Source organism: Pantoea sp. DY-17, assembly GCF_019795975.1.
In the GTDB taxonomy this organism is placed as follows: Bacteria; Pseudomonadota; Gammaproteobacteria; order Enterobacterales; family Enterobacteriaceae; genus Pantoea; species Pantoea leporis.
Genome location: NZ_JAIMIG010000002.1, coordinates 744,043 through 801,399, shown reverse-complemented (window position 1 = coordinate 801,399; position 57,357 = coordinate 744,043). Strand labels below are relative to the sequence as shown.

Sequence of the window (57,357 nt, the reverse complement as noted above, 5' to 3'; positions counted from 1 at the left end):
CACCATCCTGATATCACCCGGCCCAATAATCCGTGGAACAATGCGCTGTGGACCGGCGTCTCCTCCAGCGGATCCGGCGTCGCCACCGCCGCAGGGTTATGCTTCGGCTCAATTGGCACCGATACCGGCGGATCGATTCGTTTTCCCTCCAACGCCAACGGCCTGACCGGCATTAAACCGACGTGGGGCCGCGTCACGCGTCACGGTGCCTGTGAACTGGCGGCATCACTGGATCATATTGGCCCGATGGCACGTAACGCCGCCGATGCCGCCGCCATGTTGCAGGCCATTGCCGGTCGCGATGATAAAGATTCCACCTCCAGCAGCGAGCCGGTGCCCGATTATCTGGCGCTGATGACGCGCGGCATCAGCAAGATGCGCATCGGCGTAGATAAAAGCTGGGCGCTGGAGAAAGTCGACGAGGAGACGCGCGCTGCGCTGCAATCGGCGATCGCCACCTTGAGTTCGCTCGGCGCGACGCTGGTAGATATCACCTTGCCCGATACCGAAAAAGCCGCCGCCGAGTGGAGCGCACTCTGCGCCGTGGAAACCGCGCTGGCGCATGAAGAGACCTATCCGGCGCAGAAAGATCACTACGGTCCGGGCCTGGCTGGTCTGCTGGATCTCGGTCACAGCGTTACCGCGCTGGAGTATCAACGTTTGCTACTCAGCCGTGCGGCGCTGCGCGGCGATATCTCCGCGCTCTTTACTCAGGTTGATCTGATTCTGGCACCGGCTACCGCGTATGCCGGATTGACCTGGGACACCATGACCCGTTTTGGTACCGATCAGGCACTGTTTAACGGCGTGCTGCGCTATACCAGTGCATTCGATGCCAGCGGTCATCCCACCATCACCCTGCCGTGCGGCAAAACCGCAGGCGGCGCGCCGATTGGCTTCCAGTTGGTGGCAGCACATTTCGCCGAAACCACCATGATTCAGGGCGCGTGGGCCTTCCAGCAGGTCACCGACTGGCATAATCAGCATCCTGCGTTATAAATCTGCGTTGTTTGCCGCCCCGATAGCTTCGGGGCGGTCATTTCACCCGCTCATGGCCTGAAACTTGCTTCAACTTCCTGACTTCCGCCCTTTTTCGCCATGTTTAGGGGATGCTGATATGAAAGAGCTTTTCACCACCGACGATCTCGATAACCGTCATCGCTTCGATGCCTGGCGTGATGCGGTGTGCTCGCGGCTGATCAACGCCCAAGCACGACAGATGCATTCAGGCACTTTTTCCGGCAGCTTTGCCTATTCGATGCTCGGTCACATGGATATTGCCAATCACGTATCGCATACCGCGCTGATGTGGCAACGCACAGCAGAATGCATCCGCCGCCATCCTAATCACGATTTCTATCTGGGCTACGTCTGCGCCGGCAGCGGCACGCTGCGGCAGAATGGCCATCAATCACGCGTCAGCGCCGGCGATGTGGTAATTTACGATGCTGCCACGCCGTTTGATTTTGCGATGGAAAAGGTGGCGATCAATATCGTGCATCTGCCACGTCACATCATGGAGAAGGAAGCGCCTGCCACCGCCAAACTGGCAGGCAAAACGCTGGATCTCACGCGCCCCGGCATGGCATCGCTCAAGCTGCTGCTGCAGGAAGCGTTCGTGTTTAATCCCGACCGCGAGAACCCGTTTCTGGCCGAGCAGTTTGCCAACACGCTGCTGAATATGATTTCGGTGAGCGTCAATTTGCAGCACAGCGAAGAGGCGCTGAAGTCGGATCTTTACTCACGCGTAGTGAGTTTTCTGCGTCACAACCTGCAGGAGCCAGAGCTGTCGGTGGCGCAGATCGCCAATGCGCATCATGTCTCGCCGCGCACTATCAGCCGGGTGTTTGCCGCGCACGGCACCACGCCGATGAACTTCCTCTGGCAGGAGCGTTTGCAGGCGTGTCATCGCATTCTCGCCGAAGGCAAAGCGCGCAATATCACCCAGGTGGCGTTGGATCACGGCTTTAGCGATATGTCGCACTTCAGCCTGGCGTTCCGCAAAACCTTTGGTTATACGCCCAGCAGCCTGTTACGGCAGCCGGACGCGCCGCTACTTTTGTAGCGTGGTGATCACGCGCTCGGCGGTGTATTCCATGCTGCTGCGCGTGTTCATCGCTTCACTGCGCATCAAGCGATACGCCCCCGATTCATCCAGCCCGAAGGTTTGCATCAGCACGCTTTTGGCCTGCGCCAGTCGCTCACTCCGCGCTTGACGCGCCTGCTGTACCGCACGCAACCGCTGCTGATGACGCACGGTTTTTAGCGTGCCAATCATTTGCACAATCAAGGCAAACGGATTGAGCTCACGCGCAGCGATAGCATTCGGCTGGAGTTGCAGCAGTAGCGGAAACAACCGCGCGTTGTGGCTATCCGCCAGCGCGATGATGGGAATATCCCTTTCGCGCGCGCTGATAAACAGCGGGGTTAACAGTGGCTGCTGATGCATATCGATCGCCACCAGCAGCAGCTGCGTATCCGTGGAGAGTGACGCGGCAGGCGGCCAGCTGTGCTGCGCGTGACAGCCCAGCTGCGTTAGCGAGGCGCAAAACGCGCGCACGCTCTGTGAATCAGGATGGAAAATATGCAGCCGGACACCAGAAAGCGTTGCCAGTAATGATTGTTCAGTCATGGTTCACCCTATGCGCATCCCGAATGAGGAAAGCTCACAGTAAGCGAGCGGATGGGTTAACGCTGTGCTGATGCTGCCGGGTGCTGTGTCAGGGCGGACAAGGAAGCGGTTCGGTATTTGGCAAGGTCACCATGAATGGTGACCCTACAAAATGATGCTCAAACATGAAACCCCAAAAACTGTTCCGCCACGCTGGCGCTCGACTGGGTTTTCGGATCGATCCTCTGCACAATCTGCCCCTTTTCGATCACATGAATCTGGTCAGAGAGCGCGTAAAGAAACTCGATATCCTGCTCCACCAGAATGATCGAAATATCCATCTCATGCCGCAGCCGTCGTAACGTCTCGATAATCTCCTCGCAGATATTCGGTTGAATCCCTTCCGTTGGCTCATCCAGCAGCACCAGCTGCGGCTGGCCGCACAGGCAGCGCGCCAACGCCAATAGCTGCTGCTCGCCGCCCGATAGCGCACCGCCCGGCTGCGCCAGCAGGCGTTTCAGGCGCGGAAAATACGCCAGCATCTGCTCGATAATCTCTCCGGCGCGGGAAAAATGTTTCACGCAGCCCATGCGCAGATTTTCCTCAACCGTCAGCTGCGGAAAAATCTGTCGGCCTTGCGGCACAAAACCGATGCCCGCCACCGCCCGCTGGTGCGCCTGATAACGGGTAATATCGATGCCGTTCAACGCGATCTGGCCTTGCCAGGCCGGCAGTTCGCCCATAATGGTGCGCAGCAGCGTGGTTTTGCCCATGCCGTTGCGGCCCAGCACGCCGGTAAACGACTTCGCGCCGACAAACAGCTCGGATAAGTTCAGCACCGGAATCTTGTTGTAACCCGAGATCATCTCTTTGATTTCAAGCATGTTTAATCTCCAGATTGCCGAGATAAGCCTCTTTCACCCGCGGATTTTGCGTCACCTCGCGGAAGCTGCCTTCCGCCAGCACCGCGCCCTGGTTAAACACCGTCACCTGCTGCGCAATCATGCTGATGAACTCCATGTCATGCTCCACCACCACCACCGTGCTCTGCTGATTAATCGCCTTGATCAACTGCGCGGTTTTGCGCACTTCCTGATGCGTCATACCCGCCGCCGGTTCATCCAGCAGCACCAGCTGCGGTTTTGAGATCAGGATCATCCCCAGCTCCACCCACTGCCGCTGACCGTGCGCCAGTTCCGAGAGCACCGCATGTTGCAGATCGACCAGACCGATATCCTCCAGCACCTGTTCTATCGCCGCCGGCAGCGCCGCTTTCGCCAGCTTATTTGCTGCCGCCTGCCACAGATTTTCCCGCACGCTTAAGCCTTCGAACACGCTCGGCACCTGGGTTTTAATGCCAATCCCCAACCGTGCGATTTCCCATGGCCGTTTGCCGGAGATCACCTGTTCGCGATAGCGACACTCGCCGCGCGTCGGCGTGACCTGCCCGCTCAGCATCTTGAAGAAAGTGCTCTTTCCTGCGCCGTTGGGGCCGATCAGGCAGCGCAACTCACCTTCACGTAGGGTGAAATCCACCTCTTTCACCGCATGCACGCCGCCAAAACTGACGCCCATTTTGCGGGTTTCCAGTAACACGTTGGCCGTCATGGTTTCACCTCACTGACCTGCGCGCGGCTGGCAGGCGCGGCGGGACGCTTGCGCCGCCACAGGCGCTGCAACGTTGGCAGAATGCCGCCTGGAATCAGCAACACAAACACCGCCAGAATCACGCCGAGCACTAAGTTGACATCCACGGTTTGCTGAGCGCCCAGCCGCGTCACCATCCACTGCAACAGCACGCAGCTGATCACCGGACCCAGCAGCGTGCCGCGGCCACCGACAATCACCCAGATGATGATCTGCGCCGACTGGCTGATGCTAAAAACGCCGGGACTAACAAAGGCGCCCCAGTTGACGTACAAACAGCCCGCCAGTCCGGCAATGGCCGCGCCGATGGCGAAGGTTGCCAATTTATGCGCCGGCACGTTGTAGCCGAGCAATCCGGCGCGCTGCTCGTTCTCACGAATTGCCACCACGGTTTTGCCAAAACGGCTCAGCAGCACGAACTTCAGCAAGGCGTAGCACAGCGCCAGACATCCGGCGGTGACCATAAAGATCGCCTCGGGCGATAAAATCGCCTCCGGCTGGAACGGCAGGTTAAGCGTCGGCACCGAAGGAATGCCGTTAAAGCCGCCCAGCAACGCCTCGCCGATGTGGTATTCGCTGCCGGAGGTGGAGTTGACCCAGTTAAACAGCACCAGACTCACCGCCAGCGTGATGGCGCCGAGATAGACATCGCTGACGCCGCCATAAAAAATCACATAGCCGAGCAACAGCGAGAACAACGTTGGCAGCAGCACCGCCATCACCACCGCCCAGGTCGAATCGCCCCAGTTGATAGCGCAAATCGCATAGGTGTAGGCCCCTAAACCGAAAAACGCCGCCTGACCAAAGCACAGGATGCCGCCGTAACCCCAGATGAACGCCAGGCTGAGCGACAACAAACCCATCACCAGAAACACCGTCAGCGACAGCAAGGTGTAGAGCTCAATCGCGCCTGACAGCCACAGCGCCACCAGCACCATCGCCAGTGAGGTGACGATAATCTGGATCTTTTCCGAGAAAAGTTTCATTACAGCGATCTCCTGAAGAAGCGTCCGGTGATGCCCTGCGGCAGCAAGCGCAGCAGCACAATGGCGCTCAGCAATAGCGCTACGGCACCGAACACCGGCGTGGAGAAGTACGTCACCAGTTGCGAAATGGTGCCGAATAACGTCGAGGCGGAGAGCGTTCCGGCGATGATGGCGCTGCCACCGCCAATCACCGTGATAAAGGCTTTGGCGATAAAGCTGACGCCAATGGTCGGGATCACGCCGGTAATCGGCGCTAACAGCGCGCCGCCTAAACCCGACAGCGCTGCGCCCAGGCCAAACGTCAGGCTGTAGATTTTGCCCGGATTGCTGCCGAGCGCCGCCGCCATACGCGCATTCTGCATGGTGGCACGCGCGCACAAACCTAAAGTGGTGAAGCGCAACAGCAACCACAGCGCGCCGAGCAAGCCGATCGCAAACACAATCATGAACAGCGAATAACCGCTGGTGCTGTAGCTGCCGATGCTGACGCTGGGCAGCGGTGAACTGATGCCCAGCGTAGTATTGCCGAATAGCATGGTGGCGGCACCAATCAGTGCCAGACTCAGCCCCCATGTCGCCAGCATGGTGTCGATCATCCGCCCGTACAGATGACGGATAATTACGCGCTCGATTACCGCGCCAAACACCCCCACAGTGAGCGGCGCAATCACCAGCATCGAGATCCAGATCGGCACGCCCCACTGATTGGTGGCGAGAATGGCGCTGTAGCCGCCCAGCATCATGAATTCGCCGTGCGCCATATTGACGATTTTCATCATGCCGAACACCACCGCCAGCCCGACGCTCATGATCACCAGCACGGCGATGGCATTAAGCACTTCAATGGCGTAGATAATGAACAGATCCATAGCGGCTCCTGTCACAGCTCAATTTGATACTGTTTGGTATCGCGCGGGTTTTTCTTCAGATCGCACACCATCGCGGTATCCACCGGCGCTTGATCGGTGAAGGTTTGCAGAATTTTCATCTGATGGTTTTCCACTTCTGCGATATGCACATCCAGCGAACAGTGATGCGTGGCCGGATCGACGCTTAGCTTGCCGCTCGGCGAGGTCAGCGTGACGCCGGACTCCAGCGCCTCGATCACCTTCATGCGATCGATATCGCCCGCTTTGCGCACCCCTTCCGCCCAGATCAACATGCCCTGATAAGCGCCCATCGCCAAGTCGCTGATGTACGGCGTATTGGCGCCGTAGCGCGCATGGAATCGCTCAACGAAAGCTTTATTTTCCGGCGAGGGGATTTCCTGCATATAGTTGGCGGCAACCAGAATGCCGTTGCTCTCTTCCGGCGACAGAATGATATGTTCGTTGCCGCCGCCAAACACCGTGGAGGCAATCGGGATCTTGCCGCTCATACCAGCCGCATGCCACTGGCGATAGAAGGAGATGTGCGCGCCACCGACCAGCGCTGACCACACCATGTCGGGTTTAGCGCTCTGGATTTTGGAGATCGCCGCACCAAAATCGGTGACATCCAGCGGAAAGAATTCGACCGTCACCACTTCACCGCCGTTATCGTGCACCGACTTTTTCACCCACGCCGAGACGATTTGGCCGTAGTTATAATCCGCCGCCAGCACGTAGACTTTTTTGCCCCACTTCTTCACCGCGTAAGGCACCAGCTTTTCCACGGTTTGTGCCGGCGTAGAACCGGAAGAGAAGTAATTGCGATCGCACACGCCGCCTTCATATTGCGCCGGATAAAAATAGAGTGAACGGAAACGATCCAATACCGGACGAATAACCTCACGCGAGGCCGAGGTAATACCGCCATGCACCACCGCCACTTTATCTTTCAGCGCCGCCTGCTGCGCATATTGCGCATAAAGCTGCATATTGGATTGCGCATCGTAATTAATCACCTGCAACGGTCGACCTAATAAACCACCCGCCGCGTTGATCTCTTCTGCCGCCAGATTAATGGCGTTCGACATCGGCTTACCGTAAATATCGAGCCCGCCGGATAAGTCGAGAATACTGGCGATTTTGATGGCGTCTTTGCTGTCGGCGGCGAAAGAGAATTGAGGCGCAACGCCTGCAGCCAAGCCTAATGCCGAAACGGCTGAACCCTGGATAAATAAACGACGACTAATAGCCATAGCAACCTCTTGAAAAGAGAAGGATCAAACAGGAGTGTTTCCGGGAGGCCGGAAAGAATAAACGCGAGCTACAGACGGCGCTGTCTGCATTGACAAGAGGGTTGCCACATCGTTGGGGCGTTATTTTTTATAAAGCAAGAAGTGGGCCAAATTAATTAGACTCTGCACATTCACGTAGCGGCGCGATTCATTGCGCGATAAATCGCGCCGCTACGACAACGTGCGCACTGTTAAATGGCAATTGGCACCAATTAGGTGCGAGGTCGCCCTTCATGGCGACCTCAATAACACTCAATTAAAAAACTTAATATCCGTCGGCGTGGCAATCTTCGCCACTTCACCCGCGGCTTTTAGCACACCGCTCTGTTCATCGAAATGGAACAGGGTGATGTTATTGGTAAACACGTTCGCCACATAAAGGTATTTGCCGCTGGCATCAAAGGCGAAAGCGCGCGGTTCAATGCCATCCGCTTTATAGCGCACCGGCGTTCCCAGTGAACCATCCTGCTCAATGCGGAACACCACCAAGCTGTTATCCGATCCGCGATTAGCCGCAATCACAAACTTGCCGTTCGGACTGAGGATAATGCCGCCGCCGCTGCGGTACTCGGCGCTGCTGTTTTCCGTATTCAGTTTGACGCTGGATTGCTGCTGCAGACGATCGTCCTTAACCGCAAACACCACCACTTCACCGGCCATTTCGGTAATGACATAGGCGTGTTTACCATCCGGTGAAAACACCATGTGGCGCGGGCCAGAACCGGCCGGGAAGGTGACATCGCGTGAGGTATCCGCTTGCAGCGGCTGAGCATTGCCCGCGTGATAGGCATAAGCGTGCAGTTTATCGCCGCCGAGATCTGCAGCGTAAAGGTATTTGCCATCATGAGTGAAGGTGGTGGAGTGCGCATGCCCGCTATCCTGACGATCTTTCACCGCCCCGCTGCCGCTGGCGAATGGGAAATTCTGTACCTGCTCGCCAAGCGAACCGTCGTGATGAATCGGGAATACAGCCACGCTGGCACCGCCTTTAGCCACCGAGTAGTTGGCGACAAACAGGAATTTCCCGTCCGGGCTAATGGTGGCATGCGTCGGCTGCTGGCCGTGGCTATCCACCGCGTTAATCACGCGCACTTCGCCGCCGTGATCAATCGCCAGCGCAGTCACAGCACCGGCGTTTTCTTCGTTAGTGGTGTAGGCAAAACGTCCATCGTGCGATTTCACAATCCACGATGGGCTTTTCAATTTGATGAAATCAAGCGGCGTCAGCGTGCCGTCGCTATTGACCTTCAAACGGTACAAACCTTCGCTGGGATGACCTGGATTTTGCACTAACGGCGCATCCGGGATGCTGGTCCATGTGCCCACTAAAGCCGTTTGGTTGTGATGTTCCGCTGCAGTTGCCATTGCACTTCCCGCTAATGTGAAAACAGCTAGCGATAATGCCACGCTTAGACGTGACGCCATACCGCCAGACACCGTTTTATTGTGATTTTTCATTGTGGTACCCACCATAATCGGAATGTTCTTTATAAAAATCGTTCGCAGAGTTGGATTTTTTATTGTGATTGCGGCCAATGCTGCAGGCCGCATAACGACTATAGTGGGATTGCTTTGATTCGCGGCGAACAGGCGTGATCGTGTTCACATTATCGGGGATTTATCCGCCGGTAGAGCACGATTACCTCCAAACGTGGCAGCCGGAATAGCACAAATGCGTAATTCTTATTATTACTGCGTTTTCCTGCATGCTTTAATACAGCCCTATTAACATGCCAGGGATGCTGACGTTGCTATGCTGCAGTTTTCAAATGGTTTTCTGCTGAGTTTGTCGTTATGCCTTGATATTGGTCTCGCCAATATCGCCATGATCACGCTGGCGATGCAGCGCGGCTATTTTCACGGTTTCTGGTTGGGGATTGGCACCTGCATTGGTGACTTAATCTATGCGGTGCTGGCGCTGGCGGGCATGGCGATTGTGTTGCAGTTCACCGCCGTGCGCTGGGTATTGTGGATTGGCGGCGGTGTGATGCTGCTGTGGTTTGCCGGGAAAATGCTGTATGCGGCGTTGCAAAAGCAGGCTGCACTGCCGGAAACCGAACAACAGCCCTATCGATCGCTGCTGCGCGAGTTCAGTCGTGGCGTAATGCTGGCGATGTCATCGCCGACCGCGATTTTGTGGTTTGCCAGCGTCGGCGGTGCGTTGATTTCCCGCATGGGACACGGCAGCGCGGCGGCAACCTCATCGTTTCTTGGCGGCTTCTTTATTGCGGGCGTAGTGTGGACCTGCGTGCTGTGCCTGGTCGGTAGCATGGGCGGTAAGCTGCTGGGGCAGCGTTTGCTGAAGTATTCCTATCTTGCTTCGGCGTTGATTTTTGTTTATTTCGCCATCTATGTGATTTGGTCGGGTTACCGGGAATTTATTCTGGTTTGATAGAAGGTCGCCATTAAATGGCGACCGCAACCAACATCACAACCCGGCAATCCGCTTCAAATCCGCTTCCGCGCCTGGCGCAACCGCCAATACCTGTGCGCCTTTCAACAATCGTTCACCTTCGGTATTGAACGGGTGATACCAGCCGCCCGCTTCCTTCACCAGGCAATAACCGGCCAGGCAATCCCACGCATGCATATAGGGTTCGTAATAACCGACCACGCGCCCAGCCGCGACCCACGCCAGCATCAATGCGCCGGACCCAATGCGGATAAAATTCCCACCCGCCGCCAGCAGCGATGCGAGGATTTTTCCTACTTCATCCGGGCTGACGTGGCTGTTGGCACCAAAACCGGTGACATGATTTTGCAGCGTGCGCGACGCATCCACCTGCAAGCGCTTGCCGTTGAGCGTGGCGCCCTGACCCATCGCCGCCACGTAACACTCCTGATAAGTGGGCGCGAAAATCACGCCAATCACCGGCACGCCGTCATGCAGCACCGCCACGGACACGCACCAGTTCGGCATGCCGTTAAGGAACGGGCTGGTGCCGTCGATCGGATCGACCACCCACGTATAACCCGATGAACCTTCCTGCAATCCGTACTCTTCGCCGAGGAAACCGTCGTCGGCAAACTGCGCGCGAATTTGCTGGTCGATCATCTGCTCCACTTCGCGGTCAGCGCGCGACACCACATCCTGCAAATCGTATTTGGTCTCCACCACCAAGGTTTCACGCTGATGGAAATACTCCAGCGCCTTCGCGCCGCCGGCGCGTGCCACCTTCTCCGCCAGAATCAGGCGCGATAACAGCGGGTCATTGTCTAATTCACTCATCATCCATCCTTACATTAACCGGCAATCAGGGCCAAACCCTGAGGTTTAAAATCAATCGCGACGTTCGAGGCCAGCGGCAACTGCTGCTCCATCTCGGCATCGACAATAAACAGTGAACCCAATTCGGTGGCGACTTCATATTCGATATGGTCGCCGAGCCAGGTGCTGTGCGTCACTTCGCCGCGCAGTGCACCTGCGCCTTCTCCGCGCAGGGTGATGAATTGCGGTCGCACCGACAGCTGTGCTGCGCCGGTTTTCAGGCCGTTGCCGCGCACGCGATAGCGCTGGCTGCCGAGTCGCACCAGCGCTTCGCTGCCATCAAGCTGCTCCACTTCGCACGGCAGAATGTTAGCTTCGCCCATAAAGTCGGCGATAAACACCGAGTTCGGCGCGTGATAGAGACTTTCCGGCGCGCCCTGCTGGGCAATATCCCCCTCTTTCATGACAATAATCTTATCGGAGACCGCCAGCGCCTCTTCCTGATCGTGCGTGACGTACACCGCGGTGAAGCCGAGCCGCTGTTGCAGATCGCGGATATCGGTGCGCACCCGGCGACGCAAACGCTCATCGAGATTCGAGAGCGGTTCATCCAGCAACAGCACCTGCGGCTCCAGCACCAGCGCGCGCGCCACCGCAATGCGCTGCTGCTGCCCGCCGGAGAGCTCAGACGGCAATCGCTGGCCCTGATGTTCGAGGCCCACCAGCTTCAACCCTTCGCGCGCGCGGTCCTGCGCTTCACGCTTATTCATGCCCGACGACTGCAAGCCATACATGATGTTGTCGAGCGCGCTCATGTGCGGGAACAGCGCGTAAGATTGAAACACCATCGCTACGTCGCGCTCATTGGCGGGCAAGTTGGTGACATCTTTGCCGCCAATCAAAATGCGCCCGGCGCTGGGATGCTCGAGCCCGGCCAGCAGGCGCAGCGTGGTAGTTTTGCCACAGCCGGATGGACCCAGCAGCGTTACCAGCGTGCCGGGCTCCACCGTCAGCGAGAGATCGGGAATGGCATCAAATCCGGCAAAGCGTTTCGAGACGTGTTCAAACACCACAGATCCAGCGGTTACGCGTGTCATACGGCTCTCTCCTGCGTTAATGAGGTTGTTGCGGGCGGCACCGCAATATCGACCGGACGGGCCACGCGGCGCAGACGCCGTTCGCCCACCAGCCACTGGAATATGCCGATGATCAGCAGCATCACCACAATCAAGACGGTTGAGTAAGCAATCGCCACACCGTATTCACCGTTTTCCACCAGCCCGACGATGTAAGAGGTTGCCATGTTGTATTGCGCGCTCACGAGGAAGATCACCGCACTGATTGAGGTAATGGCACGCACGAAGGCGTAGACCAGCGCGGCGCTGATGGCGGGTTTAAGCAGCGGCAGTACCACTTTGCGCAGCGTGCGGAAGCTGTTGGCCCCGAGCGTTAATGACGCTTCATCCAGACTTTTATCCAGCTGGCTCATCGCCGCGATGCCGCCGCGCACGCCGACCGGCATGTTGCGGAACACAAAGCAGGCTACAAGGATCATCGCGGTACCAGTGATCTCCAGCGGCGGCAGGTTATAGGCCATCACATAACTCACGCCGATCACCGTGCCGGGAATGGCGAAGCTCAGCATCAGCAGGAACTCGAAGGTCTGACGACCGGCAAACTTCTGCCGCACAATCAGCCATGCGGTGAGCAGGCCGACAATCGCCGTCAGCGGCGCGGCAATCAGCGCGATCTCCAGCGTGGTCCAGAACGAGTTCCACGCCACGCCGCTCCACAGCAGATGCCCGTCGCTGAAGCTGACGCCGAAGGCGCGCACGTAATGCTCGATGGTCAGCGCATCATTCAATCCCCACGACTGCACAAAGCCGCCGACCACAATCATTCCGTAGATCACCAGCGTGAACAGGCCCCAGGGAATCACCATGCCGTACACGCCAAAGCGCAGCACGCGCGGCAGCTGCACATGTTTGCCGCCGTCGCCTTTGCCGGTGACGGTGGCGAAGTTTTTACCGCCGAGCCACCAGCGCTGCAGCACAAAGGCCGTCAGCGTGAAGCACAGCAGAATCATCGCCAGCACCGCCGCACGACTTGGATCGTTCTGCGCGCCAACTACCGAGAAGAAGATCTCAGTGGAGAGCACGCCGTGACTGCCGCCCAGCACCATCGGATTACCGAAATCGGCCATGCTTTCGATAAAGCTAATCAGGAAAGCGTTGGCTAAACCCGGCGCCATCAGCGGCAGCGAAACGCGTGTGAAGGTGCGCCAGCGATTGGCACGCAGCGTCTGTGATGCCTCTTCCAGCGACGGACTGACGCCTTCCACCACGCCAATCAGCACCAGAAATGCAATCGGCGTAAACGACAGCACCTGCGCGATCCAGATGCCGGTTAAGCCATACAGCCAGCGGCCCGGTTCGATGCCAAACAGCGCCGCCAGATGTTCGGTTACCACGCCGGAGCGACCAAACAGCAGGATCAGTGCAAGACCAATGACAAATGGCGGCGTGATGATCGGCAAAATGGTCAGCATGCGCAGCGCTTTCTTAAAGGGCAGCGGCGTGCGCGTAGCGGCTAAGGCAAACGCCAAACCGAGCAGCGTTGATCCGGCGGCGGTCATCAGCGCCAGCCACAATGTGCGCCACGCGGTGCCGCAGGTGCCGCCCGACAAACAGGACAAGCTCCAGATCGACGGATCCTGAATGTTGCTGATTAAGCCATCCGGTTTGAAGCTGCCGTCTACGTCCTGCACCGACACCACAAACATGCTCAGCACCGGGTAGAGCACAAAGATGCTCACCAGCGCGGTGAGCAGCACCAGCGACGCCACCACAAAGGCATCACCTTTCATCACGCCGCGTTCGGCCAGCGCAAAGGAGAACAGCAGCAGGAAAGTGGTCAGCAACAGCAGCGCACCTGCGCCCATCGCCGGCTGGCCCGATGCGAGCGCGCCGAAGCGGTTTTCCAGCCACAGCCAGCTCCAGCCGCTGTAGCCAATGGCGTGACCTTCGATGATGAGGAACAGCACGCCAAGTGCGCTGAACAGCAGCAGCAAACGGCTGCGCGCCGCGCCCGGCAGGAGGCCGCAGCCAGCGCACAGCACAAACAGCGCGATGGCGATGATAAGCCACGGATGTTCGCCCACTTGCCACAACGCAGGCGCGTTAGCGCTATCGCTCCACAGGCTGGTTAACCAGCCGCGGCTGAAGAAACCGGCTTCCAGGCTGAACCACGGCAGCAGCAGTAACGCCACTGCGCCGATGAGCAGCGCGCCTGTCAGACGACGATTATTTGCATTCATCCAATCCCCCAAAACGTCATTGCGTGCACGTATGCGTAGCGGCGCGATTTCTCGCGCGTCTTTGCTTTTCAACATTCGAACCGCATGCACCGACGAACAACGCGCAATAAATTGCGCCGCTACGGTGTGCGCAAATTCTTACTGCGCGCTGGCACCGATCTCTTTATCCCAACGTCCCAGTAATGCTTTACGTTTGGCCGAATCGCCGTAGGTCTTGAAGTCGTAATCGATCAATTTGATGTTCTCAAAGCGCGGCGCGTACTCTGAAATCTCCGCGTTGCGGTTCGACGGAAGCTGGAAGGATTTGGCCTCTTTCATATGCGATTGCGCTTCGGCGCTCAGCGCCCAGTCGTACCAGACTTTGGCGTTAGCGAGATTGCGCGCTCCTTTTACAATCGACATTGAGCCAATCTCATAGCCGGTGCCTTCACAGGGCGCGACGGTCTTGATCGGGAAACCGTCGACTTCCATCGCCACCGCATCATGCATAAACACAATGCCAACGGTGGTTTCGCCACGCGCCGCCGATTTCACCGGCGCCGAGCCGGATTTGGTGTACTGCGAAATATTGGCGTTGAGTTTTTTCAGGTAATCAAAGGCCTGATCTTCACCCATGATCTGCACCAGCGTCGCCAGCGTGTTGTAGGCCGTGCCCGACGAGTTCGGGTTGGCGATCTGGATTTCCCCTTTGAAGCTTGGGTCCAGCAGATCGGCCCAGCATTTCGGCTCTTTCAGCTTTTTCGACGCCAGTAATTTGGTGTTGTAACCCCAACCCAGCGCGCCGGCGTAAATGCCCACCGTGCGGTAATGAGAGTTTTCCGCCTGCTTCTGCGCCCAATCCTGCTGCTGATCGAGCAGCGGCGATTTGTACGGCTGCGTCAGCCCCTCTTCCGCCGCCTGCATATGCGGATCGCCGGTACCCGCCCACCAGATATCAGTGCGCGGATTACGTGCTTCGCTGCGCAGGCGTGCATAAGCTTCGCCCGCCGAGAGGCGCACCATGCTGACTTTAATATCCGGATGCGCCTTACTGAAAATGTTGGTCATGTGCTCGCACACCACCACATCGGCGGAGCAGACCATGTTCAGATTGCCCGCCGCCGAGGCGGCAAAAGGTATGGCAGTGCAACAGAGGGATAGCGCGATGGCCATTGAGGTGACTCGCATAGTGTTCTCCTGGATTGTAGGGTTGGTGCTTCATTGGCACCTTTTCTTGCACGTGTGTGCAAAGTAGTAATGAACAAGAAATGTCCTGTCAAACACCACGCTGCGCAATTGTTAGGCGATGTCACAAAAATGCAACAAATGAGATCTAAAGCGGTTTGCACAGCTTTGCAATCTGAGGCAGACTCAGTTGCAGCCAGATTGTGAAGAGGTGTTGAACATGCAGCATGAGAAAGCGGTGGTGAGCGCGCAGGATGTCGCTGAACGCGCGGGCGTATCGCGCTCAGCGGTGTCGCGCGCGTTTACGCCGGGCGCCAGCGTGTCACCGGCAACGCGAGAACGGGTGATGAAGGCGGCGGAAGAGTTGGGGTATCACGTCAATCATCTGGCGCGCGGTCTGGTGCGCAATCGCAGCAGCATTGTCTGCCTGATCGTCTCGGAAATCGCCACGCCCTATCGTGCCAGTCTGGTGCGCTGGCTGACGCAGTTTTTGCAGGAAGCGGGCAAAGTGGCGATGCTGATCAACACCGACCGCTCGGATAACAGCGTTTCGGCGGCGCTGCAGCAGGCGATTAATTTCCGCGCCGATGCCTCAATCATTCTCTCCGGCATGCCGGATCGCACCATCACGCGCCAGTGTTACAAGCACGGCCAGCGCATCATTTTGATCAACCGCGATGAAGCGTTGCCTGGCTCGCTGAGCATCAATCTCGATGCCGAAAGCGCCGCGCAAACGGCGGTAATGGCGTTTCAGCGCGCCGGTTGTCAGCATCTGGCATTTGCCAATTCGCTGGCGGGCACGCCGAGCCTGAAAAAGCGCGAAGACACCTTTGTGCTGGCGGCCGAACGGGCGGGATTAACCGTGACCATCGAACGTTTTGGTACCACCTCTTACGAGAGCGGGCAGATTCTGGCGCACCGCTTGCTAACGCGTCATCAGCGACCGGACGGCGTGTTTTGCGTCACCGATTTGGTGGCCTGCGGCTTTATGGATGAAGCGCGCCACCGCTTTGCGCTTCGCGTGCCGGAAGATCTCTGTTTGATCGGTTACGACAACATCGCGCAGGCCGGCTGGTCATCCTACAATCTCACCACATTTTCTCAACCGGTTGAGCAGTTCGCGCAGGATGCGGTGAAGTGGTTGATACACACCGAGCAGGAGGAAACCGGCTTCACGCCGCAAGGTGAACAGCAGCACGACAGCCTGCTGTATCAGGCCGATGTGGTGTGGCGTGGTTCGGTGCGCGGCGGTTGACAAACCTTTTTTACCACGCCGCGTAACCAACGATGCGCCGCGTCATTTTCCAGTCGCGGATGCCACAGTTGTGACACGGTCATTTCTGGCGTGGCGAACGGCAGTTCAAACATCGCTAAGCGGGTGCTGTTTTTGATCAACGGATGATGCAGAAACAGCGAACGCGGCACCAACGCGACGAGATCAGATTCCTGCGCTAGCGCCACCGCGCTGGAGAATGCCGCTACCACCGCCGCCACCTTGCGGGTTAATCCTGCCTGCTGCAGCGCATCGTGAATCGGCCCGCCAAGCTCACCGCGCCGTGACGCCACGATATGACCAAAAGCGGCGAACTGGGTAATATCCAGCTGCTGCGTGAGCGGATGTCCGGCGCGCACCACGCCAACGAAGCTATCGCGGAACAGCGCCTGCAGGCGAATCTCCGGGCCCATATTGCCCAGCACGCCAATCTCCAGATCGATGTTGCCTTCGCGCAAATCGCGCGCGCTTTTCTCCGGCTTGGGCACAAAACTGAGCCACGCGTGCGGCGCCTGGTTCGCCACGGCAGCGATAAGCGCGCTGCCAAAGGCTTCGACGAATCCTTCATTGGTGCGCAGGGTGAAGCAGCGATCTAACTGATGCAGATCCAGCGACTGCGCCGTTGGGCTTAACACCGCACGCGCCTCGCGCACCGTGTGATGCGTGCGCTCGCGAATCGCTTCGGCATAAGGTGTCAGCACCATGTTGCGTCCGGCGCGCACTAACAGCGCATCGCCGGTGGTAGCGCGTAAACGTCCCAGCGTGCGGCTCATTGCCGATTCGCTTAAGCCCAAGCGACGCGCAGCGCCAATCACGCTGCCTTCAATCAGCAGCGCATCCAAAGCAATTAACAGATTCAAATCGGCATCATTCATACGCTTTATCCTCGCCTATTGCGCACTTTGAGACAAGGCGTTTGGCGCAGGTTAATACTGCGAGTGCTGCGCGTTCCGCCTGCCCTCGCCCGGCGCTACACTCTTCTTATCGCAAACACCGAGGAGAACAACATGAAGATATTGCTGATTGGCGCATCGCGTGGCCTGGGTTTGGCACTGGCGGAAACCATGCTGCAGCGCGGTTATCAGGTGGTCGCCACCGGACGTGAAAACTCGACAGGGAATTTACAACAACTGGCCGATCGCTTCCCCGCACAGTTGACGGTGGAAAGCGTGGATATCAATGAACCGGAACAGGTCGCAGCGCTGCATACGCGGCTGGCGGATTGGCAGTTCGATATGCTGTTCGTCAACGCAGGGGTGAAAAATGATGACCGAGAAACCATCGCCGATGTTTCCACCGAAGAGTTCACCCGCGTGATGGTGACTAACGCGCTAAGCCCGCTGCGGGTGATTGAAACCTTTAAAGATCGTGTTACGCCCAGCGGCACTATTGCGGTGATGTCATCTGGCCAGGGCAGTTTGACCAACAACACCAACGGTAATTACGAGGTGTATCGCGGCAGCAAAGCGGCGCTAAATATGTTTATGCGCAGCTTCGCCGCACGTAGCGGCGGCGAGCGCACGTTATTGTTGATGGCACCCGGCTGGGTGCGCACCGATATGGGCGGCCCGGAAGCGCGCCTGACCATTGAGGAGAGCATTCCGAACTTGCTGAACACCATGGAAAGCTACGCTGGGCGACGCGAAATTCATTATCTGGATTATTTAGGGCGTGTGGTGCCGTGGTGAGTGCGAATTAGATTTATGCATCTATTTGTCGCGGCGCCGTTTTGAAAGGCGCGCAATGAATTGCGCCGCTACAGGTCATCCGGAGATTTACGCTGTATCAGCCCGCGCAGCCTCTCCCGCAGCCAGCGGTTGGCGGCATCTTCGCTGCGCGCGTTATGCCACAGCAGCGACACTTCATAATCCGGCATATTGACCGGTACTGGCGCGGCGCTCAGGTCATACAAATCGCACCAGAATGGCACCAAACCCTGCGGCACCGTAGCGAACAGCGGCAAACGCTTAAGCAGCATCGGCAACGCGGAGAAATTTGGCGTCACATAGCGCACGCGCCGCGCCACACCTTGTTGCTGCAGCTGCCGATCCAGCGCGCACAAATAGCGGATCGTCAAACATCTCGCGCAGCCGTTTTAACGCCGCGCTCACCGCCGGTTTTACAAGATAAAGCCGATGTGCCGCCTGCTTGACGCTGCGCACCTCGTACATCACCAGCAACACCACCAGCAAATTCAGGTCGATGCGCGAAAAATCATTTTCGTTGATGCTTTGCATGATTCTAATCGATTTAAATAATGATCGTGCCGCCAGTATAGTGAGGCTTCTTCGCTGCCATCAAAAAATTTAGGAGCACCTCATGACGATTCGCGTCGGCGATTGCCTGATTACCAAAGTGAGCGAACAAACCGCCGCCTTCCCGCTGGGCGTGCTGTTTACGCCACATCGCGAGGAAATGAGTGACGAATTAGCTGAGCTGCCCGCCGAAATGTCGATTCATAGCTGGGTGGTGCGCACCGGTGAACACACCATCATTATCGACACCGCCACCGGCAACGGCCGCAATCGCGATAACAAGCCGCTGTTTCACCAGCTGAACACGCCGTATGCCACAAACCTCGCGCAGGCGGGCGTTGATCCAGCGGAAGTGACGCTGGTGCTGATGACGCACATTCATACCGATCACGTTGGCTGGAATACGCATCAGCGTGATGGCGAATGGCAGCCGATGTTCCCGAATGCGCGCTATATCTGCTCGGCGCGGGAACTGGCGCACTGTCAACAGAATCCGGCGGCGCAGGAGCTCTATCGCGACAGCATTCTGCCGCTGATCGGGAGCGGCCAGCTTGAGACTATCAACGTGCAGGATTCACCTTTGTTTGCTGGCGCGCTGCGCTATCTCTCCACGCCCGGTCACAGCGTTGATCATGCATCGATCGTGCTGGAAAGCGCCGGTGAATCGGCGATCTTTGCTGGCGACGTGATGCATAATGCCATCCAGTTTCAGTATCCGCACTGGAACTCACTGTTTTGCGATGATAAAGCGCTGGCCGTTTCTTCACGGCAACGGGTGGTGGACTGGTGCGCACAACATCAGGCAATCTGGTTCAGCACCCACTTTACTGGCAGCGCGTGCGGACGCGTCACGCGCGACGGGCAATGGATTCCGCTGGAGGTTTAACCTGATGCAATACGCTGATTATCTCACCGCTTCGATTAACGATTTACAGCAGGCGCTGACCCAGCACACGTTGAGCGCGCGCCAGTTAGCCACCTTCGCGCTACAGCGCATTGCCGAGGTGGATCAACCGCGCTACAACGCCATCACCTGGCTGTTTGCCGAACAAGCCTTAGCGGCAGCGGACGCCAGCGATGCGCGTCGTCAGCGCGGCGAGGCGGCGGGACCGCTGGAAGGGATTCCAGTGCTGATTAAAGACAATATCGAAGTGCAGGGCTGGCCAACCAGCGCAGGTTCGGTGCTGCTGCGTGAGGTTATTGCCAGCGACGATGCGCCGCTGGTTACCCGACTGAGAAAGGCAGGCGCGATTCTGATCGGCAAAACCGCCATGCATGAGCTGGCGGCGGGTATTACCGGCGCGTCGTCGTTAAGCGGATTTACCCATAATGCGTGGGTTGAAGGCCGCTCGCCGGGCGGATCGAGCAGCGGTTCCGCCGTGGCGGTCGCAGCCGGTTACGTGCCGCTGGCGATCGGCAGCGATACCGCCGGATCGGTGCGCATTCCGGCAGCGTTTAACCATCTTTTTGGCCTGCGCATGACGCGCGGTGCAATCAGCACCGACGGCATTGTGCCGCTGTCGCCAACTCAGGATATTCCCGGCCCGCTGGCGCGGTCGGCGGCGGATTTACGTTTAGCGTCTGAAATTCTCAGCGGACAACAGTTTGCGGAGAGCGATGAGCCGCTGCGCATCGGCATCTGGCTGGAAGGGTTTGCAGCCGATGAAGGCGAGATTAATCAGGCGGTGCGCGCGGCGCTGGCGGATTTCGCGCCGCGTGAGGTGAGTTATCCGCAGCTAGAGACGTTGGCCGCCGACGCCAATATCATCGGCTACGAATTTGCCGCTGCGCTGGCGGCATATCTGGCGGATAAACCGCAGGCGCAGGTCCGCACGCTGGCGGAAGTGGTGGCGTCCGGGCGCTATCATCCGCAGCTGGAAACGGTGTTTACCACGCGGGCCCAGCATCCGGGCGTGGAGAGTGAAGGTTACCGGCGGGTGCAGCAGCGTCAGCGCGATCTGTATTTGCAGCTGGCTGAATTTTTCGCCGCGCAGCAGATCAATCTGCTGGCTTATCCGGTGGTGCGCCGTGCGCCGGTTAAGCACGGTGAGATGCAGGAAGGCAGCAATGCGCTGATTTCAGCGGTGACCGGCGCGCCGGCGATCAGCATTCCAGCGGGATTCAGCGCCAAAGGTTTGCCGATTGGGCTTGAACTGCTGGCGCTAAGAGGGCGGGAAGATTTGTTGCTGAGCGCGGCGGATAGGTTTGTTTAGTAGCGCCCTCACCCTGGCCCTCTCCCGCCCGCGGGAGAGGGAATGAGTAGGTGGAGCGAATGATCATCTACTAAGCCGCACATTCGGTTCCCTCTCCCGCCTGCGGGAGAGGGTTAGGGTGAGGGAAAACGTGCTTTACCCGTGCAACGCCAATCCCTTAATCGCCTTATCCACCGCCTTCTTCGGGCCGCGCAGCGCAATGCCGACCAGATTCAAATTATCAGCATCCTCCGCCATAAACACTTCGCGGTTCGCCGCATCGTGACCGGTGGAAAACATCGCTTCCACGTAAGGAATAATGGTTAACTCGCGCTCCAGTCCCTGACGGTGCGCACGCTGCAAACCGGCCAAATCCCCGGCAAACACCAGCATCGGCTGGCCCGCCATGTTGCCGTACTGTCGCGCTTTGGCATCAATATAAGGTTCGCCCATCATCTCGGGGGCGGCGGACGCCACGCCGGTAGCGAGGAACGCCACCACATTCAGGCGCTGCCAGGTGGCTAAATCATCACGTACGATCAGGGCGATTTTGGTATCAAACATCTGCAACAACTCTCCAATGACAACGAAAACCTCATCATCTAAGAGCAGGCGGGGAAGCGTATAGAACGTTTGTGCACTGACGTTGATAAGCGGCGGGCGTCATGCGATAGGCGCGCTGAAACCAGCGGCCCAAATGACTTTGATCGGCAAATCCTACCTGCGCCGCCACCTGCACCGGCTCAATGCCCTGCGCCAGCAACGTGCGCGCGCTGCGCAAACGCAAACGCACCAGATAGGCATGCGGCGATTGGCCGAACGCCTGTTTGAACTGGCGCGTCAGGCGAAATCGATCGATGCCGGAAAGGCGCGACAGCTCATCCAGACCAATATCCTGCGCCATAAAATCGTGCAGATAGTCGCGCAACAGCTGCATCTGACGCATCGCTTCGCTGTGCTGCAGGCTGGGTTTGGTATCCAGATGGCGTGACAGCAGGGTGAGCAAATGATCGAGGCTTTGATCGCGCGCCAACCGCCCTTCGCCCTGATGCACGGCAAACCAGGCTTGCTGAATGGCGCTGGCTAACAGCGCATCGTCAGTTAACGTATGGCGGAAAGCGCCTTCGATATTCGACACATCACCCAACCCGCGACGCTGCATCATCTCCGCCACCCAGCTTTGCGGCAGATAGAGCATCACGTAAGTGAAACCCTCGGCGTCCGGCGCATGGCCATCGTGGACCGCACCCGGTTCAATCAAAATCGCCCGGCCCGGCGTGCTGGTGTGCAGCGAACGGTGGCAGTTGAAGCGCTGTAAACCTTGCTGCGTCACGCCCACCAGCAGTTCGTCGTGATCGTGCGGATCGTAAGCGTGTCCGCGAAAGTGCGCGTTGACGCTTTCAATTCCGGTTTCATCATCACGACGAAAATCAACCCAATCATTATTGGTTGGCATAGGCAATCTCTGGCAAAGACATCAGGCATAGCCTAGCAGCCGAAACCACAGATAATCCAGCGGTAACAGCAACACCGCGCTAAGCAGAAAAATCAGTGCGCACAGCTGTAAACCGGCCTTCGCCGGAACGTTGCCGAGTCCCATCGCCACCACCACCGGCGATGCCTGATACGGCAGCAGCGGCGTAGCGTAGGCAAACACCTGCAACATGATCACGGTGAGTAGCGGAAAGCCAGACGCGTTCGCCAGTTCTTGCGCCATCGGCGTCACCATCGCCGGTACGCCGTTGGCGGTGAGCACGAAATTCAGTAGTGACACCAGCGCATTGAGCACCGCGAAATTGCTGAAGGACGGGTGTTCGTGCAGCGGTAACACGTTAAGCAACGCATTGGCGATCATCCGTCCCAGGCCTGAATCCACTACCAGCGTGGCGACACCAAGAATCCCGGCAATGTAAATGCAGGTGCGGAAATTTACCCCGCTGGCAAAGTCCTCGCTGGAGATAAAACCTACGCGCGGCAATAAACAGATACAGGCTGCCGCCAATCCCACCCACGCAGCCGGTAAGCCGTGCACGCTGTCGGTCATCCACAGCAGCAAAGTGATCGCCAGCAGACCAATCAAGCGCCATTCGCTGCGGCTAAGCGCGGTTAAGCTGTCGCGCTGGTGGACCGCTTTGGGCTGCGCGCGAAACAGAAACAGCAGGCAACCTATCAACAACAAGCCCTTAACGACGCCCACCACCGGCATATGCAGCAACCACCACGGCAACCATTGCAGGTGCAGCTGATACGCGCTCTCCGCCGCGCCGCTCAGCACCAGATTCGGCACATTGGCGGGCAAAATACTGGCGGAGAGCTGGAAGGTGCCAAATCCCACTGCCAGCGCCAGGCCAATACTGCCGCGGCTGCCCGCTTTGATTCCTGCGCGTTCGCCCATCGCCAGCACCACCGGCATCAGCAGCGCGATGCGTCCCATATTTGAGGGCATAACAAACGCCAGCAGATAAGTCAGCAGCACGGTTCCCGCAATCATACGCGGCCAGCTTTGGCTAAGCGGCACCACCAGCCAGTTCGCCCAGCGCTGCGCCAGACCAACTTTGCGGATCGCCGCGCCCAGCACAAACCCGCTGAGCACCAGCCAAAACGCCGACGAGGCAAAACCGCTGAATATGCTGCTGGCAGGAGCCAACTTTAGCAACATCGCCGCCGTGAAAAACAACAGCGCGGTGACGTATTCTGGCAAACGCGCGCTGGCCCATAGCAAAATGGTGGTGCCCACCACCAGCGCGGTGAGCCAGAAGTTGAGATCTGCGGTCATTGATGAACTCCCTTTCTTTTCCAGGTCGCCATAAAGGGCGATGCTACGAATGGGTATATTATCCCGCCAGCTGCGTGAGCCAGTGGATTAGCGCAGCGCTGCCCGGCTGGCTGAGCGAGCGCTGCGGCCAGGCAAGGAAATAGGGTTTGCTGAGCGGCAAGCTAAGCGGATCGACAACCACCAGCTCGCCGCGCGCCAGTTCGTTGGCAATCAAACGCCGCTGACCGAGCAGCAAGCCCGCGCCTGCCACGGCGGCATCAATCGCCAGCGAGGTAAGATTGAAACTGAACGACGGCTGCGGCGGCGCATCGTCAATGCCTTTAGCCTGAAACCAGCTGCGCCAGTCAGGTAAGAAACGCCCTTCGTTGCCCCAGTCGAGGTGAATCAGCGGCGCATGCTGCAACACCTCCATACCGGCAAAACGATGCAGTAGCGCTGGGCTCGCCACCGGCAACACCTCATCGAGAAACAGCAGCTGCTTGTCCAGCTGCGGATAGCGATCTTCGCCGAAACAGATGACAAAATCGGCTGGCGTGGCGTTGAAATCCACTTGCGTATGGGTGCCGTGCAGCGATAAATCAATTTCAGGACAGTGCGCGCGCCACTGCGCGATGTTCGGCAGCAGCCATTTTGAGGCCAGCGCCGGCAGCGAATAGAGCGTTAATCGCGGTGCCGACGCCGCATGGCGCAGGTTTTGCTGGCCGAGGTGCAGAATGTCGAACGCCTCAGTGACATAACGCAGATACTCTTTGCCCATCTCCGTCAGCATCACGCCGCTTTGTGTGCGCACAAACAGCGTGCTGCCCAATTGCTCTTCCAGTTGGCGAATTTGCTGGCTCACGGCGGCTGGCGTTAACGCCAGCTGCGCAGCCGCTTTTGCCAGGCTGCCCAGTTCCGCCGCCACTTTGAAGGATTGAATGACGCTGATTTTGGGCAAACGTGGTGATGGCGCGGGCATTAAGGTTTCCTTAGCAAGGTGTTAAATTTTTATCGTTACGTATTAACATATCAGCGAGTTACAGTCTTTACACACCTGTAACACATGAGAAGTAAAACTATGTCTGCCTTGATTCGTTTCGATCTGCATCCGCTGGCCGATGCCGACTGGCGTCGCACCTGCCGTGAGCAACTTAATCAGCACGGCGCTTTAGTTTTGCGTCAGTTCCTGCAGCCCGCTGCGCTGCAGGCCATCATTGCCGAAGGCGATGCGCAGCGCCATCTGGCGTATCACACCGCCAGCAAACACAACGTTTATCTGATGAAAAAAGATGATGCTTTCAGCGCCGATCATCCGCGTAATCGCGATGTCATTAGCACCAAAGGCTGCATCACCGATGATGTGATTGCCGCCGATTCGCCGCTGCGCCAGCTCTACAACGATGAACTGTTCAAAAGCTTCCTGTGCGATGTGCTGGGTGAAGAGGCGCTCTATCCGTATGCCGATCCGCTTTCGTCGATCAATCTGCACTACGCGCCCGACGGCCAGGAACTGGGCTGGCATTTTGATAACTCGTCGTTCGCCATCACGCTGCTGGTGCAGAAACCGCGCGCCGGCGCCGTGTTCCAGTACGTGAAAGATCTGCGTGATGCCGATGCCGGTGAGATGAATTTCGACGGTGTGGCGGCAGTGTTGGATCAGCGCCAGCCGGTGGAAGCGCTGGCGATTGATGCCGGGGATCTGGTGCTGTTCCGTGGGCGCAATTCGCTGCATCGCGTTACGCCAACCGAAGGCGATATCACCCGCATGCTGGCGGTGCTGGCGTATAACACCGAGCCAGGCATTGCCCTGTCGGAAACCGCCCGCATGACCTTTTACGGACGCTTATAAATCGATTAACGCCCGCCAGCCACGCACAAAAATCTGCTGGGTGCGAAAAGCCACCAGCGCGCGCCAGTCAGCGTCGGCGGGCCAAAATCCTTCCACCAGCTCCTGCTTAATCGCCCGCCCGCTTTCACTGGCTGGATCGCCTTGCAGATGCAGCCAGTGATCGTCGCGCACGCGGCGATGCATCTCCTCGCCAGGATAGGTGCCGCACTCCACCACCAGCGGCAAAATCTGCGTCTTCGGTAGCGACGTCAGCAGAAATTGCGACACATAGCCGGTAGCCGTCGCGGTCACGCCGGTTTCGCTGTCGCGCCCTGCGCCGGTGAACAGCAGCGTTAACCATTCTCCATAAATCTCCTTGCCCCAGTCATGTGCGGCAAAACGCTGCTCGGCAATCGACAGCAGCATCGGATGTCCCCACGCGCCCGCGCCGGTGTGCAGATCGAAGCTGATGATGGTTTTGGCCTGCGACAAGTGATCGGCGATGATGGTTTGCAGCGTGCGGTACGACCAGCCTGGCTGTTGGCCGCCGAAGAAGAAACCGTCCGCCGCGCCATATTGCCCCGCTTCCACCACGCGTTTTATCGCCGGCCAACCGGCGCTGTTGAGCGCGTCAGCTAACAGCTTATCGGCGCGGGCGCGATCGCCGTGGTAAATGCCATGCCACGCGGCGTAATCGGGATTGGCGGGTGAAGGCTGTGAAAAATCGATAAAGTTGCGATTGAGGTCGATGTTGTCTTCATTGACGCGGCGTAAATGCGCCGCGCCCCACGGATTGAGCAGATGCAGCATCACGATAGCAGTATCCGCCGGCAGCGCCGTGAGATTGAAGGTTTCGAGCCAGGCGATCTGGCAATCGGAACCGTAATAGCCTTCTACGCCGTGCGTGCCGGAGATCACCAGCATCAGCCGTGATGCGTTGACATCGCCGATTACCGCTACGTCAGTGAAAAGTTCCTCGCCCTGCGGACCGGGTAACGGATGCGCGTAGGACGTTAATGCGCCGTTTTGCCGTTTGACGGCGGCGAGAAAGCGGGCGCGTTGAGTTGGGTAGTGCGGTAAGTTCGTCATGATTTTTGAGTGAGTGTGGGTGCGGTTGGTGGGCAAGGTCGTCATCAATGGCGACCTTGCGTGCAGATGAATTTTACGGATAGACCTTGAATTTGAAGTACTTCTTCGCCAGTTGATCGTAAGTGCCGTTGCTGTGCAGTTCGGCCAGCGCGTTGTTGATCAACTTCAGATTGGCCGCATCGTCTTTACGCAATCCAATGCCCACGCCATTGCCCAACACCTCTTTATCCACCAGCGTGGCGCTGATGACGTAGTCTTTGCCGGCTGGCGTGTTAAGAAAACCTTGTTCTGCCGAAACCGCATTGGCCAGGCTGGCGTCGAGCCGTCCCGCCACCAAATCAGGATAGATCTCCATCTGATTAGGGTAAGAAACCACACTCACGCCCTTGGTTGCCCACTGCGCTTTGGCGTAGGTTTCCTGAATGGTGCCCTGCGCGACGCCGATTCTTTTGCCGCGCAGCGCGTTAATGTCTCCCGTTAGCATCGCTTTGGCGGGTGTAAGCAACGCGCTCGGCGTGACGTAAAGCATGTCGCTGAAGGCGACCTGCTCGCGGCGTTTCTCCGTCATCGACATCGCCGAAAGAATCGCATCAAACTTTCTCGCCTGCAGCGCCGGAATGCTGCCATCAAAACCAATCTGCACCCATTGGCACGTCACTTTGGCTAGGGCGCAAATCGCGTTGCCGAGATCGATATCAAAGCCCTGCAAAGAACCGTCGCTGGCTTTGGATTCAAACGGCGGGAACGTCGGATCAACGCCGAAACGCAAGGTTTGCTGGGCAAATGAAGCGTGGCTGAAAGCACTCAGCGAAAGCAGTAAGGCAAAGGACAAACTTTTCTTCATTGTTATCTCCGGCAGGTAGCTAAATTCACAACGTCATACAGAGTTAATAACATGGTGGACATGATCTCACTACAGAAATTACGGATTTAATGCAGAGGGAATACTTATTAAACAGAAGGGGTTAAGCGATTTTATCTTCGGCAGTAAGAGAATCTTAATGCCGAAGATGAACGTTATGCGGAAACAAACTTAGTTTGGATACACTTTATAACTTTGGTCACTGAAATAGTGTCACGCGCAAGCGTATTCATTCCATCTATCGCGGTAAATAATATTTCCTTCCGTGTACTTCCAGGTGATCGCCTCATAACGCAACTCTAATGTTTCAACATGAGTGTTGCTCTGACCATTTGGGGCAAGGTAAGGCGAAACCGTGGTGATTTTAACGTTATCCAAAATGATATTGAAATATTCGGACTCAATGCCTGATTCAAGAATCCGATACATCTTGATCGTAGCTTTTTTAAGTGTGCGCCCTTCACATACAGCGCGATAAAGAATTGGTGTTGTCTTGTCGAACTCTTTTACTATCACGATAGGTTGATGGACTCGCGTTGCGGTCAATTTTCCCCTATTTGGATCTACTGGGATGGTTATGCCGTGTGAAAATGATTTTAATTCGATAGAACCTAACCTCAGTGGGATTAAACAACTTCCAACAATAGGCGAGCCATTTTCATCTTCTAGCCATAAATGTGCGGGCGTCGACATACAATATCCTTATCTGTTAACAGTTTTTTATACTTCATCATTTTATGTAACGAGCCACGATGACCAGCGCGAATATAAAGAAAACCGCAATAGGCCAAACTGGACTTCCTGGAAAAAAATGAGCCTGAAGTAATGCAAAGACAATGGTCAATATTGCCGGTCCGTATATCCATACTAACGACCTAACTAATGAACACATTGAGTCTTTTATAAATTTAATCATAGTTACCTAATCAACCGGGTAATGATATCTGCAATATTTTCTTCAGTTGCCCACTGAGCATCCAGGGCACTCGCGCGTTGCATTACGGGTTCAATTAGGAAATACATCATTTCCAGATTCTGTAAAGAGAGCGCTGAATAATAGACGGGATATTGAGTTTGAAGGCGGTGCGCACTATCTGCTGCCCTCTGAACAATACCATACAAAGCTGCTGCTCCCACTACACCACCGGCTATTCGCCCTGTCAGCGCGCTGATCTCCATACTCAGGTTTAATCCCATGCGAACGGCACTGGCTGCCGCCATAGCAAAACCTGCGTTAGTCAGTGAACTTGCAGCAATATGAACATTAACCGTCATAAGCTTTTTCTTTATGTATTCTAATTGCTGTGCAGTTTTATATTTTAGCAGTTCTTCAAAATATACTTTAAGCATCTCAAAGCCAATATCTCCATGCCTGAGAAGTCGGTAAACCCCATCCCGAAAACGGATATCTTCATTTTTTTGCCGCAGGCATACATCGTTATATTCATCAGTGAAACAGGACGTGTAAAACAACGCTCGGGTAGCACCAGCACCGATTGATTTGACCTGTTCCGCCACCTGTTTTCCGACGGCATCAACGGCATTGTCAAGTTTCATTGCGAGAATTTTATTTGCTTGAAGATAACTGATGACTTCACTGTTGTTAAACATAACTTTTGCATCCTATATCCTTATAGTAACTGTGGTCTACGATACTGATTATCAAATTTTAGATCCACCTATTACATTAGGTCATTTCTATATAACAAGTGCGCATGTCATTCTTTTGTCATAACTCGCTCACGCTGATGTCAGAGCCGATTGCATATCCTGATGGCCTACCTTCAAATCAGGAGTATTAAGATGAAATTGAACAAACTCACCCTTGCAGCGGGCATGCTGCTGGCTATCGCAGGCGGATGCGATTGACGTGCGCCTTTTGTCGCAGCGAATGCCTGAACAGGCGGTAGCGGAACTGCAGCCGCTGGTGGCGGCTTTCAATCAGATGCTGGGGCGCCTTGAAAGGGGTTATCAACAGTTGAGCCAGGTTTCTGTTGATATGGCGCACGATCTGCGCACGCCGATTAGCACGCTGATCGGCCAAACTGAAGTGGCACTGAGTCAGACGCACAGCGTCGTAGATTATTTGGCGCTGTACGGCGAACTGCTCGCCGATCCGCAACTGCTGCAACGCGCGCTGGCGAATCTGATGGCCAACGCCTTGTGCTACGGCGAACGAGATTCCACCGTGCGCATTTTCAATCGGGGCAGCGCTTTGATGGTGGAGAATCAGGGCCCGGCAATGAGCGCGGAACAGCAGGCACGCATCTTTGATCGCTTCTGGCGCGCCGATGCGTCACATCATCAGGGCAGCAGCGGCTTGGGATTGTCGATTGTGCGCAGCATTATGCGTTTGCATCAGGGAAGTTGTGAGATGCATAGCGAGCAGGGTGTGAACCGCTTTACGTTGCGGTTTCCGTATTGATCTTGCGCGATAAATCGCGCCGCTACAGAAACGTGCGTCCATCCGTAGCGGCGCAATTTATTGCGCGAAATATTTAAATAAAGGTAAAAATCTCGTCACGTGGCAAACGTGATTTCGGCAGCGCGGCGTTGAAATCCGCATCGCTGCGATAACCCAGCGACACCAGCACCACGCTGGTAAAGCCCTTCTCACGCAGGCCCAGCGCCTGATCCAGCGCGCGCTGGTCAAAACCTTCCATCGGTGTGGCATCAATGCCTAACATCGCTGCGCCCAGCAACAATCCGCCCAACGCCAGGTAAACCTGCTTTTCCATCCACTGCGGCACATCGCGTGATTCATAGCGATGCATATCGACATAGCTGCGACGCACCATGTCATTGTTCGCTTTGCTTTCCGGCCTGGCGTAACGGCCATCAGCATCTTCCTGATCGAGCACGTTCTGCAAATGCGCTTCATCCAGATCGGTGCGCATGCACAGCGCGATAACGTGCGAGGCATTGCGCACTTTCGGGCTGTTATAGGCAAAGGCGCCATCGGTGGATGCGGCGATTTGCTCGCGACCCGCTTCGGTAGACGCCACCACAAAATGCCACGGCTGGGAGTTCACGGATGACGGGCTGTTGCGCAGCACGTTCAGCAGGGTTTCGATTTCATCCTGCGGCAGGCTTTTACCCTGTTCAAAGGCTTTCACAGTGTGACGACGAGCGACTGCATCATTGAGTGTCATGGCTTAATCCTTTTTCTTTGTAGCGCGATAAATCGCGCCGCTACACAACTGTGCGGATATCCGTAGCGGCGCAATTTATTGCGCGTGGTTTGCATCATTTATTGCGTTAAGTTGGTTAAAACCCGCTCAGCACGATCTTACCGCGTGCGCGACCGCTCTCGATCAGCGCATGCGCCTTGCGCAAATTGGCGGCATTGATAATGCCGTGATGTTCGCCGGCGGTGGTTTGCAGCGTTTTGTCATCAATCAGCTGGCTCACGCGCTGCAGAATCTCATGTTGGCGCTGCATATCGGCGGTATGGAACAGCGAGCGCGTAAACATCAATTCCCAGTGCAGTGAAATCGCTTTGCGCTTCAGCGGCACCGCATCCAGCGTCTCGGGATCGTCGATCAACGCCAGCTTGCCCTGCGGCGCGAGCGCATCAATCAGCTGATCGTAATAGCTGTCGGTATGCGTCAGCGAGGCGACATAGCGCACCTCTTTATGTCCAATCGCCGCCAGCTGTTCGCCCAGCGGTTGAGAATGATCAATCACATGGTGCGCACCGAGTGAACGCACCCAATCCGCCGTTTCCGGGCGGGAAGCGGTGCCGATCACCGTCAATTTGGTTAGCTTGCTGGCGAGTTGCGTCAATATGGAACCGACGCCGCCACCTGCGCCAATAATCAGCAGCGCGGCGTTGTCATCGGCTTGTACCTCAAGACGATCAAATAGCAGTTCCCACGCGGTCAGCGAGGTCAGCGGCAGCGCGGCGGCATCGGCGTCGTTCAGTGAACGCGGTTTGTGCCCGGCGAGGCGTTCATCCACCAGCCCATATTCGGCATAGCTGCCGGCGCGCGTGATATCACCAGCATAAAACACCTCGTCGCCCGGCTGGAACAGCGTGACGTCTGCGCCCACTGCTTCCACCACGCCTACCGCATCCCAACCGAGAATGCGCGGCTGATCGGTTGGCGCACCGGCGCGCACTTTGGTGTCCACCGGATTCACCGCAATGGCGTGAATTTTTACCAGCAGATCGCGCGCGCCCGGCGTTGGCTTATCAACCTCAAGCTCATACAGCGCATTTTCATCGGAAATCGGTAAACCGTTTTGGCTATAAACAATGGCTTTCATCAGGCAGATCCTTATTCATCAGCAGGTTTGGTGAAGTAAATTCAGCATAGCGGTCCGCAGCGCAATGAAAAATGCCAGTTGCAGGTGAACACTTTCACTCTTAGAGTGAAAATCCCTGCTGACTACCACGATGAATAAGAAGATGATCCGACTGGAAGATGTCACTCTGTTTGTGCGTTCAGCCGCACTCGGCAGCTTTTCACGCGCGGCGCGCGAGGTGAATTTACTGCCCGGACAGGTCAGCGCGGCAATTCAGCGGCTGGAGCGGGAATTGGATCGCCGCTTGTTCGCCCGTTCTACCCGCAGCCTGCGCTTAACCGCCGAAGGGGAAAAGTATCTGCCCTTTGCGCAGGAGATGCTGGCGCTGATGCATGCCGGTGCCGACAGCTTGCAGAGCGATGAAGATGCGCTGAGCGGCGAGCTAAAAATCGCGCTGCCCTCGGATATTGGTCGCAATATTCTACTGCCGCTGATCACTGACTTTTGCCGCGCGCATCCGGCGCTGGCGGTGCGGCTCTCCTTTTCCGACCAGATCAGCGATGTGTTCCGCGATCCGGTGGATATCGCCATTCGCTACGGCAAGCTGGAAGACAGCAGCTACGTGGCGTTGCCGCTGGCGGAGGACAATCGCCGCGTGATGGTGGCGTCGTCGGATTACCTTGATCGTCACGGTCGCCCGCAACAGCTGGAGGAGATCGCCCAGCACCATCATGGCCTGCTGTTTATGATGGGCGGCCACGTTTACGACAAATGGACCTTTCCGCAGGATGGCATGCGCCGCCAGATCACGGTGAAAAGCCGCATGCTGTGTGATGACGCCGAAGTGGCGCGCCGCTGGGCTATCGCCGGTATGGGCATCGCTTATAAATCGTGGATTGATGTGTGTGACGATGTGCTGTACGGCAGGCTGGAGCGCGTAATGCCGGAGATGCCGGGCGAAAGCACGCCGCTGCACCTTATCTGCCCGCATCGCAAACAGTTTTCCCCCGCGATCCGCGCGCTGCATGAGGTGCTGCGTACGCCGCTGCGTGCGTTAACCGCGAAGCTCACCCAGCATGAGTAGCATCGCGATTTATCGCCCAAGCTGGTCAATGAACTTTGCGCGCTGGATTCAGGAACCGCAATAATCTCTATACAAAGCAATTATCACGCATTATTTCTTGATAGACTGCAGTCTATAAAATAGACTGTAACCTATCAAGGACGAATACCGTGTGGAATGTTGAAGCTACGGATCGATTTTGGCAATGGCTCACAATGCAAGATGAAGCGCTGCGCATTGATATGCTCGCTGCATTGAAATTACTGTCCCAGGAAGGCCCGCACTTGGGTCGTCCGTATGTTGACACGCTCTATTTTTCAAAGATTTCCAATATGAAAGAACTGCGTGTTCAAAGCAATGGGCGCCCGATTCGTGGCTTCTTTGTCTTCGATCCGCATCGCAAAGCCATTGTGCTCTGTGCGGGAAACAAAGCAGGAAAGAACAAAAAACGATTCTACAAAGAGATGCTCAATCTTGCTGAGCATGAATACCAACTTCATCTGAACTCACTCAAGAAGAGTCACCATGAAAACGTTAAAAGAGATGCTGGCGACGCTGACGCCGGAACAGCAGCAAAAGGTTGATGAGCGTGTTACGCAGATGCGACTGGAAAGTCAGCTGTATAAGTTACGCGAACAGTTACAGCGCACCCAGCGCCAGCAAGCGGAAGCTATGAATATTGCACAATCCTCTGTGGCAGCGATGGAGTCGCGCGGTGCTGAGCTGAAAATCTCTACACTGAAACGCTACGTTGAAGCGCTGGGCGGCGAACTAACACTAGGTGTAAAAATGCCGGGCGGCGAACACGTTGATTTGATAGTTTGATTTTATACCTCGCAGTCACTTAAGCATTAAAATGCATAGGTATGCAGGTGCGCATGAATGCGCACCCTACGACAGCGGGTCCCGGGGTCACTCCATGAATGGCGACCTCATTACATCAACTTACCCTGGAAAATCGGCACCGATTCGAACAGATAGCCATCAAAATCAGGCGCATCGGCATCTGATAACTCCAGCAATGTGTTCTTGACGTTTTCCAGGTGCTGCCACATCGCCTGCCAGGATCCCATCACATCACGGCGGCGCAGCGCGGCCAGAATGGTTTGATGATCGCCCAGCCACTTCAGGCGATAGGCGCGGGTTTCATACTGCGGTCGCAGCTGCTGCCAGAGCGGGCTGGCTTCGTGATGACGCCAGACGCTGGTCACCGTATCGAGCAGCATCTGATTTTGCGTCGCGCCTGCCAGTAGCAGATGAAATAACTTGTCGTTATCCTGGCTGCTGTCGTTGAGTGCGATGGCGCGCTGCTCTTGCTCCAGCGTGCGGCGCAGGTTTTCAATATCGGCTTTGGTGGCCATTTTGGCGGCGAAGGCCGCGATGTTGCTCTCCAGCAGCTGACGCGCCTGCAACATCTCGAACGGGCCGACATCGCTGCGGAAAAAGGCCTCTTCCGCATCCTCGCTTTCCGAAGGAATGCGCATCACGTAAACGCCAGAACTTTGACGAATATCCACCGTGCCTTCCAGCTCCAGCATCAGCAACGCTTCACGCACAATGGTGCGGCTCACGCCCCAGGTTTCGGCCAACTGGCGCTCTGGCGGCAGTCGTGATCCAACCGGATAATGACCATCAAGGATTTGCTGACGCAGATGCTGACCAATTTCCTGATACTGCTTTTTCTCTTGTGGCGCTTCGGCTTTTTCCACGCTCTCACCCTTTTGCATCATGGTGCATTCGGCCCGGCCGCGTCCTGTGCGAGCCGGAGCCTGACTGCTATCTGGGCGCTAGTGTACCAAAGCCAGTGCCTGATCGAGTACCTTTGCACCATTCAACGTGCCGTAAGCCACGGTATCGATCACCGCAATCGGCAGCTGATAGCTGTCGGTCAGCTTTTTATTCTCCTCCAGCTTAAAGCGCACCTGCGGTCCCAGCAGCACCACCACCACGTCCTGGCCGTAGTTTTGTAACTCTTCACGCAGGTTCTGTTCCGGAATGGCGTAGATCTGGTACTCAAGACCGCGTGCTACCGCCTCTTTCTCAATGCGGGTGACTAACATCGAAGTCGACATGCCTGCCGCGCAGGCCAGAATAATGCGTTTCATTGGTGGTCCTTATTTGGCTTCATCGTCAATGTTGAGGGTCAATTGCTGGGTGTCACGCAACTGACGGAACCAGTGCGCGGATTTCTTCATCCGCCGCTGCCGCTGGTTGTCGAGGTCGATCTCGATCAGTCCGTAGCGGTTTTTGAAGGCGTTCATTGGTGAAACGTTGTCGGTGAACGCCCACAGCATGTAGCCCTGACAGTTGCTGCCCGCTTCACGCGCACGCACCGCCTGGTAGAGATGTTCAGCAATAAAGTTGATGCGGTAGTCGTCCTGAATTTCTCCCTGCGCATCCTTAAACTGCGCTTCATTCTCGATGCCCATGCCGCTCTCGGCTACGAACCACGGCAAATTGCCGTACTCCTGTTTCATGCGCTGCGCCATGTCGAAAACGATGCGTGGCTGAATCTCCCAGCCGCGCGAACTGTTCATGCGGCGGCCCGGCAGCTCAAAATGCTCGTAGTAAAAAGCGGGATGGAATGGCGTCTCCGCATGCCAGGCGCGTGATGGCGCTTTAACACGATGCGGATAGTAAAGATTCAGCCCCACTTCATCGACGGTGTTGGCGGCGATGATCGCCAGCTCTTCCGCGGTGACATCCCACTGCACCTCATGTTTATCCAGCAGTTGCAGCAGTTCCGCTGGATAGACGCCTTTGATCGCCGGATCGAGAAACACCCGGTTGTAAAACAGATCGTAGATTTTTGCGGCTTTAACATCGTGCGCCGCCGACGAGCGCGGATAGGTCACTTCCGGATTGAGAATGGTGCCCACCGTACCCGTATAACCTTGCTGGCGGAACAGCTTGACCACCTTCGCCGTGGCGAGATTTTTATGGTGATTCCACTGCATCCACTTATGGGTGTTCTGTTCATACGGCCAGCGCAGTGCATCAAGATAGACGCGCGTCTGCACCACAATCGGCTCATTGAAAACAAACCAGCGCGTCACTTTTCCGGCGTAGCGGGCAAACACCTTCTCGGCATAGCGAGTAAAAAGCTCAACCACATGTTTTGATTGCCAGCCGCCGTACTCTTCCAGCAACTGCAGCGGCAGTTCGTAATGTTCGAGGCACAACATCAGTTCAATGCCCTGTCGCTGCATCTCATCAATCAACTGGTCGTAATAGGCCGCGTACTCCTCATCAACCACCGCGTTTTCATAATCGGTGAGAAAACGCGACCAGTTGATCGAGGTGCGATAGTGCGTCAGCCCCGCAGCTTTCATCAGCGCCACGTCTTCGCGGAAGCGGTTGATAAAATCCGTTGCTACCGCCGGCCCAAAGCCGTTATGCCAGACGTGGCGATCCTGCTGATACCAGGCATCCAGATACGAATCCTGGCCGGCTTTTTTGCCGCTCCAGCCTTCGGTTTGCCAGGCCGATGCCGCCGCGCCGAGAATAAAACCCTGTGGCAGCGCAATAGTGTGCTTACTCATAGATTCTCCTTAATTTTGTGCCAGTTCGGCCTGCAGATTTTTCGCTTCCGCCGCTTCAGCGCGACGCGCAGCCACTTTGACAAAAGGCAGATATATCAACACCGAAACTACGATGCAGATGATTTGCGTCACCACCGCGCCCATCGAACCGGCGGTAGAAAGCCACGCATTGATGATCGGCGGCGTAGTCCAGGGAACCATCACCACCGCTTTACCGGCAAAGCCCATCACCGTGGCGAAATAGCCAATCGAACCGGTTACCAGCGGGGTGATGATGAAGGGAATGGCAAGAATGGGGTTAAGCATGATCGGCATACCAAAAATCACCGGCTCATTGATGTTGAATAAGCCAGGTCCAAACGACAGTTTGGCGATTTCACGCATCTCTTTGCGTTTGGTGGCAATCATCACGGCGGTTAACAGTCCGATAGTCAGACCGGAACCGCCGATGCTCATGTAAACATCCCAGAATGGCATGGTGATGATGTTTGGCGCTTCCTTACCCTGCTCGAAGGCGTTCATGTTGACCAGAATCGCCCCCAGCAGCAGCGGCTCACGAATCGGTTTCACCATCTGGTTGCCATGAATACCAATCACCCAGAACAGCTGGGCAACAAACATCAGCAACAGAATGCCCCACAAGCTCTGCACCACCGATTCCAGCGGCTGCTGCACCACTTTGTACACCGCGTCGTACAGGTACATGCCGCTGATCTGATGGAAGATGAAGCCAAAGGTGGCAACCAGCGTAACGGTGATGATCGACGGAATCAGCGCGGAAAATGACGCGGCAACGTTCGGCGGCACGGTATCCGGCATTTTGATTTTTAGCCGTTCAACCTGCTCCAGCCGGCAGTAAATCTCCACCGACAGAATGGCGATGAACATGCCGAGGAACAGACTTTTGGTATCGGAGAACTGTTTCGCCAGCACATCGGTTACCACATGCATCTGGCCATCCACCAGCATTTGCAGCGTGGTGGGCGTCACCGAGATGAAGCAGATGATCGCCAGCAGGCCGGGAAACAGCGTTTTAATGCCGTTAATGCGGCCCAGTTCGATACCAATCAGAAACACCGCGCCGATATTCAGAAAGCTCAGCGTGGCGTAGTTAATGCTGCTGGTGATCGGTTTCAGATCGGCGAGAAACGACAGCGCAGAGAAACTGGCGAGGCCATTTTTCGGGTCCAGCACCATGTTGGAAATCAGCACCGAAAACGCGCCGACGATGATCACCGGCATCAGCGTAATAAACGAGGCTTTGATCGCCATGATGTAGCGGTAGCTGTTGAAGCGCGTGGCAAAGCTACCCAGTGAATCGATAAGACGTTCCTGTAGAGACATTGGTCAACCCTCAGCGGTTTTAGGTGTTATGCATCAGCTTGATGGTTCGTGGCATACCAAAATGGCGATATTCGCCGTTAATTTCTGTGATCATGCTCGCGGAACTCTCTTTTGGTATTCCGGTAGCATCGTTATTACCAATTTGGCATACCAATAAGTGAGGCGGATATGGATTTTGAACAAACGATGATGGAGTTGCTGATTAATGCCGGTGAAGCGCGATCGCAAGCCATGATGGCGATCCAGCAAGCGCGTAAAGCTGACTGGCAAGGGGCGGACGAGGCTTTAGCGGCATCCGACGAGGCCGCTAAAGCCGCGCATAAAATCCAGACCGCATTGATTGGCGCCGATGAAGGCAGCGGTAAAGTACCGGTCACGCTGATTTTGGTGCATGCGCAGGATCATCTGATGACGGCGATGCTGTGCCGCGATTTGGCGGGCGAGTTGGTGCTATTGCGGAAGGAGTTGCACGGGAAGTAAGGGTGCAGCACGGTAAATTTAACCGACATCAAATGCTATACGGCTATTAACCGTACGCGTTGACTTATCAAAGCGATAAGGTTTACATTATCCGCATACGGTTATTAGCCGTACCAAGCTAACTGAAATGAAAGACTTCACTCACACTGCAACGCTGCATAAGTTTAAGGACTGACGTCAACAGGAGGCGTTTTTACTCAACGAGGCTCTCGCTATGCCAAAAGTATCCGCACTTTCCACCGATACGCGCGCCGTTAAAGATGCACGCGTAGAGTTAAAAACCAGTTCGAATCTCAAAGAAGTCTTAAAGGAAGCAGCAACCGCTGCAGGATTAGATTTGAGTGCCTTTATCTTAAATGCGGCGCTTGAGCGTGCAGAAACCGTTTTGGATAATCAGCGACGTCGCCAGCTTTCAGAAGAGAGTTGGCAGCAAGTGAATCAGCTCATGTCTGAACCTGCAGCTCCGACGCTGGCGTTACAAGCGTTGATGCGAAGGAAAAGAGCAGATGGAAAATTCACGGAATAACAGCGCTGACGTTATGGTGTGCGCTTATCAGGCTGATATCACCTATCCCGGTAATAAGCACTTCGATTGCGGCAACGCAATTATCAACACCTTTGTGCGCAACTCGCTTAAAAAAAGCGTAAAAGAGGGAAATTGTGCTGCCAAGGCGTTAATTGACGCTAATACCGGCGAACTGCTGGGAATCTGTACCTTCAGCGCCTACTCCCTGTTAAAACAAAAGCTCACAGGCGTGGTGTCCGGTTCAATGCCAGCCGAAGTCGGCGTGGTGCGCCTGGTTATGCTGGGAGTCGCCGTCAAAGAACAAAACAAGGGTTATGGACAGGATTTGTTAGGCGAATTCTTCGAACACGTCAAAATAATCCATGACGCATTACCTGTAAAAGGCGTTTATCTTGACGCTGAACCCAAAGCCGTGAATTTTTACACCCGCCTGGGATTTGTGGCATTGCATGAGCCGCCCAATGTATTTGGCGCAATCCCGATGTTTCTGGCGATTCAGCACATACTCGCGGCGTAATCCATCATGATTAACCGAGGAATCTATGGCGCTGTCACATGAACTGATTCTGATCTACACCACCTATTTCGTCGCGACCGCCAGTCCCGGCCCGAGCAATATGGCGATTATGGGTACGGCGATGAAACAGGGACGCGGCGCGGCGCTGGCATTAGCGAGCGGCGTGATTGGCGGTTCAATGATGTGGGCGCTGCTGGCGGGTTGCGGGGTTCTCACCGTGCTGGCCACCTTTGCGCAACTGCTGGTTGTGCTAAAGATTGGCGGCGGATTGTATCTGCTGTGGCTGGCGTTTAAGGCGGGGAAATCGGCGCTGCGTCGGCCAGATGCCAGTGAATTCGCACCGGTCAGCGAAAAAGCGCGCTTCGGCAGAATGTTTCGTCAGGGCATTTTGATGCACGTCGGCAATCCTAAAGCGATTTTGACGTGGGCGGCGATCATGTCGGTGGCGTTAAAACCGGGTGCGGCGGCATCAACCTTGCCGATGATTATTGCAGGCTGCGCGGCAATTTGTGTGCTGGTGTTTGGCGGTTACGCGCTGCTGTTTTCCACCGCGGTGATGGCGGCTTTCTATCGCCGCATCCGTCGTGGGCTGGATGCGCTGCTGGCTTGCTGCTTCACAGTTGCGGGATTGAAACTGGTGTTTAGCCGGAGTTGATGTGGGGAGGTCGCCATCAATGGCGACCTGAAAAAACCATATCGGTGCGCATTTATGCGCACCCATACATCAGGAATTATTCGGCGGCGTGGCGTCGGTTTCACTGAACGCGGGCTTCTGGCGCGTTACAGAATAGACCACGTTTTTCGGGCTGTTCGGATCGGTGGTGACATCCACGGACGCGATGGTCACTTTGCCAAAACCAAACAGCGTCTGCACGTAACCACCAATCTGGTGTTTACCTGGCGCAACACGAATTTCTCGTTTTTCACCCTTCTTCAGCAGCCCCGCATCCTGACCATCTACCGTCACATAGACAGAAGAACCGTCATCGGTACGCGTCACCAGATGCGAAACGTTAATCACCGTTGGGCCGGTCTCGAATGGAGAAGGCGAATCATTATTGTCGATTGGCGCGCCGGTTGCAGGCTGAGCGGCGGACGTGTCCGCAGTCGCAGTGCTGTCATGAGATGTACCAGTAACGGCGGCAAGGCGGGCGCAGCCGGTGAGCATGATTGTTGCCATCAAAGTGGCTAAAGTGAAGCGCGATAACATCGTGACGAAAAACCCCTGCTAAATGAGAAGCGCGTATTTTAACGTGACTTGCAGAGTGATGACAGTCACACAAATACAGTATTTTCCGAAAACCGCTTAATAAATACCTGGCTGAAAAGCGCGTCGCACGGAATGCGAAACGAAACGGCGGCCACGCAGGCCGCCGGAGGGAATTACCAGCTGTAGCTGACCGAAGCCACAATGGTGCGACCGCTGCCGTAGAAGCAGGCACTTTCGTTACTGCATGACGCCACGTAGTGCTTATCCGCGATGTTGTTGACGTTCAGCTGCAGCGTGGTGCCACGCAGCGAGTTCGCCGCTTCGCCCAGCTCATACTTGGCCATCGCATCATACAAGGTGTAATGCGGTACTTTGTCGACGCCAATTTCATCCGCTGGCGCGGTGCCGGTATAACGTACGCCGCTGCCCAGCGTTAAGCCGCTCAGCACGCCATCAAGGAAGGTATAGCTGCCCCACGCCGACGCCGCATGACGCGGAATGCTCGACGGTGAATGGCCGATGCGCTGCGTGATGCTGCTCTCTTTGGTCACCGCATCGGTGTAGGTATAGGCCGCTAACAGTTTGATCTCTGGCGTGATCTGCGCATGCGCTTCGGTTTCGATGCCTTTCGAACGCACTTTACCAATCTGCTCGTTGTAGCCGGTCACGCTGTTATAAGCGGTGATGTTTTTCTGCGTGATATCAAACGCTGACACGGTAAACACCGCATCCCAACCTACCGGCTGATACTTCACGCCCACTTCGGTCTGTTCGCCGGTGGTCGGTTTGAACGGATCGGTGCCTGGCGCGCCGCTGTTGAGGTTTGGCTCGAACGAGGTGCTGTAGCTGACGTACGGTGAAATGCCGTTATCGAAGGCATACAGCAGACCCGCGCGGCCAGTGAACTTGTTGTCATTCTGCTGGGTTTGGCTGTCGTCGGTGCGATCCTGCGTGCGCACTTCGCTCCAGTCGTGACGTCCGGAGAGCAGCAGGTTCCACTGATTCCACTCCAGCTGATCCTGCAGATAAACACCCACCTGATCGAGCTTCTTGCGCGTGCTGGTAGTGAGCGTCAAATCGCTCTCGTTGATGCTGATCCGTGTCGGATTCGCCCAGTCGAGGATGTACTGATCGCCGCTGTCGCGCCATAGTTTGTTATCGACGTCGCTCCACTTGTAATCCAGCCCGCCGAGCACGGTGTGCGCGATGTTGCCGGTTTCAAAGGTGGCTTTCAGCTGGTTATCAAGACCCAACTCTTTCGACTTGATCTTGTCATGCTGCGGACGACGATTGATGGAGTGATCGTTATCGGCATCAAAGGTATACACCAGATATTTGTACGATTCGTCCATGTTGCTGTAGCGCAGATTCTGCGTGAAGCTGACGTTATCGCTTAAATTGTGCTCAAAGATATAGCCGATCGAAGTCTGTTCGCGCTTGGCTTCGTTGAAGCTCGGATCGCTAACGTTGAAATCGTAAGGGATAAACCCCGCGCTGCTCTCTTTCAGCGTACCGCTAGCCGGAAGGAAGTTACGGTATCCCGCTTTCGGCTCGTTTTGATACATCGTCAGCAGCGTAAAGCTGGTGTCCGCGTTTGGCAACCAGGTTATCGCTGGCGCAATCGCCATGCGCTGCTGTTTATTGTCCTTAACGAACTCATGTTTAGTGCTGGCAATACCGTTCAGGCGGTAAAACAGCGTGTTGTCATCATTCAGCTTGCCGCCAAAATCAAACGCCGCTTCACCCAAATGCTGGTTGCCGGTGCTGAGCTGCACTTTGTGAATGCTCTGCGCGGTCGGGCGCTTGCTGGTCATGGCCACGATACCGCCCGGATTCACCTGGCCGTACAGCACAGAAGCTGGACCGTGGATCATCTCTACGCGCTCCAGCAACCAGGGATCGATCTGCCCCGCTGCGCCCGCCTGGCCGGATAAACCGTAGCTCAGGCCATCAAGGAATTTTGGCGCATAGCGGAAACCGCGCGCGATGATCTCATCATTACGGTTGGAGTTACCGCGATAGTTGGTCAACACGCCGCTGCTGTAGCTCAGCGCATCGGCGACGGAGGCCGCAGCCTGATCGTCCATCTGCTCGCGGGTAATCACCGAAATGGATTGCGGGGTTTTGCGCAGCGGCGTAGCGGTTTTGGTGCCTGCCGCGCTCTCTTTCGCCACGTAGCCCTGCAGCGGCGAAGTCACGCTTTCACGCGTGTCGGCGTTGACGGTAAGGGTCTCTTCGGCGGCCACGCTGAAGGCGGCCGGAGCCACTAACAGAATTGAGGCCAGAGAAAGGTACAGAGGATTGAATCTGAACTGCCGTGCCACAGCAGGTATTGCTGAATTTTTAGCTTTAACGGACATAGTTGCCATCTCTATTTCAAACTGCCTTGTAGATGAAATAATCCGTTCAGTCGCCCTCGCCCAACGACAAGGGCTGTAACGGATTGAAATATTAATCTCTTGCGTAATTGACGGTCCTAATCTCCCCGCGTGACGTCCTTCACAAAATAATCCACTGAAATTACGAAGGTTTATCAGGCACGAAAAATCATATTGCAAATGTAAATCGTTATCAATAGCATTTGCATTAGCTTTGATTAAGTAAAGACAGTGAACAAAATGTGGAGATGGGTTGCAGGATGTTTCTAACAAGCGCAGAAAATACGACGCAGACGTGGTTGCCCGCCGGAACAGTTGCGCAATGGTTGCAGCAGGCCGAAATAGGAAGCGAAAGCTGGTGGCAGCGGCTGTATGCGGTAGGTACGCCGCTGGTGGAGCGTGACGAAAGCGGTCAAACGACCATGCACTTCTTCTGGCGCGATCCCGAAGGACATTCCGCACGTTCTTCCACTGAACGGGTTTATATCGATATTAACGGCGTCACCGATCACCACAGCGAAGCGCCAGAAAGTCTGGTGCGCGTCGGCGACAGCAACGTCTGGCATTGGTCGACCGCCATTGAATCTGACTGGCGCGGCAGTTACAGCCTGATCCCCGCCACCGCGCAGCAGTTACCGCCGCTGTTTTGTGGCGATGATGCCGAATGCCGCGCGCTGCAGCGTAAGTGGTGGATCTCGCTGATGCCGCTAGCGATCCCCGACAAATTCAATCCCACGCCGCCGTTTCTCAGCAGTCGCCGTTTTGCGCTGAGCAACGCGCACATGCCGGATGCGCCGGATCAATCGGCCTGGCGCGCGCTGGATGCCGGCATGGCGGAAACCTGGCCGGATACGCTGCAAACCCTGCAGTGGCACAGCGCGTTGCTCAACGTCACGCGCAACGTCTGGCTTTATAGCACCGGTGCAACCGCTCAGCCGGAACAGCGTCCGCTGGCAATCCTGCTCGATGGACAAAACTGGGTGTACGGCCAACCGATTTTCAGCGCGCTGGATCAGGTCACCGCCGATGGCACACTGCCGCCTGCCTGCTGGCTATTTATCGATGTCATCGACAGCCAGCACCGCGAAGCCGAATTGCCGTGCAATGAAACTTTCTGGCAGGCGGTGCAGCAGGAACTGTTACCGCTGGCACGCCAGCACGCGGCGTTCAGCAGCGACGCCGACCGCACGCTGGTGGCCGGGCAAAGCTATGGCGGACTCGCCGCGCTCTATGCCGGTTTGCACTGGCCGCAGCGTTTTGGCCGCATTCTCACGCAATCCGGCTCCTTCTGGTGGCCGCATCTGCAATACATCCGCGACTACGCCAACCGCGAGCAGCACGCACCCGGCTTGCTACTCGAGCGGCTGCAACAGGGCGATTTACCGCCGGGCAAGCTGAAGATTTTCCAGGAAGTGGGCGATCGCGAGGCGGACATGGTGTACGTCAACCAACAGATCGCCCCGGCGCTACAGGCCGCAGGCCATGAATTACATTTTCGCCGCTTCGCCGGAGGGCACGATGCGTTGTGCTGGCGTGGCGGTTTGATCGACGGCTGCCGCTGGCTGCTGGCCGATTTTCTCTCCCCTACATCAACCTCTGAAGGTAACCACCATGTCTGAACAACAGAATCCGTTTGATAACGATGCGCTCGATTTTCTGGTGCTGCTTAACGCGCGCCAGCAATACAGCCTGTGGCCCGCTTTTGCCCCGGTTCCGGCAGGTTGGCACAACGTGGCGGGACCGCTGACGCGCAGCGCCGCCATTGAGTTTATCGAAGCAAACTGGCACGACATGCGGCCAGCGACGCAACAGACGTCGTCTACCGCGCATTAAATTTTTTTAACTTTCTCTTTTTTAAATTGTTTTTCTCGACAGGAATTGTCTCTTGGCATCGCTAAACAACTATTCTCCAGCCTATCCACTCGTCGCGGCGCAGCCCGGCATCTGGATCGCTGACAGCATTGCGCAGCAGCGCAATCAATTTACCGTGGCGCACTACAGCGTGCTGCACGGCGACATCAATCGCGCGGCGCTGGACAGCGCCATTCAGCAGGCTATGGCGGAAGCCGATACCGTGCAGGCGCGCTTCGGCCTGGATGAGCAGGGCAATCCGGCGCAGTGGTTTGGTGCACAAGCGCCGGTCGCGCCGGAATGGCATGATTTCAGCCAGCGCGGCGATGCCAGCAGCCAGGCGCACAAACTGATGCAGGCCGATCTCGCTGCCGATCTGCCCGCCGACGGCGACAAACCGCTCTATCGTCACGCGCTGATGCGCATCGGCGACGGAAGCTGGCTGTGGTATCAGCGCTATCACCATTTGCTGGTGGATGGTTTCAGCTTTGAAGCGCTGACTCAACGCGTCGCAGCGATCTACGCCGCCCTTTGCGCCGGCGAAGCGCCCTCGCCCTCGCCGTTTACCCCGTTCACCACGGTGATTGACGAGATTCAGCAGTGGCAGGATTCGCCGGCTTTTACCCGCTCCGCCAGCCACTGGCAAAGTTACGCGGCGGATTTGCCGGAAACCCTGACGCTTGCCAGTGAAAACGTCAGCGATCCCGGCGATCGCCCGATCAGCTGTCAGGTAACGCTGCCGCAACTGACCACGCTGCGTCAGCAGCATCCACTCGCCGACAGCAGCGAAGGCGATATCGTCAGCGGGCTGTTGGTGGCCTATCTGGCCCGCTTCAGTAACAGCCAACGTTTGTCAATTGGCTTCCCGTTTATGCGCCGCATGGGTTCGGCGGCGATTTCTGCCCTCGGCCCGGTGGTCAACGTGTTGCCGCTGATTTTCAGCGTCAGCGATGAGATGACCTTGCCGATGCTGGTGCAGCAGGTGCAAAGCGAAATCCGCAAAGCGCGCCGTCATCAGCGTTATGAAGCGGAACAGCTGCGCCGCGATCTCGGTCTGGTCGGCAGCAGCCAGGCGCTGTATGGCCCGGTGATTAACGTCAAGGTTTACCACGACGATCTTCAATTCGATGGCCATGCAGCCACAACGCACACGCTGGCGATGGGCCCGGTCGACGATCTCGAGTTTGAAGTTGGCTTCCGCGCTGGCGCATTGCAGCTGACGCTGGTGGCGAACCCGCGCCGCTACGAGGCACAAACGCTACAACGTCACGCCGAGCGCATCAGCCACGTGCTCACGCAATTCGCGGCGGATGCCAACACGCAAATCGGCGCGCTGTCACTGCTGGCGCCACAGGAACAGATCGATCTGCAACGCTGGTCGACCGGACCAACCATCGTGCCGCCCGCCGATACCCACACCATCGTCGATATCCTGCTGCAAGCCGCTGAGCACTACGGCGAGCAAACCGCGGTGGTGTGCGGCGATCGCAGCCTGAGCTATCGCCAGTTAGCCGATCGCGCGATGCAACTGGCGCATCTGTTGATCGCGCGCGGCCTGCAGGCTGACGATGTGGTTGCGATTGGCATTCCGCGTTCGGTGGATTCACTGGTAGCGATGTTCGGCGTGCTGGCGAGCGGCGCGGCTTATATGCCGCTCGATCTCGACTATCCGCGCGAACGCCTGGCGCTGATGTGCGATGACGCGCAGCCGAAGCTGCTGCTGACGCACTCCAGCACGCTGGCGCAAATGCCGGAGTTGCCGCATCTGCTGATTGATCAGATTGCGTTGAACACCCTTTCCACCGCACGACCAGATACCAAACTGTGCGGCGACGATCTGGCCTACATGATTTACACCTCAGGATCGACCGGCCGCCCGAAAGGCGTGATGAGCACTCATCAAGGGTTGCTCAATCTGTTCCTGTCGCACCGCGAGCATCTGTTTGGCCCGGCGATTGCGCGCTTCAGCGCCAGCAGCCCGCGCCGCATGCGCGCTGGTCACACCGCTTCCTTCTCGTTCGATTCCTCATGGGAACCGCTGTTCTGCATGCTGATGGGCTGCGAGCTGAATATCTTCGACGAAGAGCTGCGCCGCGATGCCTGGGGCCTGATTCAGCAGATGAACGCGGTGCCGGTCGATTTACTGGATATCACGCCGTCATTCTTCTCGCAGATGATCGACAGCGGCCTGCTGGAAGCCGATAACCATCGTCCCTCTTTCGTCATGATTGGCGGTGAAGCAGCCACGCCAACGCTGTGGAAGCTGATGCAGCAACAGCAGCAGATGGAGATCCACAACTATTACGGCCCGTCGGAATACACCATCGATACGCTGGGTGCCAGCGTCATGGCGTCGCCGCAGCCGGTGATTGGTCGTCCGGTGGGGAACAGCGAAGTCTATCTGCTGGATAACCAACTGCGTCAGGTGCCGATTGGCTGCGCTGGCGAGCTGTATATCGCCGGAACCGGCATCGCGCGCGGTTATCTGCGCCGTCCCGATCTCACCAGCGGACGCTTTGTGGCTAATCCCTTCCGCGACGGCGATGTGATGTACCGCAGCGGCGACCTGATGCGCTGGCGTCAGGATGGACAGCTGGCGTTTATTGGCCGTACCGATCACCAGATTAAAGTGCGCGGTTTCCGCGTCGAACTCGGTGAAGTGGAAAATGCGCTGGTGGCGCTGCCGGAAGTCAGCACCGCCGTGGTGATCGCCGAAGTAATGGGCGCCACGCATCGCCTGATTGGTTACTGCTCGGTGCAGGATGATGCGCTGCGCGCCGATGCCGATCTCAACGCCCGTTTGCTGGCGCAGCTCGCCACGCAGCTGCCGGATTACATGGTGCCTGCGGTGTTGATGGTGCTGGACGAATTGCCGCTCAACGTTAATGGCAAGATTGATCGTCAGGCGCTGCCGAAGCCGCAACAGGCGCAGCAAAGTCAAAGTCGCGCCGCCAGCACGCCGCAGGAGCAGCTGATTTGCCACGCGATTGCCAGTCTGCTAGGGCTGGAGAGCGTTGGCGCGGAAGATGATTTCTTCGCGCTCGGCGGCGACAGCATCTCAGCGATGGGGCTCAGCACCGCCGCCCGTCGCGCTGGCTATCTGTTGCGTCCACGCGAAATCTTTGCCGAACGTACCGCTGCACGCATGGCGCGGGGTTTGCAGCCGCTGGCACAACACCACACCGGCGCGCGCGTCGCGCAACAGGGCGCGATTGGCGGCTTGCCGATTCTGCACTGGTTCAACGCCCAGGCGGGCATCAATGCGCGCTTTGCTCACGGCGTGCTGCTGTCGGTGCCGCCGCAGTTGCAGCTCGTTCAGTTGGAACAACTGATCGATCAGCTGGCGCAGGCGCATCCGGCGCTCAACGCCTTTACGCGCGGCGATCAGCTGATTGTCGGCGAAGCGCTGACGACGCGCCCTGCCCGCGTGCGTGCGCTGGAGGTGCAGGACCGCGACCGCGCAGCGGAACGGGCGTTTAGCGAAGATGCTGAGGCGCTCGACCCGACTAAAGGCGCGCTGCTGCACGCCACGCTGCTGCAGCAAGATGGCGCCAGCTGTGGGCTGGTGTTAACGCTGCATCATCTGATTGTCGATGGCGTCTCGTGGCGCGTATTGCTGGAAGAACTGCAACAGGCCGGTGACGCGCTGCTCAATGACACGCCGCTGGTGATCCCCGCCGAGGAAACCTCGCTGCATGACTGGTCTGCCGCGCTGCTGGCGAACCTTGCGGCGCGCGCCAGCGAGTTACCGTTCTGGCAACAGATGCTGGCGGAACCGCTGCCGCTTGTTGGGCAACGGGCGATTCAGTCCGGCGATCGCCAACAGCATCAACGCACGCTGCTGGATGCATCAACCACGCACGCGCTGCTCAACACGTTGCCGCAGCACTATCGCGCCACCAGCGAAGAGCTGCTGCTGACCTTGTTGACCCTCGCTCTGCGCCAGCTCAACGGCAGCGCACAGCAGCGCGTCACGCTGGAATCGCATGGCCGTGCTGAACTGCATGCGCAGCAGGATCTGGCGCGCACCGTCGGCTGGCTGACGTCCGAATTCCCGCTGCTGCTGCCGTTGCCAGAAAATCCTCATGCGCCGCTCAATGAGTGCGTACGCGCGGTGAAAGCGGTGCTACGTGCGGTGCCGGATCGCGGTATTGGCTACGGGCAGCTGCGCTGGCTCGATGCACATCGCGGCGTGACGCTGGAAAAATTGGCGGCACAACACGCGCCTCAGGTGCTGTTTAACTACCTCGGGCGCTTCACACAACGCAGCGGTGATTGGACGCCACAGCGCACCGCGCAACAGTTCCGTGACACTTTCGCGGTATTGCTGGATGACGCGCTGCCGCTGCAGCACGCGCTGGAACTCAACGTCTTCGTTGAGGAGCAGCCAAATGCGGCGCAGCTGGCGCTGAACTGGAGCTGGGCGGACGGCGTGCTCAACGCCGAAGCGATTGCCGATTTACATCAGGCAATGGCGGCTGCCGCGCAGGCGCTGATCGCGCTGGCCCAACAGCAACCGCAGCACGCCGCCCACACGCTGGTGGCCGCCGAGGTGGCGTTGGAAGGCGTTGATGATGCGCTGCTGCAACAGCTGCATGCGCGCCACGGTGCGTTTAGCCATGCGCTGCCGTTGTTACCGCTGCAGAAAGGTTTGCTGTTCCACGCGCAAACCACCGCGCAGCAAGGCAGCTATAACTCGTTAACCCGCCTGACGCTGAGCGGCGATATCAGCCCCGCAGCGGTACAAACCGCGCTCGACGCGGTGTTACAGCGTCATCCGCAGCTGGCGGCGCGCTTCGACGCCGAACTCAGCCTGCAACCGCTGCAGCTGATACCGGAAGGCGAATTGCACTGGCCGCTGACGCTGCTTCAGTTGGGCGAGGAAGAGGAGATGCTGGCGTTGGAACATCAGGCGCTGGCGCAGGATCTGTTTAGCCAGCCAATCATGCTGCACGCCACGCTGATCGCCCATCGCGATGGCGCGCGCTGGACGCTACTGCTCAACGCGCATCACTTGGTGGTGGATGGCTGGTCAACGCCGGTGATCCTCAACGATCTGCTCAGCGCGCTGCGCCAGCAAACTTTACCCGCGCACAGCAGCAGCTACGCCGACATCGTGCGTCAGCTCAGCCAGCGCGACAGCCATGAAGCGCGTCAGCAGTGGCAAGCTTGCCTGAAAGACGTGCGTCCGACGCTGCTCTATCCGCAGGCCGCCGACAGTGCGGTTAACGAAAAGCGCATTACGCTGGATGCCACGCTGGAGCGGGAACTCTATGCGCTGTGCCGGGCGCGCGGCTTAACCCTGAACACCGTGATGCAGGGATTGTGGGGCTTGCTGCTGTCGGTCGCCAGCGGCCAGCAAGACGTGGTGTTTGGTGCGCCGGTTTCTGGCCGTTTTGGTCAGATTGACGGCATCGATCAGCACGTTGGCCTGTTCAGCAACACGCTGCCGGTGCGCGTGCGCTTCGATCATCAGCGTACGTTACTGGCGCAGCTCGCCGATCATCAGGCGCAGCAAATCCAGCTGATTGAGCAGGATTGCCTCGGCCTCGCCGAGATTCAGCAATGTGTCGGCGCCGGTACGCTGTTCGATACCTTGCTGGTGGTGGAGAACTATCCGGACAACCAAACGCTGCTGGATGCCAACGCCACCGTGCGCTGCGAAGCGATCCATAATCGCGGTTACACGCACTATCCGCTGACGCTGCTGGTGCTGCCGGGCGAACAGCTGACGCTGCTGATGGAGTATCGCGACTGCGTTAGCGAGCCGGAACGTCTGGCCGAGCGGCTGTTACTGCTACTGCAACAGCTGGTCAGCACGCCGGATCTGCCGCTGACGCAGTGGAAATTGCAAACGCTGGCCGAGCAATCGCTACTCGCCTGGGTGAATAACACCGGCGTGCAGCTGGAAAATGAAACCCTGCAGCAGGCGATTGCCCAGCAGGCGGCGCGCACGCCGGACGCGCTGGCGCTAATGGATGTCGATCACCGTCTGAGCTACGGCGAAATGCAGCGTCAGGCCGCGCTGCTGGCGGATCGCCTGATTGAAGCGGGCGTGATGCCAGGCGATATCGTCGCCGTGGCGCTGCCGCGCTCGGTGCGTCTCAGCATTGCGCTCACTGCCATTCTGCAGGCGGGCGCGGCCTATTTGCCGTTGGATATCGGTTATCCCGATGAACGTCTGGCTTATATGGTGGAAGATGCGCGGCCGTGGGTGCTGATCACCGAATCCGCGCTGGAAACCCGCTTTGACACGTTTGGCACGCTGATGATGTTTGATGGTTTAGCCGGTGAACACATTCAGCCGCGCCACCCTTTGCCGCAGGCGGATGCCAATCGCCCGGCTTACGTGCTTTACACCTCGGGCTCGACCGGTAAACCAAAAGGCGTGGTGGTGAATCAGCGCGCCATCGTCAATCGCCTGCGCTGGATGCAGGCCAGCTATCCGCTGCGCGCCGACGACGTGGTGTTGCAGAAGACGCCGTGCAGCTTTGATGTTTCGGTGTGGGAGTTTTTCTGGCCGCTGATGACCGGTGCGCAGCTGATGATGGCGCCGCCGGAAGCGCACCGCGATCCGCAGGCGCTGTGGCAGCTGATCGACGATTATCGCGTGACCACCCTGCACTTCGTGCCCTCGATGTTAGCGGCCTTTGTCGGCCATCTCGCCGCGCAAACCGATCAAGCTTGCCCAACGCTGCGCCGCGTATTCTGCAGCGGTGAAGCGCTGGCGTGCGACCTGGCGCGCAGCTATCAGGAGATGATCGCCGCGCCGCTGCACAATCTGTATGGCCCAACCGAAGCCGCCGTCGATGTCACCTGGCAACCCGCCAGCGGCAGCGCGCTGGAAGGCCTTAACGGGCCGGGCGTGCCGATTGGTCGTCCGGTGTGGAACACGCAGCTGCATATTCTCGATAGCCTGCTGCGACCGGTACCGGTTGGCGTGCCGGGCGATCTCTATCTCAGCGGCGTGCAGTTGGCCGATGGCTATTTGCATCGCGCCGACCTTACCTCACAGCGCTTTGTCGCCGCGCCGTTTGCCGAAGGCGAGCGTATGTATCGCACCGGCGATATCGCCAGCTGGCGCGCCGACGGCGCGGTGGAGTATCTCGGCCGCAGCGACGATCAGCTAAAAATGCGCGGACAGCGTATTGAGCCGGGTGAAATCGAACAGGCGCTAGTGGCGCTGCCGGGCGTGGCGCAGGCGGTGGTGGCGGCGCGCGCGCTGACGCAGCACGCCACGCCGGGCGTCGATAACCGTCAGCTGCTCGGCTGGCTGGTGGCCGACGCCGGCGTCGCGCTGGATATCGACGCGGTGAAGCAGCAGCTCGGCGAACGTCTGCCAGCGCATATGCAGCCGGTCAGCTATCTGCTGCTCGACCATCTGCCGCTCAGCGCCAACGGCAAGCTGGATCGTAAAGCGCTGCCGATGCCGCAGCTCAGCGCGCGCAGCGGCCGCCTGCCGCACAGCGCCAACGAGCGTTTGCTGGCGGATCTGTTCCAGCAGCTGCTTGGTTGCGACAGCGTGTTTGCCGATGACGACTTCTTCGCGCTCGGTGGTCATTCGCTGCTGGCGATGCGTCTGGCGGCGGAACTGCGTCGTCGTGAGGTGCCGCCGCTCAGCGTCGGGCAGATCATCGCCGCGCGCAGCGTGGAGAAGCTGGCGGCGCTGCTTGACGGCGGTGCCAACAGTGAAAGCGGTGGCAACGGCGAACTGCTGCCGCTGCGCGCCGGTCACGGCCCGACGCTGTTCTGCATCCATCCGGCATCCGGCTTCGCTTGGCAGTACAGCGCCCTGCTGCACTATCTCGACGGCGACTTCCCGATTGTCGGCCTGCAATCGCCGCGACCAAACGGCGTGATTGCTGCCTGTCACAGCGTGGAGGCGATGTGCGAACGTCATCTGCAGGCGATTCGCCAGCAGCAGCCGAGCGGTCCGTATTTCCTGCTCGGTTATTCACTCGGCGGCACGCTGGCGCAAGGCATTGCGGCCCGTTTGCAGGCGCAGGGTGAAACGGTGGCATTCCTCGGCCTGCTGGATACCTATCCGGCAGAAGGTCAGGACTGGCGCACGCCGGATGCCGACGAAGCGGAACAGGAGGTGGCGCGTGAGCAGGCCGAATTTATGGCCGCCACCGAGGATGAGCGCGATCCGCTACTGCGTGAAGAGAAGGCAGCGATGTTTAGCACCATCGTCGCGAACTACAAAGACGCCGTCGCACGCCTGGCTGAAGCGCGAACGCCGCGCTATGCCGGCCACGCCACGCTGTTTATGGCCGAGAAAACGCTGCCGCCTGAGATGGATGTGCGCGCCAGTTGGGCACCGTTCGTTGATGAATTGACGATCTTCCCGCTGGATTGCGAACACGCCGATATTCTTTCAGCAGATTCGTTGCAGGTGCTGGGACCGTTGATAAACCGTTTGTTAGCTCGGCGTTAATTAAGGCACATATCGTAGCGGCGCGATTCATCGTGTTCTGTCAAAAAACGCGCAATAAATTGCGCCGCTACAGGTGATGCAAATGTGATTCACCGTTGGAGATTTATGGCTAAGCCCTCGATATTCTTAGATTTCAGTTTACTCAAAAACAACGCCTCCTTCCGCGCGATATTCTGCGCGCGCATGCTCTCGGTATTCGCCCTTGGCATGCTGGCGGTTGGCGTGCCGGTGCAAATTCAGGCGATGACCGGCTCCACGTTGCAGGTTGGTGTGGCGGTAATGCTCGATGGCATCGGCATGTTTATCGGCCTGCTGCTCGGCGGCGTGCTGGCCGATCGCTACGATCGCCGCAAATTAATCCTGTTCGCGCGCGGCACCTGTGGCATCGGTTTTGTGCTGCTCAGCCTCAACGCCTTCAGCCCAGCACCTTCGTTGCTGGCGCTCTACTTCCTCGCCTTCTGGGATGGCTTCTTTGGCGCGCTTGGCATGACCGCGCTGATGGCGGTGATCCCGCTAATCGTCGGACGTGAACATCTGGCGGAAGCCGGTGCGCTCAGCATGCTAACGGTGCGCCTCGGCGCGATTTTGTCGCCCGCGCTCGGCGGCATGATCATCGTTGCGGCGGGTGTCGGTTGGGCGTTTGCGGTCGCCGCGATTGGTACGCTAGCAACGCTGATCCCGCTGGTGCGTTTACCGTCGATGAAGCCCGAACAACAGGAGCCGGAGCATCCGCTGCGCGCGCTGGCGAGCGGCATGCAGTTTGTCTGCCAGCATAAAGTGGTCGGCGCGGTAGTGCTGGTTGGCTTGCTGCTCAGCATGGTTGGCGCGGTGCGTATTCTGTTCCCGGCGCTGGCGCTGACCTATCACGCCGATGCATCCGCATTAGGATTGATGTACTCGGCGGTGCCGCTGGGTGCGATGATCGGTGCCTTTACCAGCGGCTGGGTGCGGCAGTTAACGCGCCCGGGATGGGTGCTGATGGGTTGTGCGCTACTGGCATTTGCCTGCATCGCCTCGCTCGGTCTTTACAGCCATCTGCTGCCCGCACTGCTGGCGCTGGTGTGTTACGGCTACAGCAACGCCATCGCCTCGCTATTGCAGTTTATGCTGACGCAGCACCACACGCCGGATGCGCTGCTGGGACGCGTCAACAGCCTCGGCACCGCGCAGGATGTGACCGGCGATTCGGTCGGTGCATTGGGTTTAGGCGCGCTGGCACGCGTGCTGGCACCGTTGAGCAGCGTGCTGTGGTTTGGCGGATTGGCGGTGGGATTGCTGGTGCTGTTGTCGCTGGCGGCGCGCGGCCTGCGCTCGGCGCGCCTCAGTGAACAACCGGACGCGCCGCAGCCCGCTACGGCAGATGCTTAACGGGTAAACTGCCGCTCGATGCTGCTGAGCATATTGCTGGCGCTGTAGTAATCGAGGCGGAAAGTATCGTTACCCACGGCAAAGATGTCGTGCTGCTGTACCGCCGGCAGATGGGCGAGGAACGGATTCTTCGCCACCTGCGGCACGGTTTTCTCATCAGCAGCGAATAGCAAAAGCGTGTTACCGGTGATGCCATCGGCCATGTTTTCGCCGTTCAGCTGAATAATGTCATTGCGCTTACCCATGCTGGTGCTGCCCTGAAAACTGGCGGGCGGCGCGGCCAGCGTAAAGCCCAAATCCTGTAACAGTGCGCCCTGCGCCGATGCGGGCGTCCACAAGTTCATCCCGCGCCCATCTTCGTAATAGACCAGCGCAGAGGTCGGCTGCGGCGGCAGCGTAATCTTGTGACGCACTGCTTCGACTCGTTGGTCGAATGCTGCGATCACCTTATTGGCATCAGCTTCATGGCCGGTAATCTCGCCCAGCTGCAAGGTCAATGCCTGCCAGCTCTTATCGCCGTAGTCGATCACTAACACCGGCGCGATGGTTTGCAGCTGATCGTAGAGGCGCAGCGCCGAATCGCCGCCGGTGGCGGCAATCACAATCAAATCCGGCGCTTCGGCGGCAATCGCTTCGGCATTCGGCTGTGAAATATAGAGCGGTTTAACCTGACGCGCTTTGGCCACCGCGCTCCATTGCGTAAAAAAGCCCTGCGCATCCGATACGCTGCTATTGCGACTGGTGGCGCCGGAGCCAACCAGCGGCGCGTTAATTGCCAGCAAAGTGCCACTCAGCGTAACGCTGGTCGAGACAATGCGCTGCGGCGGCTGTTGCAGCGTGAAGGGGCCTTTAGGTGTGGAGATAGTGCGCGGCCAGGTTGCGTTGGCGTGAACATGGGTGCAGATGAAAAACAGGCTAAGCAGCAGAGAAAGAGCGGGGAAACGCATCAGGTTGTCCATCACTTGATAGTTGAGAATAAATATCATTATCAAAAATAAGTGCGGGTGCAAGGGAAATTGTGCGTGGTTGCCCTCACCCTAACCCTCTCCCGCAGGCGGGAGAGGGAATGGTTAGATGGCGCGGATGTTAGGCCCCCTCTCCCGCGCGCGGGAGAAGGCTGGGGTGAGGGGCAAACCTCACCAACTTACAACGAATAACGCGCCATCGGCGCTACAGCCTTAATTACACCATTACCCTTCATATACTCACCAAACGCCTGATAGCGCGCCTGATCAAACGCCGCACTGTGCTCGGCGAAATATGGCAACGTCGCCTGCCACGCTTCGTGATTGAGCGGCGTATTTAGCTCGGGATATTGCTTAATAAACGCCTGCCACGCTTCCTGCGGATGCGCGCGTAGCCACGCCACGCCGGCATCCAGGCCACGTAAAAACGCCGGAATGCGTTTGTCCTGCGCGGCAGTTTTCTGGTTTGCCAGGATGATCAACTCATCATAAGCAGGCACGCCGTAATCTTCCGGCTTGAACACCGTTGGCTGCGCGCCTTTGTCTTTCAGATCCAGCAGCTCATAGTTGCGAAAGATGGTCATCGCGCCATCAATCTTGTGCGTTAGCAACGCGGAGGTGCCATCCATATTCAGGTTGATAAGCTTCACCCAGTCAGCATCAACGCCCTGCGCTTTTAGCATATTGCGGATCGCCACGTCTTCGGTGCCCGGCACCGCGTAGCCGATGGTTTTGCCAGCGAAATCCTTCAGCGAGTGAATATCGTCTGACACCGTGGTCAGCGTATTCAGCGGCTGATTAATCAACGTGCCGACGCGGATCACCGGCACTTCTTTATCCACCAGCGTGTAGAGCAGCGGCTGGTAGCTGACGGCGAGATCGACTTTGCCCGCCGCCAGCAGCAGCGGCACGGACGCGGAATCGGCGGGCGCGATCATCTCCACATCCAGCCCCTCTTTCTTAAACGCGCCGCTGTGCTGGGCAGCAAAAATCGCCGCGTGATTGGGATTGATAAACCAGTCAAGCAGCAGGCGAACTTTCTCCGCCGCCTGCACGTTAGCGGTCGCCAGCAGCAGCAACGCGGTCAATGCCATTCGTAGGGTTTTCACGGTATTTCCTTATGTAGATTGCCAGAGGATTTTCTTGCGCATCAGCGCCACGCTGCCCGAAAGCAGCAGCGCCAGAACCAGTAACAGCAGCAGCGCCGCGAAGCTGGTGGCGGTTTCCAGTCGCGCGTTGGATTGCATCATCAGATAGCCGAGCCCTTCGCTGGCGCCGACCCATTCACCAATCACCACGCCAATCGGGGCCAACACCACCGCCATCTGCAGGCCGGAGAAAAACTGCGGTAACGCGGCAGGCCAGCGCACGCGCCAGAAGATGCGGAAACGCGACGACGTGGAGGTTTGCGCCAGCTCCAGCCAACCGACCGGCGTACGGCACAGCCCATCAAACAGTGACAAGCACAGCGGGAAGAACAGGATCAAAGCCGCCACCACCACTTTTGAGGCGATGCCAAAGCCGAGCCACAGCACCAGCAGCGGCGCGAGGGCAAACACCGGGATTGCCTGGCTAGCGGTGACCAGCGGAAACAGCACGCGACGCAGCAGCGTACTGGCGGCCATCAGCACCGCCAGCGTCACGCCCGCGCCGACGCCCAGCAACAGCGCCAGCACAATTTCCGCCAGCGTATAGAGCGCGTGATGCCACAGCAGTTGACGATGCAGCCACAGCGCCTCCAGCACCGCCTGTGGCGCGGGCAGCAGGAAACTCGGCACGCCGCTGTGACGCGCCAGTAACCAGCCGCACAGCAGCACCACGATCAGGTAGATCGCGCTAAACACTGTTTTCATGGGTATTCAGTCGGTAGAAGAGTTGCGCCTGCGCCTGCAGGACGTCGGGATGATCAAACGGACGCGGCACGTCACCGCCGGGAACCGGCCAGCTTTCGATAGCCAGCGGCTGGCCTTGCAGCAGCAGAATGTCATCGGCCATGCGGCACGCTTCCAGCGGATCGTGCGTCACCAGCAGCACAGTTTTGCCCCGCAGTAATCGGGCGGTCAGCGTTTGCAAACTGAGTT

At 57.5% G+C, this 57,357-nt stretch carries 52 protein-coding genes and 1 pseudogene (2 of these 53 cut by a window edge); 20 read left to right on the top strand and 33 right to left on the bottom strand.

The window, feature by feature from the left end:
• Positions 1–999: the 3' portion of an amidase gene (locus K5Y33_RS14060; RefSeq protein ID WP_222234301.1), read on the top strand. 396 nt of this gene lie to the left of the window's left edge; 999 of the gene's 1,395 nt are visible here — the last part of the coding sequence; its start codon lies beyond the left edge, outside the window; it ends in the stop codon at positions 997–999.
• Between the two features lie 118 nt (positions 1,000–1,117).
• The gene (locus K5Y33_RS14055; RefSeq protein WP_222234300.1) at positions 1,118–2,065 is read left to right on the top strand and encodes a helix-turn-helix domain-containing protein; all 948 of its coding nucleotides are present in this window, start codon (positions 1,118–1,120) and stop codon (positions 2,063–2,065) included.
• Here K5Y33_RS14055 and K5Y33_RS14050 read toward each other — a convergent pair.
• From K5Y33_RS14050 to K5Y33_RS14020, 7 genes are all read right to left on the bottom strand, one after another.
• Positions 2,054–2,632 carry an ANTAR domain-containing response regulator gene (locus K5Y33_RS14050; protein WP_101761709.1) on the bottom strand — a complete coding sequence of 193 codons (579 nt, stop codon included), beginning with the start codon at positions 2,630–2,632 and terminating at the stop codon, positions 2,054–2,056. The genes K5Y33_RS14055 and K5Y33_RS14050 overlap by 12 nt on opposite strands.
• A 158-nt stretch (positions 2,633–2,790) precedes the next feature.
• A complete protein-coding gene (locus K5Y33_RS14045) occupies positions 2,791–3,495 on the bottom strand; it encodes an ABC transporter ATP-binding protein (RefSeq protein WP_222234299.1) in 705 nt (234 codons plus the stop codon).
• Positions 3,488–4,219 (bottom strand): ATP-binding cassette domain-containing protein, encoded by a 732-nt coding sequence (locus K5Y33_RS14040; RefSeq protein ID WP_137387268.1) that lies wholly within the window; start codon positions 4,217–4,219, stop codon positions 3,488–3,490. Before K5Y33_RS14040 ends, K5Y33_RS14045 begins: the two co-directional genes overlap by 8 nt.
• Complete coding sequence (locus tag K5Y33_RS14035) at positions 4,216–5,244, bottom strand: branched-chain amino acid ABC transporter permease (RefSeq protein WP_222234298.1); 1,029 nt, start codon at positions 5,242–5,244, stop codon at positions 4,216–4,218. The genes K5Y33_RS14040 and K5Y33_RS14035 overlap by 4 nt, the downstream gene beginning before the upstream one ends.
• Complete coding sequence (locus K5Y33_RS14030; RefSeq protein ID WP_192234635.1) at positions 5,244–6,113, bottom strand: branched-chain amino acid ABC transporter permease; 870 nt, start codon at positions 6,111–6,113, stop codon at positions 5,244–5,246. The genes K5Y33_RS14035 and K5Y33_RS14030 overlap by 1 nt, the downstream gene beginning before the upstream one ends.
• 11 nt (positions 6,114–6,124) lie before the next feature.
• Positions 6,125–7,366: an ABC transporter substrate-binding protein gene (locus K5Y33_RS14025; RefSeq protein ID WP_222234297.1), complete on the bottom strand. Its 1,242-nt coding sequence runs from the start codon at positions 7,364–7,366 to the stop codon at positions 6,125–6,127.
• 291 nt (positions 7,367–7,657) lie between these two features.
• Positions 7,658–8,770: a lactonase family protein gene (locus K5Y33_RS14020; RefSeq protein WP_222234296.1), complete on the bottom strand. Its 1,113-nt coding sequence runs from the start codon at positions 8,768–8,770 to the stop codon at positions 7,658–7,660.
• Between the two features lie 388 nt (positions 8,771–9,158).
• On the opposite strand from K5Y33_RS14020, the gene K5Y33_RS14015 reads away from it, so the two are divergent.
• Complete coding sequence (locus K5Y33_RS14015; protein WP_101761716.1) at positions 9,159–9,797, top strand: LysE family translocator; 639 nt, start codon at positions 9,159–9,161, stop codon at positions 9,795–9,797.
• Between the two features lie 36 nt (positions 9,798–9,833).
• Here K5Y33_RS14015 and K5Y33_RS14010 read toward each other — a convergent pair whose 3' ends face one another.
• The 4 genes from K5Y33_RS14010 to K5Y33_RS13995 form a co-directional block, all read right to left on the bottom strand.
• Positions 9,834–10,634, bottom strand: a complete 801-nt coding sequence (locus tag K5Y33_RS14010) for an inositol monophosphatase family protein (RefSeq protein ID WP_101761717.1) — start codon at positions 10,632–10,634, stop codon at positions 9,834–9,836.
• A gap of 14 nt (positions 10,635–10,648) precedes the next feature.
• Positions 10,649–11,710, bottom strand: coding sequence for an ABC transporter ATP-binding protein (locus K5Y33_RS14005; protein WP_061719127.1), 1,062 nt, complete (start codon positions 11,708–11,710; stop codon positions 10,649–10,651).
• Positions 11,707–13,929, bottom strand: coding sequence for an iron ABC transporter permease (locus tag K5Y33_RS14000; protein WP_222234295.1), 2,223 nt, complete (start codon positions 13,927–13,929; stop codon positions 11,707–11,709). The genes K5Y33_RS14005 and K5Y33_RS14000 overlap by 4 nt, the downstream gene beginning before the upstream one ends.
• A gap of 138 nt (positions 13,930–14,067) precedes the next feature.
• Positions 14,068–15,096 (bottom strand): ABC transporter substrate-binding protein, encoded by a 1,029-nt coding sequence (locus tag K5Y33_RS13995; protein WP_101761718.1) that lies wholly within the window; start codon positions 15,094–15,096, stop codon positions 14,068–14,070.
• A gap of 217 nt (positions 15,097–15,313) precedes the next feature.
• Here K5Y33_RS13995 and K5Y33_RS13990 point away from each other — a divergent pair, with 217 nt between their 5' ends.
• A complete protein-coding gene (locus K5Y33_RS13990) occupies positions 15,314–16,348 on the top strand; it encodes a LacI family DNA-binding transcriptional regulator (RefSeq protein WP_222234294.1) in 1,035 nt (344 codons plus the stop codon).
• On the opposite strand, the gene K5Y33_RS13985 is transcribed toward K5Y33_RS13990, so the two are convergent.
• Positions 16,306–17,241, bottom strand: a complete 936-nt coding sequence (locus K5Y33_RS13985; protein ID WP_222234293.1) for a LysR family transcriptional regulator — start codon at positions 17,239–17,241, stop codon at positions 16,306–16,308. The two genes, K5Y33_RS13990 and K5Y33_RS13985, sit on opposite strands and share 43 nt — an antisense overlap.
• Positions 17,242–17,373: 132 nt before the next feature.
• Between K5Y33_RS13985 and K5Y33_RS13980 the strand changes: the two genes are divergently transcribed.
• Complete coding sequence (locus K5Y33_RS13980; protein WP_222234292.1) at positions 17,374–18,054, top strand: SDR family NAD(P)-dependent oxidoreductase; 681 nt, start codon at positions 17,374–17,376, stop codon at positions 18,052–18,054.
• Positions 18,055–18,122: 68 nt separating this feature from the next.
• On the opposite strand, the pseudogene K5Y33_RS13975 reads toward K5Y33_RS13980, so the two are convergent.
• Positions 18,123–18,603 (bottom strand): annotated as a pseudogene (locus K5Y33_RS13975) (LysR family transcriptional regulator).
• A gap of 82 nt (positions 18,604–18,685) precedes the next feature.
• On the opposite strand from K5Y33_RS13975, the gene K5Y33_RS13970 reads away from it, so the two are divergent.
• Positions 18,686–19,507: an MBL fold metallo-hydrolase gene (locus K5Y33_RS13970; protein ID WP_222234291.1), complete on the top strand. Its 822-nt coding sequence runs from the start codon at positions 18,686–18,688 to the stop codon at positions 19,505–19,507.
• 4 nt (positions 19,508–19,511) lie between these two features.
• Positions 19,512–20,834: an amidase gene (locus tag K5Y33_RS13965; RefSeq protein WP_222234290.1), complete on the top strand. Its 1,323-nt coding sequence runs from the start codon at positions 19,512–19,514 to the stop codon at positions 20,832–20,834.
• 135 nt (positions 20,835–20,969) lie between these two features.
• Here the strand turns inward: K5Y33_RS13965 and K5Y33_RS13960 are convergent, their stop codons facing one another.
• The 4 genes from K5Y33_RS13960 to K5Y33_RS13945 are packed head-to-tail and all read right to left on the bottom strand — an operon-like array spanning position 20,970 to position 24,547.
• Positions 20,970–21,377: a DUF2000 family protein gene (locus tag K5Y33_RS13960; RefSeq protein ID WP_154183028.1), complete on the bottom strand. Its 408-nt coding sequence runs from the start codon at positions 21,375–21,377 to the stop codon at positions 20,970–20,972.
• 34 nt (positions 21,378–21,411) lie between these two features.
• Positions 21,412–22,269 carry an AraC family transcriptional regulator gene (locus K5Y33_RS13955; RefSeq protein ID WP_222234289.1) on the bottom strand — a complete coding sequence of 286 codons (858 nt, stop codon included), beginning with the start codon at positions 22,267–22,269 and terminating at the stop codon, positions 21,412–21,414.
• A gap of 21 nt (positions 22,270–22,290) precedes the next feature.
• Complete coding sequence (locus K5Y33_RS13950; protein ID WP_222234288.1) at positions 22,291–23,589, bottom strand: SLC13 family permease; 1,299 nt, start codon at positions 23,587–23,589, stop codon at positions 22,291–22,293.
• Between the two features lie 58 nt (positions 23,590–23,647).
• Positions 23,648–24,547, bottom strand: coding sequence for a LysR substrate-binding domain-containing protein (locus tag K5Y33_RS13945; protein WP_222234287.1), 900 nt, complete (start codon positions 24,545–24,547; stop codon positions 23,648–23,650).
• 99 nt (positions 24,548–24,646) lie between these two features.
• Between K5Y33_RS13945 and K5Y33_RS13940 the strand changes: the two genes are divergently transcribed.
• The gene (locus K5Y33_RS13940) at positions 24,647–25,417 is read left to right on the top strand and encodes a 2OG-Fe(II) oxygenase (protein ID WP_222234286.1); all 771 of its coding nucleotides are present in this window, start codon (positions 24,647–24,649) and stop codon (positions 25,415–25,417) included.
• Here K5Y33_RS13940 and K5Y33_RS13935 read toward each other — a convergent pair.
• The 4 genes from K5Y33_RS13935 to K5Y33_RS13920 form a co-directional block, all read right to left on the bottom strand.
• Positions 25,412–26,485, bottom strand: a complete 1,074-nt coding sequence (locus K5Y33_RS13935) for a DUF2817 domain-containing protein (RefSeq protein WP_222234356.1) — start codon at positions 26,483–26,485, stop codon at positions 25,412–25,414. The two genes, K5Y33_RS13940 and K5Y33_RS13935, sit on opposite strands and share 6 nt — an antisense overlap.
• A 73-nt stretch (positions 26,486–26,558) precedes the next feature.
• Entirely contained in the window at positions 26,559–27,329 is a 771-nt protein-coding gene (locus tag K5Y33_RS13930; protein ID WP_222234285.1) for a transporter substrate-binding domain-containing protein, read from the bottom strand.
• A gap of 231 nt (positions 27,330–27,560) precedes the next feature.
• A complete protein-coding gene (locus K5Y33_RS13925; RefSeq protein WP_222234284.1) occupies positions 27,561–28,040 on the bottom strand; it encodes a type VI secretion system tube protein TssD in 480 nt (159 codons plus the stop codon).
• 225 nt (positions 28,041–28,265) lie between these two features.
• A complete protein-coding gene (locus K5Y33_RS13920; RefSeq protein ID WP_222234283.1) occupies positions 28,266–28,958 on the bottom strand; it encodes a hypothetical protein in 693 nt (230 codons plus the stop codon).
• A 268-nt stretch (positions 28,959–29,226) separates the two neighbouring features.
• On the opposite strand from K5Y33_RS13920, the gene K5Y33_RS13915 reads away from it, so the two are divergent.
• Complete coding sequence (locus K5Y33_RS13915; RefSeq protein ID WP_255610321.1) at positions 29,227–29,772, top strand: ATP-binding protein; 546 nt, start codon at positions 29,227–29,229, stop codon at positions 29,770–29,772.
• A 73-nt stretch (positions 29,773–29,845) separates the two neighbouring features.
• Here K5Y33_RS13915 and nfsB read toward each other — a convergent pair whose 3' ends face one another.
• Entirely contained in the window at positions 29,846–30,499 is a 654-nt protein-coding gene (nfsB, locus tag K5Y33_RS13910; protein WP_101761730.1) for an oxygen-insensitive NAD(P)H nitroreductase, read from the bottom strand.
• Positions 30,500–30,614: 115 nt separating this feature from the next.
• Positions 30,615–31,616: a zinc-binding alcohol dehydrogenase family protein gene (locus K5Y33_RS13905; RefSeq protein ID WP_222234282.1), complete on the bottom strand. Its 1,002-nt coding sequence runs from the start codon at positions 31,614–31,616 to the stop codon at positions 30,615–30,617.
• Positions 31,617–31,758: 142 nt separating this feature from the next.
• On the opposite strand from K5Y33_RS13905, the gene K5Y33_RS13900 reads away from it, so the two are divergent.
• The 3 genes from K5Y33_RS13900 (at position 31,759) to K5Y33_RS13890 (ending at position 33,483) form a co-directional block, all read left to right on the top strand.
• A complete protein-coding gene (locus tag K5Y33_RS13900) occupies positions 31,759–32,679 on the top strand; it encodes a LysR family transcriptional regulator (protein ID WP_222234355.1) in 921 nt (306 codons plus the stop codon).
• 149 nt (positions 32,680–32,828) lie between these two features.
• Entirely contained in the window at positions 32,829–33,242 is a 414-nt protein-coding gene (locus K5Y33_RS13895; protein ID WP_137387249.1) for a type II toxin-antitoxin system RelE/ParE family toxin, read from the top strand.
• Positions 33,184–33,483: a helix-turn-helix domain-containing protein gene (locus K5Y33_RS13890; RefSeq protein WP_222234281.1), complete on the top strand. Its 300-nt coding sequence runs from the start codon at positions 33,184–33,186 to the stop codon at positions 33,481–33,483. Before K5Y33_RS13895 ends, K5Y33_RS13890 begins: the two co-directional genes overlap by 59 nt.
• 110 nt (positions 33,484–33,593) lie before the next feature.
• Here K5Y33_RS13890 and K5Y33_RS13885 read toward each other — a convergent pair whose 3' ends face one another.
• The 4 genes from K5Y33_RS13885 to K5Y33_RS13870 form a co-directional block, all read right to left on the bottom strand.
• A complete protein-coding gene (locus tag K5Y33_RS13885; RefSeq protein ID WP_036650080.1) occupies positions 33,594–34,367 on the bottom strand; it encodes an FCD domain-containing protein in 774 nt (257 codons plus the stop codon).
• Positions 34,368–34,445: 78 nt separating this feature from the next.
• Positions 34,446–34,763, bottom strand: a complete 318-nt coding sequence (locus K5Y33_RS13880) for a PTS sugar transporter subunit IIB (protein ID WP_008110135.1) — start codon at positions 34,761–34,763, stop codon at positions 34,446–34,448.
• A gap of 9 nt (positions 34,764–34,772) precedes the next feature.
• Positions 34,773–36,200, bottom strand: a complete 1,428-nt coding sequence (locus tag K5Y33_RS13875) for a glycoside hydrolase family 1 protein (RefSeq protein ID WP_222234280.1) — start codon at positions 36,198–36,200, stop codon at positions 34,773–34,775.
• Between the two features lie 9 nt (positions 36,201–36,209).
• Positions 36,210–37,544 (bottom strand): PTS sugar transporter subunit IIC, encoded by a 1,335-nt coding sequence (locus tag K5Y33_RS13870; RefSeq protein WP_222234279.1) that lies wholly within the window; start codon positions 37,542–37,544, stop codon positions 36,210–36,212.
• Positions 37,545–37,712: 168 nt separating this feature from the next.
• On the opposite strand from K5Y33_RS13870, the gene K5Y33_RS13865 reads away from it, so the two are divergent.
• The 4 genes from K5Y33_RS13865 to K5Y33_RS13850 all read left to right on the top strand — a co-directional run bounded on the left by K5Y33_RS13865 (position 37,713) and on the right by K5Y33_RS13850 (position 39,722).
• Positions 37,713–38,024 (top strand): PTS lactose/cellobiose transporter subunit IIA, encoded by a 312-nt coding sequence (locus tag K5Y33_RS13865; protein WP_192234604.1) that lies wholly within the window; start codon positions 37,713–37,715, stop codon positions 38,022–38,024.
• A gap of 214 nt (positions 38,025–38,238) precedes the next feature.
• Positions 38,239–38,550 (top strand): DUF1778 domain-containing protein, encoded by a 312-nt coding sequence (locus K5Y33_RS13860; RefSeq protein ID WP_110866736.1) that lies wholly within the window; start codon positions 38,239–38,241, stop codon positions 38,548–38,550.
• A complete protein-coding gene (locus K5Y33_RS13855) occupies positions 38,531–39,067 on the top strand; it encodes a GNAT family N-acetyltransferase (RefSeq protein WP_222234278.1) in 537 nt (178 codons plus the stop codon). The genes K5Y33_RS13860 and K5Y33_RS13855 overlap by 20 nt, the downstream gene beginning before the upstream one ends.
• A gap of 25 nt (positions 39,068–39,092) precedes the next feature.
• Positions 39,093–39,722 carry a LysE family translocator gene (locus K5Y33_RS13850; protein WP_222234277.1) on the top strand — a complete coding sequence of 210 codons (630 nt, stop codon included), beginning with the start codon at positions 39,093–39,095 and terminating at the stop codon, positions 39,720–39,722.
• A gap of 69 nt (positions 39,723–39,791) precedes the next feature.
• Here the strand turns inward: K5Y33_RS13850 and K5Y33_RS13845 are convergent, their stop codons facing one another.
• Positions 39,792–40,277: a hypothetical protein gene (locus K5Y33_RS13845; protein WP_222234276.1), complete on the bottom strand. Its 486-nt coding sequence runs from the start codon at positions 40,275–40,277 to the stop codon at positions 39,792–39,794.
• A gap of 173 nt (positions 40,278–40,450) precedes the next feature.
• Positions 40,451–42,637: a TonB-dependent siderophore receptor gene (locus K5Y33_RS13840; protein ID WP_222234275.1), complete on the bottom strand. Its 2,187-nt coding sequence runs from the start codon at positions 42,635–42,637 to the stop codon at positions 40,451–40,453.
• Between the two features lie 278 nt (positions 42,638–42,915).
• On the opposite strand from K5Y33_RS13840, the gene fes reads away from it, so the two are divergent.
• From fes to entS, 4 genes are all read left to right on the top strand, one after another.
• The gene (gene fes, locus K5Y33_RS13835) at positions 42,916–44,274 is read left to right on the top strand and encodes an enterochelin esterase (protein WP_222234274.1); all 1,359 of its coding nucleotides are present in this window, start codon (positions 42,916–42,918) and stop codon (positions 44,272–44,274) included.
• Positions 44,267–44,488, top strand: a complete 222-nt coding sequence (locus K5Y33_RS13830) for an MbtH family protein (RefSeq protein WP_176973441.1) — start codon at positions 44,267–44,269, stop codon at positions 44,486–44,488. The genes fes and K5Y33_RS13830 overlap by 8 nt, the downstream gene beginning before the upstream one ends.
• Before the next feature lie 52 nt (positions 44,489–44,540).
• Positions 44,541–52,943, top strand: a complete 8,403-nt coding sequence (locus K5Y33_RS13825; protein ID WP_222234273.1) for a non-ribosomal peptide synthetase — start codon at positions 44,541–44,543, stop codon at positions 52,941–52,943.
• Between the two features lie 105 nt (positions 52,944–53,048).
• Entirely contained in the window at positions 53,049–54,311 is a 1,263-nt protein-coding gene (gene entS, locus K5Y33_RS13820) for an enterobactin transporter EntS (RefSeq protein WP_222234272.1), read from the top strand.
• Here the strand turns inward: entS and fepB are convergent.
• From fepB to K5Y33_RS13800, 4 genes are all read right to left on the bottom strand, one after another.
• On the bottom strand, positions 54,308–55,258 hold the full coding sequence (fepB, locus tag K5Y33_RS13815) for a Fe2+-enterobactin ABC transporter substrate-binding protein (protein WP_222234271.1): 951 nt from the start codon (positions 55,256–55,258) through the stop codon (positions 54,308–54,310). The two genes, entS and fepB, sit on opposite strands and share 4 nt — an antisense overlap.
• A 197-nt stretch (positions 55,259–55,455) precedes the next feature.
• Positions 55,456–56,385, bottom strand: coding sequence for an ABC transporter substrate-binding protein (locus tag K5Y33_RS13810; protein ID WP_222234270.1), 930 nt, complete (start codon positions 56,383–56,385; stop codon positions 55,456–55,458).
• Between the two features lie 9 nt (positions 56,386–56,394).
• Positions 56,395–57,129, bottom strand: a complete 735-nt coding sequence (locus K5Y33_RS13805; protein WP_110866727.1) for an ABC transporter permease — start codon at positions 57,127–57,129, stop codon at positions 56,395–56,397.
• Positions 57,113–57,357 carry the 3' end of an ABC transporter ATP-binding protein gene (locus K5Y33_RS13800; RefSeq protein WP_222234269.1) on the bottom strand. 472 nt of this gene lie beyond the right edge of the window, so 245 of the gene's 717 nt are visible here — the last part of the coding sequence; the start codon falls outside the window, past its right edge; the stop codon is at positions 57,113–57,115. The genes K5Y33_RS13805 and K5Y33_RS13800 overlap by 17 nt, the downstream gene beginning before the upstream one ends.

Bases quoted from the DNA above. Each gene is read 5' to 3' on its own strand.
- K5Y33_RS13970 (WP_222234291.1), top strand. From the start codon at position 18,686: ATGACGATTCGCGTCGGCGATTGCCTGATTACCAAAGTGAGCGAACAA.
- K5Y33_RS13955 (WP_222234289.1), bottom strand. From the start codon at position 22,269: ATGCCAACCAATAATGATTGGGTTGATTTTCGTCGTGATGATGAAACC.
- K5Y33_RS13930 (WP_222234285.1), bottom strand. From the start codon at position 27,329: ATGAAGAAAAGTTTGTCCTTTGCCTTACTGCTTTCGCTGAGTGCTTTC.
- K5Y33_RS14010 (WP_101761717.1), bottom strand. From the start codon at position 10,634: ATGAGTGAATTAGACAATGACCCGCTGTTATCGCGCCTGATTCTGGCG.
- K5Y33_RS14045 (WP_222234299.1), bottom strand. From the start codon at position 3,495: ATGCTTGAAATCAAAGAGATGATCTCGGGTTACAACAAGATTCCGGTG.
- K5Y33_RS13945 (WP_222234287.1), bottom strand. From the start codon at position 24,547: ATGCCCGCGCCATCACCACGTTTGCCCAAAATCAGCGTCATTCAATCC.
- K5Y33_RS13890 (WP_222234281.1), top strand. From the start codon at position 33,184: ATGAAAACGTTAAAAGAGATGCTGGCGACGCTGACGCCGGAACAGCAG.
- K5Y33_RS13905 (WP_222234282.1), bottom strand. From the start codon at position 31,616: ATGAAAGCCATTGTTTATAGCCAAAACGGTTTACCGATTTCCGATGAA.
- K5Y33_RS13935 (WP_222234356.1), bottom strand. From the start codon at position 26,485: ATGACGAACTTACCGCACTACCCAACTCAACGCGCCCGCTTTCTCGCC.
- K5Y33_RS14035 (WP_222234298.1), bottom strand. From the start codon at position 5,244: ATGAAACTTTTCTCGGAAAAGATCCAGATTATCGTCACCTCACTGGCG.
- nfsB (WP_101761730.1), bottom strand. From the start codon at position 30,499: ATGACACTCAATGATGCAGTCGCTCGTCGTCACACTGTGAAAGCCTTT.
- K5Y33_RS13845 (WP_222234276.1), bottom strand. From the start codon at position 40,277: ATGTTATCGCGCTTCACTTTAGCCACTTTGATGGCAACAATCATGCTC.
- K5Y33_RS14005 (WP_061719127.1), bottom strand. From the start codon at position 11,710: ATGACACGCGTAACCGCTGGATCTGTGGTGTTTGAACACGTCTCGAAA.
- K5Y33_RS14015 (WP_101761716.1), top strand. From the start codon at position 9,159: ATGCTGCAGTTTTCAAATGGTTTTCTGCTGAGTTTGTCGTTATGCCTT.
- K5Y33_RS13950 (WP_222234288.1), bottom strand. From the start codon at position 23,589: ATGACCGCAGATCTCAACTTCTGGCTCACCGCGCTGGTGGTGGGCACC.
- K5Y33_RS13855 (WP_222234278.1), top strand. From the start codon at position 38,531: ATGGAAAATTCACGGAATAACAGCGCTGACGTTATGGTGTGCGCTTAT.
- K5Y33_RS13980 (WP_222234292.1), top strand. From the start codon at position 17,374: ATGAAGATATTGCTGATTGGCGCATCGCGTGGCCTGGGTTTGGCACTG.
- K5Y33_RS14040 (WP_137387268.1), bottom strand. From the start codon at position 4,219: ATGACGGCCAACGTGTTACTGGAAACCCGCAAAATGGGCGTCAGTTTT.
- fes (WP_222234274.1), top strand. From the start codon at position 42,916: ATGTTTCTAACAAGCGCAGAAAATACGACGCAGACGTGGTTGCCCGCC.
- K5Y33_RS13940 (WP_222234286.1), top strand. From the start codon at position 24,647: ATGTCTGCCTTGATTCGTTTCGATCTGCATCCGCTGGCCGATGCCGAC.
- K5Y33_RS13920 (WP_222234283.1), bottom strand. From the start codon at position 28,958: ATGTTTAACAACAGTGAAGTCATCAGTTATCTTCAAGCAAATAAAATT.
- fepB (WP_222234271.1), bottom strand. From the start codon at position 55,258: ATGCGTTTCCCCGCTCTTTCTCTGCTGCTTAGCCTGTTTTTCATCTGC.
- K5Y33_RS13995 (WP_101761718.1), bottom strand. From the start codon at position 15,096: ATGCGAGTCACCTCAATGGCCATCGCGCTATCCCTCTGTTGCACTGCC.
- K5Y33_RS13985 (WP_222234293.1), bottom strand. From the start codon at position 17,241: ATGAATGATGCCGATTTGAATCTGTTAATTGCTTTGGATGCGCTGCTG.
- K5Y33_RS13840 (WP_222234275.1), bottom strand. From the start codon at position 42,637: ATGTCCGTTAAAGCTAAAAATTCAGCAATACCTGCTGTGGCACGGCAG.
- entS (WP_222234272.1), top strand. From the start codon at position 53,049: ATGGCTAAGCCCTCGATATTCTTAGATTTCAGTTTACTCAAAAACAAC.
- K5Y33_RS13865 (WP_192234604.1), top strand. From the start codon at position 37,713: ATGGATTTTGAACAAACGATGATGGAGTTGCTGATTAATGCCGGTGAA.
- K5Y33_RS13880 (WP_008110135.1), bottom strand. From the start codon at position 34,763: ATGAAACGCATTATTCTGGCCTGCGCGGCAGGCATGTCGACTTCGATG.
- K5Y33_RS14020 (WP_222234296.1), bottom strand. From the start codon at position 8,770: ATGGCAACTGCAGCGGAACATCACAACCAAACGGCTTTAGTGGGCACA.
- K5Y33_RS14025 (WP_222234297.1), bottom strand. From the start codon at position 7,366: ATGGCTATTAGTCGTCGTTTATTTATCCAGGGTTCAGCCGTTTCGGCA.
- K5Y33_RS13830 (WP_176973441.1), top strand. From the start codon at position 44,267: ATGTCTGAACAACAGAATCCGTTTGATAACGATGCGCTCGATTTTCTG.
- K5Y33_RS13965 (WP_222234290.1), top strand. From the start codon at position 19,512: ATGCAATACGCTGATTATCTCACCGCTTCGATTAACGATTTACAGCAG.
- K5Y33_RS14000 (WP_222234295.1), bottom strand. From the start codon at position 13,929: ATGAATGCAAATAATCGTCGTCTGACAGGCGCGCTGCTCATCGGCGCA.
- K5Y33_RS13900 (WP_222234355.1), top strand. From the start codon at position 31,759: ATGATCCGACTGGAAGATGTCACTCTGTTTGTGCGTTCAGCCGCACTC.
- K5Y33_RS13850 (WP_222234277.1), top strand. From the start codon at position 39,093: ATGGCGCTGTCACATGAACTGATTCTGATCTACACCACCTATTTCGTC.
- K5Y33_RS14050 (WP_101761709.1), bottom strand. From the start codon at position 2,632: ATGACTGAACAATCATTACTGGCAACGCTTTCTGGTGTCCGGCTGCAT.
- K5Y33_RS13960 (WP_154183028.1), bottom strand. From the start codon at position 21,377: ATGTTTGATACCAAAATCGCCCTGATCGTACGTGATGATTTAGCCACC.
- K5Y33_RS13925 (WP_222234284.1), bottom strand. From the start codon at position 28,040: ATGTCGACGCCCGCACATTTATGGCTAGAAGATGAAAATGGCTCGCCT.
- K5Y33_RS13870 (WP_222234279.1), bottom strand. From the start codon at position 37,544: ATGTCTCTACAGGAACGTCTTATCGATTCACTGGGTAGCTTTGCCACG.
- K5Y33_RS13875 (WP_222234280.1), bottom strand. From the start codon at position 36,200: ATGAGTAAGCACACTATTGCGCTGCCACAGGGTTTTATTCTCGGCGCG.
- K5Y33_RS14030 (WP_192234635.1), bottom strand. From the start codon at position 6,113: ATGGATCTGTTCATTATCTACGCCATTGAAGTGCTTAATGCCATCGCC.
- K5Y33_RS13990 (WP_222234294.1), top strand. From the start codon at position 15,314: ATGCAGCATGAGAAAGCGGTGGTGAGCGCGCAGGATGTCGCTGAACGC.
- K5Y33_RS13860 (WP_110866736.1), top strand. From the start codon at position 38,239: ATGCCAAAAGTATCCGCACTTTCCACCGATACGCGCGCCGTTAAAGAT.
- K5Y33_RS14055 (WP_222234300.1), top strand. From the start codon at position 1,118: ATGAAAGAGCTTTTCACCACCGACGATCTCGATAACCGTCATCGCTTC.
- K5Y33_RS13805 (WP_110866727.1), bottom strand. From the start codon at position 57,129: ATGAAAACAGTGTTTAGCGCGATCTACCTGATCGTGGTGCTGCTGTGC.